53 protein-coding genes (2 of these 53 only partly in view) are annotated in these 57671 nt (G+C 32.6%); 19 read left to right on the top strand and 34 right to left on the bottom strand.

Going from position 1 to position 57671, the window contains the following annotated elements:
- Both gtfA and gtfB read left to right on the top strand, forming a co-directional pair.
- A protein-coding gene (gtfA, locus tag LFT63_RS08735) for an accessory Sec system glycosyltransferase GtfA (protein ID WP_029056724.1) crosses the window boundary here: on the top strand, positions 1-92 show its end. 1426 nt of this gene lie to the left of the window's left edge; the window shows 92 of its 1518 coding nt (coding positions 1427-1518); its start codon lies beyond the left edge, outside the window; the stop codon is at positions 90-92.
- Positions 85-1425, top strand: a complete 1341-nt coding sequence (gtfB, locus tag LFT63_RS08740) for an accessory Sec system glycosylation chaperone GtfB (RefSeq protein ID WP_029056723.1) — start codon at positions 85-87, stop codon at positions 1423-1425. Before gtfA ends, gtfB begins: the two co-directional genes overlap by 8 nt.
- A 74-nt stretch (positions 1426-1499) precedes the next feature.
- On the opposite strand, the gene LFT63_RS08745 is transcribed toward gtfB, so the two are convergent.
- Positions 1500-1973 carry an arginine repressor gene (locus tag LFT63_RS08745; protein ID WP_029056722.1) on the bottom strand — a complete coding sequence of 158 codons (474 nt, stop codon included), beginning with the start codon at positions 1971-1973 and terminating at the stop codon, positions 1500-1502.
- Between the two features lie 418 nt (positions 1974-2391).
- On the opposite strand from LFT63_RS08745, the gene arcA reads away from it, so the two are divergent.
- The 5 genes from arcA to LFT63_RS08770 all read left to right on the top strand — a co-directional run bounded on the left by arcA (position 2392) and on the right by LFT63_RS08770 (position 7921).
- Positions 2392-3627 carry an arginine deiminase gene (arcA, locus tag LFT63_RS08750; protein ID WP_029056721.1) on the top strand — a complete coding sequence of 412 codons (1236 nt, stop codon included), beginning with the start codon at positions 2392-2394 and terminating at the stop codon, positions 3625-3627.
- Positions 3628-3679: 52 nt separating this feature from the next.
- Positions 3680-4687 (top strand): ornithine carbamoyltransferase, encoded by a 1008-nt coding sequence (gene argF / locus LFT63_RS08755; protein WP_017637760.1) that lies wholly within the window; start codon positions 3680-3682, stop codon positions 4685-4687.
- A gap of 108 nt (positions 4688-4795) precedes the next feature.
- The gene (gene arcD, locus LFT63_RS08760; RefSeq protein WP_017637761.1) at positions 4796-6226 is read left to right on the top strand and encodes an arginine-ornithine antiporter; all 1431 of its coding nucleotides are present in this window, start codon (positions 4796-4798) and stop codon (positions 6224-6226) included.
- A 17-nt stretch (positions 6227-6243) separates the two neighbouring features.
- Entirely contained in the window at positions 6244-7185 is a 942-nt protein-coding gene (gene arcC, locus LFT63_RS08765) for a carbamate kinase (RefSeq protein WP_017637762.1), read from the top strand.
- A 19-nt stretch (positions 7186-7204) separates the two neighbouring features.
- Positions 7205-7921 (top strand): Crp/Fnr family transcriptional regulator, encoded by a 717-nt coding sequence (locus tag LFT63_RS08770; protein WP_037555835.1) that lies wholly within the window; start codon positions 7205-7207, stop codon positions 7919-7921.
- A gap of 148 nt (positions 7922-8069) precedes the next feature.
- Here LFT63_RS08770 and LFT63_RS08775 read toward each other — a convergent pair whose 3' ends face one another.
- Positions 8070-9665 (bottom strand): ABC transporter ATP-binding protein, encoded by a 1596-nt coding sequence (locus LFT63_RS08775; protein ID WP_340768768.1) that lies wholly within the window; start codon positions 9663-9665, stop codon positions 8070-8072.
- A 101-nt stretch (positions 9666-9766) separates the two neighbouring features.
- Here LFT63_RS08775 and LFT63_RS08780 point away from each other — a divergent pair, with 101 nt between their 5' ends.
- Genes LFT63_RS08780 through ggt form a run of 4 tightly spaced genes read left to right on the top strand, consistent with a single transcriptional unit; the run spans position 9767 to position 16120 of the window.
- Complete coding sequence (locus tag LFT63_RS08780; protein WP_123186386.1) at positions 9767-11098, top strand: ABC transporter permease; 1332 nt, start codon at positions 9767-9769, stop codon at positions 11096-11098.
- 4 nt (positions 11099-11102) lie between these two features.
- On the top strand, positions 11103-12269 hold the full coding sequence (locus tag LFT63_RS08785; RefSeq protein WP_340768771.1) for an ABC transporter permease: 1167 nt from the start codon (positions 11103-11105) through the stop codon (positions 12267-12269).
- Between the two features lie 16 nt (positions 12270-12285).
- Positions 12286-14064: an ABC transporter substrate-binding protein gene (locus LFT63_RS08790; protein ID WP_340768773.1), complete on the top strand. Its 1779-nt coding sequence runs from the start codon at positions 12286-12288 to the stop codon at positions 14062-14064.
- A gap of 43 nt (positions 14065-14107) precedes the next feature.
- Positions 14108-16120 (top strand): gamma-glutamyltransferase, encoded by a 2013-nt coding sequence (gene ggt / locus LFT63_RS08795; RefSeq protein WP_029056713.1) that lies wholly within the window; start codon positions 14108-14110, stop codon positions 16118-16120.
- 260 nt (positions 16121-16380) lie between these two features.
- Here ggt and LFT63_RS08800 read toward each other — a convergent pair whose 3' ends face one another.
- The 22 genes from LFT63_RS08800 to LFT63_RS08905 all read right to left on the bottom strand — a co-directional run bounded on the left by LFT63_RS08800 (position 16381) and on the right by LFT63_RS08905 (position 37034).
- Positions 16381-17217, bottom strand: coding sequence for a Csa1 family protein (locus tag LFT63_RS08800; RefSeq protein ID WP_340768776.1), 837 nt, complete (start codon positions 17215-17217; stop codon positions 16381-16383).
- Between the two features lie 213 nt (positions 17218-17430).
- On the bottom strand, positions 17431-18231 hold the full coding sequence (locus LFT63_RS08805; RefSeq protein WP_017637770.1) for a CPBP family intramembrane glutamic endopeptidase: 801 nt from the start codon (positions 18229-18231) through the stop codon (positions 17431-17433).
- A gap of 235 nt (positions 18232-18466) precedes the next feature.
- Positions 18467-19105: an HD domain-containing protein gene (locus tag LFT63_RS08810; RefSeq protein ID WP_029056712.1), complete on the bottom strand. Its 639-nt coding sequence runs from the start codon at positions 19103-19105 to the stop codon at positions 18467-18469.
- Between the two features lie 217 nt (positions 19106-19322).
- Positions 19323-20504 (bottom strand): staphylopine family metallophore export MFS transporter CntE, encoded by a 1182-nt coding sequence (gene cntE / locus LFT63_RS08815; protein WP_340768779.1) that lies wholly within the window; start codon positions 20502-20504, stop codon positions 19323-19325.
- An 11-nt stretch (positions 20505-20515) separates the two neighbouring features.
- A complete protein-coding gene (locus tag LFT63_RS08820; RefSeq protein ID WP_029056710.1) occupies positions 20516-21265 on the bottom strand; it encodes an ABC transporter ATP-binding protein in 750 nt (249 codons plus the stop codon).
- Positions 21258-22073: a staphylopine uptake ABC transporter ATP-binding protein CntD gene (gene cntD / locus LFT63_RS08825; RefSeq protein WP_340768781.1), complete on the bottom strand. Its 816-nt coding sequence runs from the start codon at positions 22071-22073 to the stop codon at positions 21258-21260. The genes LFT63_RS08820 and cntD overlap by 8 nt, the downstream gene beginning before the upstream one ends.
- Positions 22070-22939, bottom strand: a complete 870-nt coding sequence (cntC, locus tag LFT63_RS08830; protein WP_017637775.1) for a staphylopine uptake ABC transporter permease subunit CntC — start codon at positions 22937-22939, stop codon at positions 22070-22072. Before cntC ends, cntD begins: the two co-directional genes overlap by 4 nt.
- Positions 22936-23871 (bottom strand): nickel/cobalt ABC transporter permease, encoded by a 936-nt coding sequence (opp1B, locus tag LFT63_RS08835; protein WP_017637776.1) that lies wholly within the window; start codon positions 23869-23871, stop codon positions 22936-22938. The genes cntC and opp1B overlap by 4 nt, the downstream gene beginning before the upstream one ends.
- A gap of 12 nt (positions 23872-23883) precedes the next feature.
- On the bottom strand, positions 23884-25482 hold the full coding sequence (gene cntA / locus LFT63_RS08840) for a staphylopine-dependent metal ABC transporter substrate-binding lipoprotein (RefSeq protein WP_340768784.1): 1599 nt from the start codon (positions 25480-25482) through the stop codon (positions 23884-23886).
- A 69-nt stretch (positions 25483-25551) separates the two neighbouring features.
- Positions 25552-26841 carry a staphylopine biosynthesis dehydrogenase gene (cntM, locus tag LFT63_RS08845; protein WP_218047347.1) on the bottom strand — a complete coding sequence of 430 codons (1290 nt, stop codon included), beginning with the start codon at positions 26839-26841 and terminating at the stop codon, positions 25552-25554.
- Positions 26834-27649 (bottom strand): staphylopine biosynthesis enzyme CntL, encoded by an 816-nt coding sequence (cntL, locus tag LFT63_RS08850; protein WP_340769030.1) that lies wholly within the window; start codon positions 27647-27649, stop codon positions 26834-26836. The genes cntM and cntL overlap by 8 nt, the downstream gene beginning before the upstream one ends.
- A complete protein-coding gene (gene cntK, locus LFT63_RS08855; RefSeq protein WP_029056707.1) occupies positions 27649-28488 on the bottom strand; it encodes a histidine racemase CntK in 840 nt (279 codons plus the stop codon). Before cntK ends, cntL begins: the two co-directional genes overlap by 1 nt.
- A 389-nt stretch (positions 28489-28877) precedes the next feature.
- Positions 28878-29564 (bottom strand): type 1 glutamine amidotransferase domain-containing protein, encoded by a 687-nt coding sequence (locus LFT63_RS08860; RefSeq protein WP_340768788.1) that lies wholly within the window; start codon positions 29562-29564, stop codon positions 28878-28880.
- A gap of 19 nt (positions 29565-29583) precedes the next feature.
- Positions 29584-30588, bottom strand: a complete 1005-nt coding sequence (locus LFT63_RS08865; RefSeq protein ID WP_029056705.1) for an NADP-dependent oxidoreductase — start codon at positions 30586-30588, stop codon at positions 29584-29586.
- A 37-nt stretch (positions 30589-30625) separates the two neighbouring features.
- Positions 30626-31072 (bottom strand): MarR family winged helix-turn-helix transcriptional regulator, encoded by a 447-nt coding sequence (locus tag LFT63_RS08870; RefSeq protein ID WP_029056704.1) that lies wholly within the window; start codon positions 31070-31072, stop codon positions 30626-30628.
- A 167-nt stretch (positions 31073-31239) separates the two neighbouring features.
- Positions 31240-32148, bottom strand: a complete 909-nt coding sequence (gene rbsK, locus LFT63_RS08875) for a ribokinase (RefSeq protein WP_340768790.1) — start codon at positions 32146-32148, stop codon at positions 31240-31242.
- A gap of 23 nt (positions 32149-32171) precedes the next feature.
- Positions 32172-32576: a D-ribose pyranase gene (gene rbsD / locus LFT63_RS08880; protein ID WP_029056702.1), complete on the bottom strand. Its 405-nt coding sequence runs from the start codon at positions 32574-32576 to the stop codon at positions 32172-32174.
- 18 nt (positions 32577-32594) lie between these two features.
- Positions 32595-33476, bottom strand: a complete 882-nt coding sequence (rbsU, locus tag LFT63_RS08885) for a ribose/proton symporter RbsU (protein ID WP_017637789.1) — start codon at positions 33474-33476, stop codon at positions 32595-32597.
- Between the two features lie 190 nt (positions 33477-33666).
- Positions 33667-34611: an amidohydrolase family protein gene (locus LFT63_RS08890; RefSeq protein ID WP_340768791.1), complete on the bottom strand. Its 945-nt coding sequence runs from the start codon at positions 34609-34611 to the stop codon at positions 33667-33669.
- A gap of 17 nt (positions 34612-34628) precedes the next feature.
- On the bottom strand, positions 34629-35252 hold the full coding sequence (locus LFT63_RS08895) for a nuclear transport factor 2 family protein (RefSeq protein ID WP_029056700.1): 624 nt from the start codon (positions 35250-35252) through the stop codon (positions 34629-34631).
- 239 nt (positions 35253-35491) lie between these two features.
- On the bottom strand, positions 35492-36517 hold the full coding sequence (locus LFT63_RS08900) for an NAD-dependent formate dehydrogenase (protein ID WP_340768793.1): 1026 nt from the start codon (positions 36515-36517) through the stop codon (positions 35492-35494).
- Between the two features lie 157 nt (positions 36518-36674).
- Complete coding sequence (locus LFT63_RS08905) at positions 36675-37034, bottom strand: DUF2294 domain-containing protein (protein ID WP_017637794.1); 360 nt, start codon at positions 37032-37034, stop codon at positions 36675-36677.
- A 161-nt stretch (positions 37035-37195) separates the two neighbouring features.
- Here LFT63_RS08905 and LFT63_RS08910 point away from each other — a divergent pair, with 161 nt between their 5' ends.
- The gene (locus tag LFT63_RS08910; protein WP_029056698.1) at positions 37196-37744 is read left to right on the top strand and encodes a cysteine hydrolase family protein; all 549 of its coding nucleotides are present in this window, start codon (positions 37196-37198) and stop codon (positions 37742-37744) included.
- 288 nt (positions 37745-38032) lie between these two features.
- On the opposite strand, the gene LFT63_RS08915 is transcribed toward LFT63_RS08910, so the two are convergent.
- The 4 genes from LFT63_RS08915 to LFT63_RS08930 form a co-directional block, all read right to left on the bottom strand.
- On the bottom strand, positions 38033-39400 hold the full coding sequence (locus LFT63_RS08915) for an MFS transporter (protein WP_029056697.1): 1368 nt from the start codon (positions 39398-39400) through the stop codon (positions 38033-38035).
- Between the two features lie 186 nt (positions 39401-39586).
- The gene (brnQ, locus tag LFT63_RS08920; RefSeq protein WP_218047348.1) at positions 39587-40948 is read right to left on the bottom strand and encodes a branched-chain amino acid transport system II carrier protein; all 1362 of its coding nucleotides are present in this window, start codon (positions 40946-40948) and stop codon (positions 39587-39589) included.
- A 263-nt stretch (positions 40949-41211) separates the two neighbouring features.
- Positions 41212-41769 carry a sugar O-acetyltransferase gene (locus tag LFT63_RS08925; protein WP_070451672.1) on the bottom strand — a complete coding sequence of 186 codons (558 nt, stop codon included), beginning with the start codon at positions 41767-41769 and terminating at the stop codon, positions 41212-41214.
- Between the two features lie 171 nt (positions 41770-41940).
- Complete coding sequence (locus LFT63_RS08930; protein ID WP_017637798.1) at positions 41941-42162, bottom strand: hypothetical protein; 222 nt, start codon at positions 42160-42162, stop codon at positions 41941-41943.
- A 314-nt stretch (positions 42163-42476) separates the two neighbouring features.
- Between LFT63_RS08930 and LFT63_RS08935 the strand changes: the two genes are divergently transcribed.
- Entirely contained in the window at positions 42477-43514 is a 1038-nt protein-coding gene (locus tag LFT63_RS08935; RefSeq protein WP_107999832.1) for a PTS sugar transporter subunit IIC, read from the top strand.
- A gap of 56 nt (positions 43515-43570) precedes the next feature.
- On the opposite strand, the gene LFT63_RS08940 is transcribed toward LFT63_RS08935, so the two are convergent.
- Both LFT63_RS08940 and LFT63_RS08945 read right to left on the bottom strand, forming a co-directional pair.
- Entirely contained in the window at positions 43571-44122 is a 552-nt protein-coding gene (locus LFT63_RS08940; protein WP_142403649.1) for a hypothetical protein, read from the bottom strand.
- Between the two features lie 99 nt (positions 44123-44221).
- Positions 44222-45175 (bottom strand): hypothetical protein, encoded by a 954-nt coding sequence (locus LFT63_RS08945; protein WP_340768802.1) that lies wholly within the window; start codon positions 45173-45175, stop codon positions 44222-44224.
- A 283-nt stretch (positions 45176-45458) separates the two neighbouring features.
- Between LFT63_RS08945 and isaB the strand changes: the two genes are divergently transcribed.
- Positions 45459-45968 (top strand): immunodominant staphylococcal antigen IsaB family protein, encoded by a 510-nt coding sequence (gene isaB, locus LFT63_RS08950; protein WP_017637802.1) that lies wholly within the window; start codon positions 45459-45461, stop codon positions 45966-45968.
- Positions 45969-46034: 66 nt separating this feature from the next.
- Here the strand turns inward: isaB and LFT63_RS08955 are convergent, their stop codons facing one another.
- The 3 genes from LFT63_RS08955 to LFT63_RS08965 all read right to left on the bottom strand — a co-directional run bounded on the left by LFT63_RS08955 (position 46035) and on the right by LFT63_RS08965 (position 49768).
- A complete protein-coding gene (locus LFT63_RS08955) occupies positions 46035-46772 on the bottom strand; it encodes a class I SAM-dependent methyltransferase (protein ID WP_340768804.1) in 738 nt (245 codons plus the stop codon).
- Between the two features lie 494 nt (positions 46773-47266).
- Positions 47267-48505, bottom strand: a complete 1239-nt coding sequence (locus LFT63_RS08960) for an ArgE/DapE family deacylase (protein ID WP_029056691.1) — start codon at positions 48503-48505, stop codon at positions 47267-47269.
- 183 nt (positions 48506-48688) lie between these two features.
- Positions 48689-49768, bottom strand: coding sequence for an amidohydrolase family protein (locus tag LFT63_RS08965; protein WP_029056690.1), 1080 nt, complete (start codon positions 49766-49768; stop codon positions 48689-48691).
- A gap of 217 nt (positions 49769-49985) precedes the next feature.
- On the opposite strand from LFT63_RS08965, the gene LFT63_RS08970 reads away from it, so the two are divergent.
- The 4 genes from LFT63_RS08970 (at position 49986) to LFT63_RS08985 (ending at position 55017) form a co-directional block, all read left to right on the top strand.
- On the top strand, positions 49986-50582 hold the full coding sequence (locus LFT63_RS08970; protein WP_029056689.1) for a TetR/AcrR family transcriptional regulator: 597 nt from the start codon (positions 49986-49988) through the stop codon (positions 50580-50582).
- Positions 50583-50866: 284 nt separating this feature from the next.
- Positions 50867-51568 (top strand): ABC transporter ATP-binding protein, encoded by a 702-nt coding sequence (locus LFT63_RS08975; protein ID WP_340768808.1) that lies wholly within the window; start codon positions 50867-50869, stop codon positions 51566-51568.
- A gap of 11 nt (positions 51569-51579) precedes the next feature.
- Positions 51580-54198: an ABC transporter permease gene (locus tag LFT63_RS08980; RefSeq protein WP_340768811.1), complete on the top strand. Its 2619-nt coding sequence runs from the start codon at positions 51580-51582 to the stop codon at positions 54196-54198.
- Positions 54199-54372: 174 nt separating this feature from the next.
- On the top strand, positions 54373-55017 hold the full coding sequence (locus LFT63_RS08985) for an FMN-dependent NADH-azoreductase (protein WP_029056686.1): 645 nt from the start codon (positions 54373-54375) through the stop codon (positions 55015-55017).
- A gap of 110 nt (positions 55018-55127) precedes the next feature.
- Here LFT63_RS08985 and LFT63_RS08990 read toward each other — a convergent pair whose 3' ends face one another.
- Complete coding sequence (locus LFT63_RS08990; protein WP_340768813.1) at positions 55128-56498, bottom strand: CitMHS family transporter; 1371 nt, start codon at positions 56496-56498, stop codon at positions 55128-55130.
- Positions 56499-56717: 219 nt separating this feature from the next.
- Between LFT63_RS08990 and LFT63_RS08995 the strand changes: the two genes are divergently transcribed.
- On the top strand, positions 56718-57671 hold the 5' portion of the coding sequence (locus tag LFT63_RS08995) for a family 20 glycosylhydrolase (RefSeq protein ID WP_029056684.1). Its footprint extends 75 nt past the window's final position; 954 of the gene's 1029 nt are visible here — the first part of the coding sequence; its start codon is at positions 56718-56720; its stop codon lies off the right edge, out of view.

Consider the following 57671-nt stretch of genomic DNA (forward strand, 5'->3'; position numbering starts at 1 on the left):
ATCAGAAATCATATGATATTGCTACGCCATTTGAGACCAATGAAATGATTAAAAGATGGCAACATTTAGTCGACGAGGTGCTATATGATTAATTTATTTGAATACTATAATCAACCAACACAATTATTACACCAAACATTAGAATTATCGGGTAATCAACATTTTACTATTTGTATCGAAGATGATGGATTCTTACCTGATGAAGTCACATCCCCATATCAATTCTTTGCGGCTAATCAACTTCATGATAATGATCGTCCTAAATTCTTTAACGAAGTGAGTGTTCCCCCATTTTGGGAAATTAACGGTGATGGTCAATCAGCTCAAATTAAAGATATGGGTCATATTAGAGGTGAAATCGTTTATCGTCCACACTTTAAGACAAGGATTGTTAGTCGGGTAAGATGGCTAGATGATAAAGGGCGTCTACGTTCAGAAGATCATTATACAAAGAATGGCTTTAAATTTGCGGAAACGATTTATGATTTAGCAGAAAAAGCAATATTGAAGAAATATTTAACAAGAGAAGGTAAAGAAGTGATTTATGAGAACTTTGTTACTGGAGATTATGTTTTAGATTGGCAAGGTCAATCTCATTTCTTCGCTTCAAAAGTCGAATTTATCACATACTATCTACAACAAATTCAAGTCGATTTATCAGATATTATTATTAATTCACTATCTACACCTTTCTTAGTATTACATCATATGAATACAGCTGGTAGAGGTATCTTGTTCTGGCAAGAAAATAGTCAAGGCCATGTCCCAGGAAATATGTTGTCCTTACTTGATAATACATTGCAACGTGTATTCTCTGTCATGATTCCTGACTATAAAGAATATGACACTATCGTTTCGCAACTTAATCAAGAACAAGCTTTAAGCGTATTTCAATCTGGTTATTTGTATGATTTTAATAAAACTAATCAATATTCAAATCATGCGTTAATTCTGACAAATTCTGATGATATTCCACAACTTGAGACTTTAATTATTACACATCCAAATATACAATTTCACATTGCTGCTGTGACTGAGATGTCTTCCAAATTAATGGCATTCGACCAATATCATCACGTACATCTATATCCGGCAGCTACAAAAAATATTTTTGAAGCACTATATCAACGATGTGATATTTATCTTGATATTAATCAAGGAAATGAAATTGAAAATGCTGTTACACGTGCTTTCCATCATCAACATGTCATCTTTGCTTGGGACGAAGTGATACATCAACATACATTTATTGCACCAGAAAATATATTCACTTTGACTGATGTGGAAACATTAAACCATGTATTAACTGATATCACTTCGAATAAACAACACTTTGATCAGCATCTTGCATATCAAGCGAGACATGCAAACCAATCAACAGTAAAAGATTTTACCAACACAATGCATCTTGCATTACATGAATAAATTCTAATAAATATGCGAAAAGCCACTTCTATTTGAATTAAAAATAGAAATGGCTTTTTGTATACTTATTCATTTTAAATAATATCATTATTATACGTCTCTCCAAATAATTGATAATGAACAAACGCTGCAAGTTCTGTTGATTCAACTAAGATGAGTATTGTATCATTGCCTCCCACTGTTCCTAACACTTCATTTAATTTCATTTGATCAATATAAAAATTCACACTTTGTGCAAATCCGGGAGACGTTTTAATGATAAGATAATTATCTTTAATCGTTACCTTCTCAATTTCTTCTTTATATAAGTTAATAAGTTTTGTTTTTGCTTCATTTTGAGCATTATCATTAAATTTACGATAATAACGCTCATTATTGGCAGAAGGCATTTTATAGATTTTCAACTCATTTAAATCTCTTCCAATCGTTGCCACACTATATTTAATACCAAAATGTTTATCGATATAATCTACAATTTCAGCTTTCGAATGAATGTCATTGTCTTTAACGATTGTTGATATTAAATCTAATCGTTTACTTTTTTTCATATTTTATACTCCTTTATCTGCATATTTTATAAAATACAGACAAAATACGTCACAATTACCATAACAAATTTCCCTTCAATGATATGTGAAGTTTTTCTCATAATTAACATTTATTATAAACTTTTTTATAACAATATTGAAAATGTTTATTAAAATGCATAATTAATTACTCTCTCATGACTATAAATACATTCAAACGAATAAAAAATAATATTATATTAATTACTCTATATAATATTAATCGAATATACATGTACATATAGGTTTTATGCGTAAATAATGCATAATTTATCATCATATTGCATTGAATAAATATTTTATATGAAGTTTTAGACATTAAATTTGTGAATTTTTTCTCAAACTATTACTTGAAAGCGCTTTATACTCTAGGTGTATTAAATCAAAGGAGGAAATAACAATGGAAACAGGACCTATCCACGTAAACAGTGAAATCGGCAAATTAAAAACGGTATTACTTAAACGACCAGGTAAAGAACTTGAGAATTTAGTACCTGATCATCTAAGTGGATTGTTATTTGACGATATTCCTTATTTGAAAGTTGCTCAAGAAGAACACGACCGTTTTGCACAAGTATTAAAAGACGAAGGTGTTGAAGTTGTCTATTTAGAAGATTTAGCTGCTGAAGCAATCGCAGATAAATCTGTACGTGAACAATTCATTGACGATATTTTAAAAGAATCTCAAAAGACGGTACTTGGCCATGAGAATGAAATCAAAGAATTATTCGCTAGCTTGAATGATAAAGAACTCGTAGAAAAGGTAATGGCTGGTGTACGTAAAGAAGAAATTCAACTTGAAACAAACCACCTAGTAGAATACATGGATGATCGTTATCCTTTCTATCTAGATCCAATGCCAAACCTTTACTTCACAAGAGACCCTCAAGCTTCTGTTGGTAGAGGAATGACAATTAACCGTATGTACTGGCGAGCACGTCGTCGTGAATCTATCTTTATGACATACATCTTGAAATATCATCCTCGATTCAAAAACGATGATGTACCTGTCTGGTTAGATAGAAACTCTCCTTTCAACATTGAAGGTGGCGATGAATTAATCTTGTCTAAAGATGTCCTTGCAATAGGTATTTCAGAACGTACTTCTGCACAAGCTATTGAACGATTATCTAGACAAATTTTGTTTGATGACAAATCTACATTTACAAAAGTACTTGCTATCGAAATTCCAAATAGTCGTACATTCATGCACTTAGACACTGTATTTACAATGATTGATTATGACAAATTTACAATGCATGCCGCTATTTTCAAAGAAGAAGATAATATGAACATCTTTACAATTGAAAAAGATGAACAAGGCAAAGATATTAAAATCTCACATTCTAGCAAATTAAAAGAAACATTAGAAAATGCATTAAACATCGATAATATTGAATTTATTCCAACTGGTAATGGAGATGTTATTGATGGCGCACGTGAGCAATGGAACGATGGTTCTAATACGTTAACTATTCGCCCAGGTGTAGTTGTCACATATGACAGAAACTATGTATCTAATCAATTATTACGAGACAAAGGTATTAAAGTAATCGAAATTACTGGTAGTGAACTAGTTCGAGGACGTGGAGGCCCAAGATGTATGAGCCAACCACTTTATAGAGAAGACATTTAACCAAACCAATATAAACGACTTACTAAACTTTTAAAGAAATGAGGAATGAATCATGTCAGAAATTCAACAACCACTTAACTTAAAAGGTAGACATTTATTAAAAGAAGACGATTTTACTAAGAAAGAATTTAGCGATTTAATCGACTTTGCAATTACTTTAAAAGATTATAAGAAACAAGGTATTCAACATCGATATTTAGACGGCAAAAATATTGCACTTCTATTTGAAAAAAATTCTACACGTACTCGTGCAGCATTCACTGTAGCATCAATCGACCTAGGTGCACATCCAGAATTTTTAGGAAAAAATGATATTCAATTAGGTAAAAAAGAATCAGTTGAAGATACTGCCAAAGTATTAGGTAGAATGTTCGACGGTATTGAATTCCGTGGTTTCTCACAAGATATGGTAGAAGATTTAGCAAAATATTCTGGCGTCCCTGTTTGGAATGGTTTAACTGACGCATGGCATCCAACTCAAATGTTAGCAGACTATATGACAGTTAAAGAAAACTTCGGTCATTTAGATGGAATTAAATTAACATATGTCGGTGACGGACGTAATAATGTAGCAAACTCACTATTAGTAGCAGGTCCAATGCTAGGTGTAGATGTAACTATTTGCTCACCAAAAGAACTCTTCCCTTCTCAAGACTACGTTGATATTGCTGAGAGACGTGCTAAACAAGACGGAGGTTCTGTAACAATTACAGATAATATTGATGAAGGCGTTAAAGATGCAGACGTTATCTATACAGATGTATGGGTATCTATGGGTGAAGAAAGTGAATTTGAATCACGTATTAACTTATTAAAAGATTATCAAGTCAATAAAGCAATGTTCGATAAAACTGGTAAAGACAGTACTATATTCTTACATTGTTTACCAGCTTTCCATGATACAAATACAACTTACGGTCAACAAATTAAAGATGACTATGGTTTATCTGAAATGGAAGTCACTGATGAAATCTTTAGAAGTAAACATTCTAAAGTATTTGATCAAGCTGAAAACCGTATGCATACCATTAAAGCTGTAATGGCTGCTACGCTTGGATAGTTAGCAAAAAAGTACATGCAGGTTTAGTTAAGATATCCTCATATCACTATACATCCAAATACGTATCACTAACTGAACCTGCTTAATTATTCAAAGGAGAAATGACACATGAGCGAATCAGATACAAATAAACTAAGTAAAACCTCCTTGATTGGCCTCGTCATTGGTTCAATGATTGGTGGCGGTGCATTTAACATTATCTCTGACATGGGTAACCAAGCAGGTGGTTTAGCTATTATTATCGGTTGGATCATTACTGCAATTGGTATGATTTCCCTAGCCTTTGTCTTTCAAAATCTAACAAATGAAAGACAAGATTTAGATGGTGGTATTTATAGTTATGCACAAGCTGGGTTCGGTGATTTTATTGGATTTTCAAGTGCTTGGGGCTATTGGTTTGCAGCATTTCTAGGTAACGTTGCTTATGCCACATTATTAATGTCAGCAGTCGGTAACTTCTTCCCTATTTTCAAAGGCGGAAATACACTCCCAAGTATTATCGTAGCTTCTGTCTTATTATGGGGTGTTCATTACCTTATTTTAAAAGGAGTAGAAACAGCTGCCTTTATCAATAGTATTGTTACTGTAGCTAAATTAATCCCTATCTTACTTGTCATTGTATGTATGATAGCAGTCTTCAACTTTGACACATTTAAAGCAGGTTTATTCGGTATGACATCTGGAGATACTGGTATGTTCAGTTGGGGTGATACTTTAGGCCAAGTGAAAAGTACCATGCTTGTAACTGTATGGGTCTTCACAGGTATAGAAGGTGCGGTTGTCTTTTCAAGTCGTGCTAAAAGTAAAAAAGACGTTGGTACTGCTACCGTTATTGGCTTAATTTCAGTATTAGTCATCTATTTCTTAATGACAGTACTAGCACAAGGTGTTATACAACAAAACCACATTTCTGAGTTATCTAACCCATCAATGGCAGCAGTATTAGAACATATTGTCGGACATTGGGGATCTGTGCTAGTCAATATAGGATTAATTATTTCAGTTCTAGGTGCATGGCTAGGATGGACATTATTAGCTGGAGAGTTACCATTTGTAGTTGCCAAAGATGGACTATTTCCTAAATGGTTTGCTAAGGAAAACAAAAATAAAGCACCTGTTAACTCTTTATTAATCACAAATATACTAGTACAAATTTTCTTAATCAGTATGTTGTTTACAGAAAGTGCATATCAATTTGCCTTTTCATTGGCATCTAGTGCCATTCTTATACCATATATGTTTAGTGCTTTCTATCAAGTTAAATACACATACTTAACTAAGGATCGTGCTACAACAAAACAATGGGTAATCGGTATTATATCTTCTATTTATGCGATTTGGTTGATTTATGCTGCGGGAATAGACTACTTATTATTAACCATGTTGCTCTATATCCCAGGACTGTTCGTTTACCAAACCGTTCAAAAAAATAATAAAAAACCTTTAACAAAATTAGATTATATATTCTTTGTATTAATCACAATTCTAGCAATCATCGGTATTATCAGATTAATAACTGGTGCCGTAGATGTATTCTAAGTAAGGAGTGAAACTTTATGGACAACAAAATTGTCATTGCTTTAGGCGGAAATGCCATTCAAACTGACGATGGTTCCGCTGACGCACAAAGAAAAGCAATACGTTCAACAATGCAAGCGCTCAAACCTTTATTCAATACAGACGCTGATATTGTTATATCACATGGTAATGGACCACAAATTGGTAGTATGTTAATTCAACAGGCTAAAGCTGATAGTCCGCAAACACCTGCCATGCCACTTGATGTTTGTGGATCTATGACACAAGGTATGATTGGTTTTTGGATAGAAACTGAAGTAAACAGAGTGCTTTCAGAGATTAATAGTCCTAGACGCGCAGGTACTGTCATTACGCGTGTAGAAATTGATGAACATGATCCTCGTATGTCTAATCCTACTAAACCAATAGGACCATTTTACACTAAAGAAGAAGCTGACCAACTACAAAAAGACAATCCAGAATCAACATATAAAGAAGATGCTGGACGTGGCTACCGTAAAGTGGTACCTTCACCTTTGCCAGTGTCTATTTTAGAGCATCAACTCATTAGTACATTAGTAGAAAATCAAAACATCATCATTGCATGTGGTGGCGGCGGCATTCCAGTTATTAAGCGAAATGACACATATGAAGGTGTGGAAGCTGTAATAGATAAAGATTTTGCCAGCGAACGCTTAGCACAACTCATCGATGCTAATACGCTAATGATATTAACGAACGTAGAAAATGTTTATATCAACTATAATCAACCTAACCAAGAGGCATTAACACAAGTTAATGTAGAAACTTTAAAAGACTATGCTAAAGCAGGTAAATTTGCTGAAGGCTCTATGCTCCCTAAAATTGAAGCAGCAATTGATTTTGTTGAAAGCGGTGAAGGTCGACGTGCGATTATTACTAATTTAGAACATGCTTATGACGCTTTCAAAGGACAAGTTGGCACACAAATCAAGCATTAATCACTAAGGTGGTGCGTTTATGACAATCAACCAATCTAGAAACACAACAATCGACAATTCATTAATCACAAATCGTAGTGAGCAGTGTCTTGAGCGTTTAGCCGCATTTATAAACATCCCTGCCGTAGCTCTACAACCGTATAAAAATGAATGCATTGTTAGGCAATACAATAAAGGACAAGTTATTTACTATTCTTCTGATGAATTAACTCATGTATATTATCTCATCGACGGTTATATACTGAGAGAACATTTTAATATGAATGGTGATGTATACAGACTCTTAAATAAAGATGATCAATTGTTCCCCATGCACAATTTATTTCAAGACAAAACAACTAATGAAATGTGTACTGCTATCACAGACTGTATTATGATTGCCATTCCTATTGAATTAATCGAATACCTTTGTAGAAATAACGATAAAGTGTTTATTAGAATCTATCAATTGTTATGTGACAACCAAAGACAACAAATTGAATATCATATGGCTTTAAGTTCTAAAAGTGCAAAAGCACGCGTGATTAAGCTATTAATCTACTTATGTCACATGATTGGTTATGATAACGATGAATTTTACGAAATCAAATCATTTTTAACAATTCAAATGATTAGTGATCTTGCTAGCATTTCACGTGAAACAACTGGACATATTATTCAAGAATTAAAAGAACACAATATTTTACTTAAGCATCATAAAAATTGGATTATAAGCAAACAAATTTCAGAGTTGTAATTTTATTCCCATGAATTTATACTTTATCCCATTTATACGTAACAATGATTCAATATGACCTCCTGTTCAATTAAATGATTGTTATAAGTAAAGCACGACCCGGTCAGAATTAGCTGAACCGAGTCGTGCCTTTAATTTTTATGTTAACTTATCGATGAGGTATCACTGGAACGTGTGATATTAAATTTCTAGTATATGTCTCTTGTGGTCTTTCAATAATACTTTCAACATCATTTACTTCTACAATTGTTCCATATTGCATAACTGCAACACGATCACACATGTCTTTAATTACACCCATATCATGTGTAATAAATATATATGTCATTCCTAAATCATCTTGAAGTTGTTTCAGTAATTGAATGATATCCTTTTGTATTGAAACATCTAATGCAGACACCGCTTCATCGCAGATTAATAATTTAGGTTTAATGGCAATGGCACGTGCAATACTAACACGCTGACGTTGACCACCCGATAATTCATGTGGATATCGATATAAGAAACTTTCATCTAACCCTACACGTGTTAATAAACGTTTCACTTCTTTAACTAATGCTTCATGTGTTGTGACAAATCGATATAATTTTAAAGGACGACCGATAATATCTATAACTTTAAATTTAGGATTAATAGAGGAATAAGGATCTTGAAAAATCATTTGTATATCCTTATGCAAAGACTTCATTTCTTTAGCAGAAAATAAATTTAACGGCAAGTCTTGATACCAAATCATTCCTTCAGAAACATTGTTTAAACCAACTAATGCTTTAGCTAAACTAGACTTCCCTGAGCCAGACTCACCTACAATTCCTAATGATTCCCCTTCTTTAATTTCAAGATTAATATTTTTTACTGCTCTAAATTCATTGCCATTACTCTTAGTATAATCAATACTTACATTTTCGATTTTCAATAATGTTTGATCACTTATAGTTCTAGGTTGTTTAGGTGCGTGCAAATCCGGAATGGCATTAATAAGACGTCGCGTATAGTCAGATTTTGGATTTTTGAAAATAGTTTTGACATCACCACTCTCAACAACTCTGCCTTCTTTCATAACAATCATTTCATCGCAAAATTGATATACAATACCTAAATCATGCGTAATAAATAAAATAGACGTTTCGATATGTTTATATAATCGCTTCATTAATTCTAAAAGTTGATTTTGTGTGCTAACATCAAGTGCTGTTGTTGGTTCATCTGCAATTAAGATTTGTGGTTCTAATACTAATGCCATTGCAATCATGACACGTTGGCGCATCCCACCAGAAAATTCATATGGATAAGCATGTAATTTATCTTGAGCATTTCTAATGCCTACACTTTCTAAAATATCAATTGTCATTGCTTTCGCGCGTTTTCTATCAATATTACGATGCTTTAAAATTACTTCCATAATTTGACTACCTATTGTCATTCTGGGATTGAGCGACGATAAAGGATCTTGAAATATCATGGCAATATCTTTTCCTCGTATACCTTGAAATGCTTTATTAGAAAGATTTAATAAATTTTTCCCATTAAATTTAATTTCCCCAGTTAAAGTGTGCTGAGGATAATCAGGTAATAATCCCATAATCGATTTAGCTGTAATACTCTTTCCAGAGCCTGATTCACCCACAATAGCTAACACTTTCTTTTTATCTAATTTAAAACTTACGTCTTGAACTGCTTTAACGGAATGTTGTTCATATTCGAATGATACTCCAAGGTGTTTAACTTCTAAAAAAGATGACATAATCATTCCTCCCTATTCACAAATTACAATTTTTATTCTATAATACTTTTATTATATATCATAGTAATTTAATCAAGATTATTTTTCAAGGAGTGATGCCCATGTCAAATTATCGAAAAGTCTTTTTAGTTCTTTATAATAAAGGACTTTATAAAATGATTTTTTCAATTCTTAGTCTTCCGATATTTTTGTATGCTAGTTTAGTTTATTTGTTAAAACACCATCAAAAAACAACATTAGTGCAAATCCAAGACGAATATAAATTAGAACAAGCACTAAAGAAAAAATATCAATTTCTAAATCGGCGTAAATCTCGATCGCAACTCCAGAAAGAAGCTAGAAATATTTATCACAGTCATCATCGCCGTGATAATCAATATACTACAACTGATTTTCCCACTTTATATACAAACATCTTATTCGGAAAATTTCCCATTATAAAAATAATTTTAGCTTTACCATTGTTTGTTGTGTTGTCTTTTTATCTCAATCCAATCGTACGTTATATTTTCGAACGCATAATTATGACGCTAGTTGTCATTATTGGTGTAGTCATTGTTGTTTTTACAATACTATATTTATCACCTTTAGATGCGGCATATAGTATTTTAGGACCTAATGCGACAAAAGAACAATTTGCAAAATTTAATCAACTACACCATTTAAACGATCCATATCTTATTCAGTTATGGGAAACGATACAAGGAGTATTTACATTTGATTTAGGTACTACCTTTAAAGGTAATGAAGTTGTTTCTGATGCTGTAGGATCTAGAATACCTATTACATTAACAATATCTGTGTTGGCATTAATTGTAGCGCTAGTCATTGCTATACCTATTGGGATTATTAGTGCATTTAAACGTAATAGTTGGATTGATATTACATTGATGATTATCGCTTTAATTGGATTATCTATTCCTAACTTTTGGCAAGGATTACTGTTCATTTTAGCTTTTTCACTTAGGTTAGATATTTTACCACCATCGTATGTTCCCAATGATCCTTTATCGCTAATATTACCTGTACTAGTCATTGGTACTGCAATTGCTGCATCTATTACGAGAATGACACGTTCATCTGTATTAGAAGTGATGCGCAATGATTATGTGATGACTGCATATGCTAAAGGTATTTCTAAATCTCAAGTTGTCATAAAGCATATTTTAAAAAATGCACTCATCCCTATTGTGACACTTATTGGAATATTATTTGTAGAATTGTTAGGCGGATCAGCAGTAACTGAACAAGTATTCAATATTAATGGAATAGGTCGATACATTGTTCAAAAGCAATTTGTGCCAGATATCCCAGCAGTTATGGGTGGTGTTATTTACATTTCAATTGTCATTTCACTCATCAACTTAGTTATAGATATTTTCTATGTCATGATTGACCCTCAACTTCGTGAAGAAATTAAGGAAAGGGTGTAATTATATGCCACAAATTTCAATAACAAAACTCAGTTCACTACAACTGTTTACCATTTCTGCAGTATCTGTATTTGTATTAACTTTTGTCACTACTTTACTCAATTTATTCAAAGGTAATGTTTCAAATACGTTTTACATTGCACAGTTGATATTAATTATCTTGACACTCGTAGTGGCTACTATTGGATTTTCAGAAAGTAAAATACAATCTCATAAAGTATATCGTTGGCTTACCTATGTCGTTCTCATATTAACGACAATTACCGGTAATCTATTCACATTGTTAATGTTCGTGAGTCTATTCCGTTACGAACATACATCAAAATACAATATAAACAATAGTTGGGAAGCGTTTATAAGCAAGATTAAACAACATAAAGTCGCTTTAGTGAGTTTTGCTTTACTAACTTATCTTCTAACATTGTCAATTACTGGTATTTACACATTTAATACTTCTTTAGCAACCCAAAACCAATTCAATGAATTATTAAAAGGTCCAAGCTTAGCTCACCCTTTTGGAACTGATGATTTTGGTCGTGATTTATTTACTAGACTCGTGGTGGGTACTAAATTAACTTATTTTATTTCAATCACATCAGTAGTAATTTCAGTTCTGTTCGGTGTCCTTTTTGGTATGATTGCAGGCTACTTTACTAAAGTGGACAATACGGTGATGCGCATACTTGATATTATTTTTGCGATACCAACATTATTATTAGCAGTTGCGATTATCGCATCGTTTGGCGCTAGTACATTAACATTAATCATTGCTTTAAGTATTGGTAATATACCTTCCTTTGCTCGAACTATGAGAGCAAATGTACTCGAAATCAAACGACAGGAATATATACAAGCAGCTCAAATTACCGGAGAAAGTCATCGTCGTATTTTATGGAGTTACATCTTACCTAATACTCTCGCACCTATGATTGTCAGATTTTCATTAAATATAGGTGTCGTTGTACTAACTACAAGTGGCTTGAGTTTCTTGGGATTAGGTGTAGCACCAAATGTTCCCGAATGGGGAAACATACTCAGAACTGGAAGTAACTTTTTAGAAACGCACAGCAATTTAGCCATATTTCCTGGGTTATGCATCATGTTACTTGTTCTCGCATTTAATTTTATCGGGGATGCTGTCCGTGATGCACTAGATCCGAAGATTCAATAAGATAGGATGATTTTATATGAAAAGAATTTTATTAACATTAACAGTAAGTTTAACTTTGATACTAAGTGGTTGTGGTGTACCTGGCAAGGATGATACAAAAGATAAAAACAAACAAGTCAACGTTAAAGGTACTAAACCGACGATTCGCTTTTTAGGTCAAGCGAGCTATCAAAATGATATGAACATTGTTAAACAACAATTAGAACGAGCTGGTTTTAACGTAAAGATGAATGTTCAACCTGATTACGGTAGTTATCGTACACAACGTCAAGCTGGTAATTATGATATTCAAATCGATGACTGGACAACAGTATTTGGTGATCCTAACTATGCAATGAATGCAATATTTAGCTCTACAGGCTCAAATAGCTTGATTAAAGACCCTAAAATCGATGCACTAATCAATAAAGCATCTAAAGAAAATACTTCTGAAGCTAAAAATACATATAAAAAGTTAGAAGATAAAGTGATATTCGACGAAGGATTCATGGCACCTTTATATGGTTCGAAGAAAAATCTCGTTTATGACAATAAAATTTTAAATAAAAATAGTGTTGGTTTACCTAATTCTCGCGCACTTATTTGGCAACAATTTGATTATAATGATAAAAAATTACGTAATACACGACCTTTAGTGATGACACAACCTGATGGTGAATTCCAATCTCTAGACCCTATTCGTTCTATTGCGCCTAATGTCTACAATATCAATATGAACATGTATACACGTTTATTAACACTTAATGATAATGACAAAATCACAACTGATGGATCACTTAGTCGTAGCTATACATCTAACAAAGATAACAATGCATTTTATTTCTTATTAAGAGACGATAACTATTTTGCAAAAGTAAAAAATGGCAAAGCAGAAAATACACATGAAAAAGTATTAGCAGAAGATGTCCTATTCAGTCTCAACCGTGCTAGAGATAAAAATGCCGTTCCTAACCATGTGACTTATAATATGCATAAACATATTAAAGATATTACTGAGTTAACAAATGATGATAAGAAAGAACTTAAGAAGACTAAAACAGCATCTGGCAAATCGGTATGGGATACATTAACTAAAGGTTATAAAGTTAAAGATATAACAAATCAAGATAGTGAAGTTAATAATGCTGAAGGTAAATATCAAATTATTAAAATTACAACTGATCAACCAATGCCTAAAGAAGTTAACTATTTAACACACTCATCAGCAGGTATTTTATCAAAACATTATGTTGAAAAGCTAAAAGAAGAAGGCAAAGATTTTGGAGCACCTAATACTGTACCTAAATCTGATGACGGTCAAAATGAACTCGTTACAAGTGGTGCGTACATTATGACTAAAAAAGACAATTATCAAGCTACTTTCCAACGTAATCCAGGTTTTAATATCGATGAAAAAGATAGTTACGGTCTAGCTAAAATTAAGAATATTATTTTAAAATTCAATAGTGACCCAGCAAGTGCACTGTCCGAATTAAGAAACCATGCAATCGATATACTCGCTGACATAGATCAAAAACATTTTGAATTAATTCAATCTGATAAAGGCTTAAGTATGATCAGTAAACATGGTCGCAAGTCAGTATTCTTAATTTTAAATAGTAAGAGCGGTGTATTTAAAGACAATCCACATTTAAGACGAGCTGTTGTTAACGCTATAGACCAAGATCAATTCATTAAGTTTTACCGTGGAGATAAATTCAAAATCAGTTCACCTGTTACGCCATTACTTGATACAGGCAACGAACAAAAACAAGATTTAGATAAAGTTGAATCTGAGATTAATCAAAGAAAATAACTCGTATCAAAGATTTCTATTTTAGAAAGAAGGCACTATCCCTATGTCGGACACGCATTTCAAACATCATTTAACTTCACAAGAAGGCTTGGTTTCAGTGTCACATCCACTAGCAGCTAAAGTGGGAAAAGATATACTTGATCAAGGTGGAACTGCCATAGATGCAGTAATCGCTATTCAACTAGTCCTTAATGTTGTTGAACCCTTTGCCTCTGGATTAGGTGGCGGTGGTTACTTATTATATTATGACAATACAGTCGGCGATATCATTGCATTTGATGCACGTGAAACTGCCCCTAGCAATGTAGACAAGCACTTTTATTTAGATGAAAAAGGACACTATAAAAGTTTTTTAGAATTAACGACACATGGCTCTATCGTGGGGGTTCCAGGAATTGCAAAGCTCTTTGAATATTTACACAAACATTATTGCAAATTGAATTTAGCTAACTTGATCAACCCGGCGATTGAATTAGCCGAACACGGTCATCGTGCTAATTGGGCGATTGAAAAATATTCACAACAACAACTTAAAAGAATTAACAAGTACGATGAAACACGTCGTGTATTTACTAAAGAAGATGATAATTATATCCATGACGGGGATTGGATTAAATCTCCAGAAATAGCTCGTACATTACGCTTACTAAGAGATAAAGGGTTTGGCGCATTTTATACTGGCAATATCGCGAAACAATTGGTAAATGTTGTAAACAAATATGGTGGGACAATTAATGAAGAAGATTTAAAGCATTATAATATTCGTATCAAACAACCTATAACTGCCCAATATCGAGACTATCAAATACATTCTATGGGTCCTTCAAGTTCAGGTGGTATCACATTGATACAAATTTTAAAAATCCTTGAATTTTTTGATTTAAAAAGTATGGGATCCCGTTCCATCGATTATTTACATCATCTGATTCAAGCAATGCAAATTGCCTATAGTGACCGTGCTAAATATATTGCTGATGATGACTTTTACGAGGTACCAGTTAGCGAGCTTATTGATGAGGATTATTTAAAACAACGTAGCGAAATCATTGATCAACATATTGCTAATTTTAATATTGAACATGGTGAGTTAAGTAATAGTTCTCGTGTAGAAAGTCATACTCATATAGATGAAAACCATACCGAAACGACACATTTTTCTGTAACAGACCGATTTGGTAACGTAGCTTCTTTCACTACATCTATAGGAATGATTTATGGTTCTGGTATTACAGTTCCAGGTTACGGTGTTTTACTTAATACCACAATAGATGGCTTTGATGTTGTTTTAGGTGGTATTAATGAAGTCGAACCTCGTAAACGTCCATTAAGCAATATGGCCCCAACAATCATAACTAAAAATGGCCATCCTATCATGGAAGTTGGCGCACCAGGTGCAATTAGTATCATCGCTAGTGTCGTGCAAACCATTATCAACGTTTTAGACTTCGGGATGTCTATCCAGGAAGCAATTGATGAGCCAAGAATATACACAAGTAACCCTTCTCGTATAGAATGGGAACCACAATTTGATCAAACACTTATTTTGAAACTTATTGCCAAGGGACACGCTTTTGAGCATCGACCAGACCCTTATATTGGTGATGTACATGGTTTACAATTTTTGGAAAATGGTGTTATCGGCGGCGCTGATAATACGAGAGAAGGAACAGTTGCAGGTGGCCCTATCTATGATGTCAGAGAGAAAGAGAATGATTTAAATATCGATGATTTTACGCAGTATCATATTGAATACAATCACGTGAGACTACCTTTATTTAAGAACCAGATTATTAAGGAACATGGTGATTTTTGGTTAAGAAATGATGTTGTCGAATTGCTGTTTGATATTAATGAAAAAGACTATGAAGTCGAGTATTTAATTGAAAAACAAGGTCAGGATAGTCGTTTTATCAATATTGAACAACTTGCTCATCAATTAAATTATCTATTTCATAAAACTGAAAATGGTATTTCTATTTATAAAGATACACAACAACGCATTACCGAAACACAAGCCAAATACTATCGATACGATAGAGACAGTATCACAAGATAACAAACAAGCTGAGCAACCGAATTGGGCCGCTCAGCTTGATTTTTGTTTTTTTATTTATATATCATTTTGAGATATTATGTAATAACTATAGCCTTATATTGATTATGAGATATTTGTGTTTCCATCATAACCATAAACATCATAAGCAAACATATTTTGTTCTACATCTAATAAATATTTCTTTTGTCTACATATTCAATTACTTTATACCTCGACATACTATAAAAAATAGTTACTTTTATTAATTTCACCATATTATTTTATTCAATACTCTCTTCATTATCCTCTTCGTCTTCTGATGGTGTAAATTCGATGATATCTGTATAAGTTATGGTTTCTTTGTCATTATCTACAAAATTATATTCTATATGTTGGTCACCTATTTTACGAGCACCTATGTTTCCTGATTCATCAAATAAAACTTTTGGCGCTTTATTCGTATTAATATCAAAACGGTTTTTAATCTCTTTTACATTTTTATCTTTATTATCAAGTTGATATTCTGCGGTATAAGACGGTCTATCACCATAACTATAAGTTATGGTTCCATTTTTATAATCTTTAATATCACTATAATCAGCAAATTCTACTAAAAATTTAAAATTATTTATCTTCTGTTCTAATGATTTACTAATCCCCTTTTCTTTTGCTTCTTTAGTTAATTTAAGCTTTTTGTTTTTATATTCAACGGGATAATGTTTTTCCTCTTTATCATGTTCATAAGTCTCACTGTTATAATTATCTTTATCTATAAAGTAATAACCACTAGCATCATGAGTCTGTCTATTAAATTTCATCTCAACACCTTCAGTTACAGTGTCCCCTTCTTCACCTTTACGTTTCGTTGTAAAGGATTTGAGTTCCCATACACCTTTGTCGTCGGCTTCTAATCCCCTGCCACCTTTTTCTTCAGCTCTTATCCCTTGTTTATCAAATAAAACATCAAGATTTTTCATAGGAAGTGGCTTAAATATATGTGAAAGACTACCTTTAATTGCGTTTTCTTTAGTAATTTTAAATCCATAATAACCACTTATAATGATGATTACTGCAATGATTGGTAGTAATATAACACTCAACAATTTTTTAGAAATCAACTATAAGTCACTTCTTTCTGTATTTTAATGAGTCAATCCACCTTGTTCTTTGTGATTTACATTTTCAATTTTTAATAAAATCTTTTCATGTAAGTACTAGACCTGTTTTAGCGAAACATTAATATTTTCTTATAATATTTTTTCTCGTCGACTGCTTTTTCGAAAGGAATATGTTATCTACTGTAACCTCCATTTATCTCAACTATCACTTTATTATTTAAACAATATATAAAAATAATTGATGAGTATCATAACACCAATAAGGCCATTATGAATCATATGTACTGTCATACTGTCTTTAATGTTACCTCTTCTTGAGTAAGCAAGATAAAAAATCATACCCATTATCATATACATTAAAAATGCAATAATATTATTAATGCCATGTTGTGAGGCGAAGACAATCGATGAAAGTATGAAAGGCAGCCAGAATACTGATTTTCTAAATAGTGTTTCTTTAAAAATGCCTCTATAAATCAATTCCTCTAGATATGGAACTAAAAAAGTAAGTGTAATCACAAATATAATTACGGGAAATACTTGTCCAAGTTGACTAGCGTCTTGTGCTTGAGCATTGACGTCACCAAAAAGCAATTTATCATTATCTGTTTGCATTGAACCAGTGGTTAATTTTAGTAAGTATGTGAATCCATATACAACTAGTCTTAATATAATTGCCCAACCTATGGCTATACCTAAGTCTTTAAGACTAAAACCTTTTGTTTTTTCATATGTATGATTTAAGTAGTATCGTCTTATTAACCAAATCACTATAGCAATAACAAAAAGATATATAATAGTACCTATTGTTATACTTAAAACCTCAGCTTTAACAGAAAGACTTACAAGAGTTATTATTGCAATAACTGGTAATTGTGCTAATATCATCCAACCTATAAATATTAAAATATTTAGCGCAAGATTTCCTTTAGGTTTGATATCATTACTTTGTTCTTGATTAAATTGATTTCTATTTACATCTACATTATCGTTATCAAATCTATTTTCTTCCATATCAAAACCACCTTATATATCTTAATATTTAAAACTAATTAATTATATAATTAATATAACATTACTCCAAAATAAAAAATAGTTTATTAGTATTCTTTATTTTTATAATTAACATTAAAAATTGATTAGAATGATTTTTCAAAACAAAATAAAAAGCTCCCGCACGTTAGTACGAGAACTCCTTAATTTAAATTCCTATTTAATTTTCATATTCCGTCGAACTTAAGTTCCAAATCTAATGATCCCAATTTGAACGTAAAATGCATGAACAGAAGTTATTTTGAGGATATTCTGGTTCAAAATATTTAATAACATCAGATTTGATATTACCAAATGTTGTTTCTGGTTTATGTTTGAAACCATCGTAGAATGCTCTAATAACATCGTGTTTAAAATTACCACGTGGAAATTTATCTACGACTGCTTTTCGAATTTCATCAGAATATTGATTCCAATTATCTCCCATCACATCCATACCAACACCATGGTATAACAGTGCTACGTTATTCTCTTTATGCTCTGCTACTCCAAGTGTCGTATGCAATGCAATAGAATCCCATGCTAATTGTAAATCTCTTTCATCATAGTTATACGTTTCTAAAAATTGTCTCACCGCATTAGCGCCGTCTACTTCAAAACGCAAATCATCGCTACTATATTGATTAGTTAGACCTAAATCATGGAATAAAGCAGTAATATATAGTAACTCTTTATCGTATTTGAGTTTATCTTGAATACCTTTAACTTCTCCAAATAAATATACTCTATTTGAATGATTCCAAATTAATTCATTACCATGTTCGTGAACAATACCTTGTGCATCTTGAACAATCTTACTATCTGGAACAGTGACTTCATTAATATCTCTAATCATGGTTATACGACCCTTCTCATTGTGATATTACATCTATTCCACTCATAAGGGCTTGTTAATCTTTATACATAATATAAAGTTACAAATATTAGGAAAGAGATACCATATAAGTACTACTTCAGAACACATTTTCACATCAAAAAGTAGACAAGCAATTAGTTTACAAAGACAACCGCTTAATATTTTCAACTAAATGACTATGACTAATAACATCTTTCTATTTAACATATCGCGCTCCTTTAAACATACTCATCACAATCATACACACAACGAGCAATCCGCAAATGGTGTACATCCAGCTAAATCCTACTAAATCTGACAAGGGGCCCATCAGACTTCCACCTAATGACACACCTAAATCTGCACATGCAATAAATAAACCCAATAGCATATTACGACCAGCTTTCGGTAACACAAAACTTAGATATGATGTTAGCGTTGGATAAACAAGTGCTTGTGTCGTACCAATCAATATGGCACTACTATAAAATATGAGTGCGTGTATGTTAGGTCCAATAGCAACTAACATCGCTGCAACGGCAAGCAACATCAGCACACTCATCATATACAACGGGTGCCATAACCCATCAGATGGAATGTATTTACGTAAATAAATTCTAGCTAATACCACCGCTATCGCTTGAATCGTTAAGAATATACCGGCGTCTGCAAATCCGAATTTCACAGTATATAATGGAACAAATGTACTCACTGCGCCAAAGACTATCGACACGATAATCATAATCAACCCACTCGTTAAGAGTTCCTTATTTTTAAAGAATTGGGCAAACACAGTCACACCATTAAAGGGTAAGGGTTCAACTTTGTGACTAGTATCAGGTTCCTTACCTGCAAATGAGACACGATAACCAAAGAATGTTGTCGTTAACGCTATAGCAATCATGACTACGGCAAATACTGACATTCGATCCAGATGCCAAATACCTATAGCAATGAGTGGTCCTACTAAATTAGGTATCGTTGAAAATAGAGAGTATAAAGAGACACCTTCTGAGCGATGTTCTTCAGGTAAAGCATCTATAATACCTAGTTGTAGCGACATCGAAAAGAATGCCGTACATACACCCTGCATCACTCTTGCTAAAAAATATCCCTCTAATCCAGTAAATCCATATAATATCAGTGCACAAGCATTAATAATCAAAATAATATGTAGTACTTTAATTGGACCAACACGTGCAATAATTTGTCCTGCCCATGGACGAAAGACCATTGCAGTCAACATGTAGGCACCCATAACGATACCTATCATTGTATTGGTTGCACCTAAATCATGACCTCGTAATGGAATGAACACATTCAAAATGGCATTCGCACTAAAGAACATGAGAGTTAGTATATATAATCTTAGAAATGGCCAAGCCATTGCACCTTTCATTAACTCACTCCTTAGAATGATAGTTGTTTCTCTATTAACGCTCTTGTATAAGCATTACGTGTTGTATTTAAATGGCATGTGGGAAGGCTTTCCACAATTTGACCATTTTTAAAAATAACTAATTGATCACATAAATACGTTGCCGCTTGAATATCATGCGTAATAAATATATAGCTTAAGTTCCGTTCTTCTTTTAACCGTTTCAATAAATCTAGAATTTGAGTTTGTATCGACATGTCTAGCGCGCTTATGGCTTCATCAAATAAAATATATGTTGGGTTAATACATATTGCTCTTGCAATAGCAACACGTTGTGCCTCTCCGCCCGATAGCATATTGGGATATTTTTCTAGAAAATTACTGGATAATCCTACCTCATCTAATAATTGAGTTGCCGTTGTTTCCATTTCTTTCAAGCTTTGTTTATCGCACTGGCACATGACTTCGAATAAAATATCTCTTACAGTTTGAAAAGGATGTAATGACGATGTATAGTCTTGAAATACTGCACTAATTTGATGACGTCTTACCTTTTTTATATACATCGGTTGCTCATTTAATGTCACGTTACCTTTGTCTGGTCTTTCAATGCCTAATATCATACGACTTAGTGTAGACTTACCACTGCCACTCTCACCGATAATAGCGATAGATTGACCTACAGGACAATCGAAGCTTACATCTTTAACGATAGGTTCTGTTTTAGAGCTAAATCGCGTTCGTTTGTCATAATGCTTTTCAACATTTGATATTTTAAGCATGACAATATCCTCTCATTACACGTTGAAAATAATCATTCACCTTTTGCTTTGTGGATAATAAATATTTCGTGTACTCATGTTGAGGATCATGCAAGACCGCTTCTTTAGTTCCTTCTTCAACCAATTGTCCCTCTTTCATAACGAGTACATTATCTGCAACTTTATGAATAACTGTTAAATCATGCGAAATAAATATCATGGCACAATCAAAATGTTGTTTAATATCTTCAAATGCTTCCAACACGTCAAATTGATTAATCGTATCCAATGCAGTTGTTGGTTCGTCTGCAATAATGAGTTTTGGTTTTAATGCTAATGCTAAAGCAATCATTAACCGTTGCAGCATGCCACCTGACAACATATATGGATAAGATGCCAAAATGGTTTTAGGATCTTTTAAATTCATATACGTCATATATTTAATAAGCGTTTCTTCAATTTCTTGTGTTGATAATGATGTATGAGCTTGCATTGTTTCCATCATTTGTTTGCCGACTCTTGATGACGGATCAAAAGCTCTTGCACCTTGCTGCATGACCATCGCAATATCTTTACCTCTATATTGTCGTAATTGTTGCTCTGACAAATTCAATAGTTGTTGACCTTCAAAACAAATGTCTCCAGTAACTTTAAGACGATTAGGATTAAGTCCAATTAATGATTTACAAGTAATGGATTTACCACTACCACTTTCACCTATTAAACCTAGTGTTTCACCATGTTCAACTTGAAAGTTAATATCATCAACAAGTACATTACCTGTCCAAGAATCTATAATTGTTAAATTATTTACTTTTAACAACGTCATTCATGCATCACACCTTTCTTAACTGCACGTAATTTTTCTTTTGAAGAAATGCGTGGATCTATTGCCACTTGCAACGCATCTGATAGAAAATTGAATGCCATAACAATAATGACAATAACAATACCAGTAGTCACCATTAATTCAGGATGAGTAAACATCACTTTACGTGCTTCATTTAACATCATGCCCCACTCCGCTGTTGGTGCTTTTACTCCTAAACCTAAAAATGAAAATCCTGACATTTGTAATATCATAGAACACATGGCACTACTAGAAATAACGGCAATATCGCCTAATGTTAATGGAAGAATATGTTTACGAATAATCAATAAATGACTCATACCAATCGTTTTAGCAAATTTTACATGATCGGCTGCGGTATATTGCATGACACTAGTACGTATTACACGGCAGAACCATGCCCAACGTGTAAGTATAAATGCCAGAATAATATTTTCCACACCCATTCCGAATAATGTAATTAACGCTAAAGTGACAACGTAACTTGGGAATGCCAACATGACATCACAACATCGCATAATCAATGCATCAATATAACCCCGGAAATATCCAGATATAAATCCGAGTATGGCTCCAATTGCGACCGATACAAATAATGCAATCAATACATATAATAAGCTTGGTCGAATAGCATAAATAATCCTAGTCAATATATCTCTTCCTAAATGGTCTGTGCCTAACCAATGTGATGTGCTAATACCAGCAAATTTATTCGCTGTATCGATATGATTGGGTTCATGGACTGTAATGAGCGGTGCTGTTAACCCGAGTATGATATAAGTCGCTATAACAATTAATGCAATCACTGCACCTTTATCTTGTAATAATCGTTTTATAATCATCATCTTGTCGCCTCCCTCAACCTAGGATTCAACAAGGCATTAATAATATCTGCCAGTGTGTTAAAGACAATGAATAATACTGCAACAATTAACACATAAGCTTGTATAACTGGAAAATCATGTTCGACAATTGCTTTAATACTCAATTGTCCTAATCCTGGCCAAGCAAAGACATTTTCAACAACGACTAAACCACCCATAATCATAGGTATCGACATACAGAAAATAGATACAGCGACTTGTAATGCATTGCGTAATACGTGTTTTAATAAGGTTATAGTATGTACACCACTCGCTTTTAAATACATCACATACTCCTCATTAAGTTGTTCAATCATCGCTCGTCGTACATTTCTAAAGTAAATACCAGCATACGTCATTGTAATAACTACAACGGGTAAAATATAACTTTCTGGTCCAGTTAATCCTGATGTTGGTAATAAATTTAACTTAACTGATACAAAAATAATGAGCATTGATGCTACCCAATATGATGGTAAAGCTGTTAAAAAGAATGCTATCAATCGTATTACTCGATCTGTACTACGACCTCTAGTTAGTGCACTCACCACACCTAAAAAGATAGATGTCACCATAACTGATAGACTAGAAATTAATGTTAATTTTAATGTATTCATAAATGCAGGACCTATACGTTCTGAAACCGGGTCTCCTGTAATATAGCTTGTCCCAAATTTAAATTGTATTGCTTGTTGTAACCATTCTTTATATTGAATAAGAATAGGTGCATCAAGACCATACTTCTTTTTCGTCTCAGTAATTAATTGCTCTGTAACATTCGGTGTTCCTTGTGCATGTAGAATCGTTACAGCAGGATCTTCATTGGATAGGTACGTCATCATAAATGTCATAAAACTCACTACAATCAATAACGGAAACATGAGTGCAATACGTTTTATTATTAATTTGAACATTTAGATGCTCCTTTATTTATATTGCATTTCATTAAATGGTAATTCATATTGTGATTGCGTGAAGGATACATTTTTTAAGTCTTTAGGTGCTACTACGGTCATACTGCCATGAGAAATTGGAATAAAGACACCCTCATCATCGACTTGTTTTAAAATGTGTTGATAAGCTTTTGAACGTTCTTTCGCATTTTTAATTTTGAATGCATTGTCGATATTGTTATATAACTGTTGTTTGTCTTTAATACCTGATGTAGCAGTTTCATAACCTGTTTTTGATTTGAATGCAGCAATAGTACTTTGTGGATCATAAAGTAATCCCCATGTCTGATTGAACATTAAATCATAGTCACCAGATGTACGACGTTCAGCAATTTTATCTGATGTTTCACCATTTATATTTAATTTGACGCCTAACTTTTTAAATTCTGCTTCTAAAAATTCTGCCTGTTCTTTCTGACTTGTTGAGTCTTTGTCATAGTACATTGACATAGCTAAGTCTTTACCGTCTTTTTGACGTACGTGTTTATCTTTATTTAACTTCCAGCCTGCTTTATCTAATAATACTTCAGCCTTTTTCTTATCAAATTGACGCGTAGGCATATTAAAATTAATATCTGTCACGTTCTTTGCAAAAAGTTGTGTAGCTGGTTTTTCTTCTCCATCAAGAATATCTTTTGCGATTTTATCGCGGTCAACCATGTGTCCAATGGCTTGTCTAACCGATTTGTTACTTACCGCACTATCTTTCTTACCAGCGTTAGCAACAATCATTTTGGTATTCATCGGTTGGCTACGTTTGACTTGGTAATTTCCAGTTTCTTTGAGTTGTTTTAAACTATCATTATCTAAACTATCTGTACCTCGATCATCAGTAAATGCAAAGTTAGTCTCACCTTTTTTCATAGATAAGAATGCTGTTTCTCCTGCTGGTTTAACCTTTGCTTCTACCTTATTTAATTTAGAAGATTCTCCCCAATAGTGTTGGTTTTTATTAAAGGTAGCAGATTCATCTTTCTTATGTTCGCCCATTTTGAACGGACCTGTACCATCAAACGATTTCACACCATCTTTAGTCGTTCCATGTTTAAAGTCTTTAGGTGATACAAACACATATGGACGAGGCATTGCTAATTCTGCTAATGCAGGTTGATATGCTTCTTTCAAATGAATTTGTACCGTGTATGTATCTTTCACTTTGACATCATCAATTAATGTCGAAATCTTTAACCATGAATGTAACTTTTTGTTTTGTTGTATGGCATCAATATTTTTCTTCACAGCGTCTGCATTAAACTTTGAACCATCATGGAATTTGACGTCCTTTCTTAAATGAAACGTATACGTCTTGCCGTCTTTAGAGATGTCCCATTTCTTAGCTAATAATGGTTTGATACCATCTTTAGTGTTACGTACTAATGGTTCATATATCATACTTTCCGCTGACATTGATCCACCATAAACATGAGGGTTCATATCACCAATATCTTTTACAGTTGTATAGGATAATGTCTTTTGATCCTTTTTATCTTGTAATGCCTTATCGCCACCGCATCCCGCTAATACAATTCCTGATGCTAATAAAATTGCGCTTATTTTAGTTTTTGTTTTCATTAATTTTTCCTCTTTCTATATTGAAAAGTGTGTTGTCTCTTCTTAAAACCTCAAATCTTTAAAAAATCCCTATTGCATTGCTAAATAAGTCTTAATGAGTGATATATCCTGTTGGAAATGATTAAGCTCAAATTGAGAAGATAGTGATTGATGCGGATGTTGACTTTGGTAATGTCGACAATATGTTTTATATCTCTCTAACAATTCATCTATCATAGGTGTAGGCACTTCTAAAGCTTTACCAATAGACTGAATAACCGTTGTACGATAATAATCTTCACTAGGCATTCTTGGTATATGTACGACACCCTCTTCGTTTTGATATAACTGTTTGAACGGAACCGCTGAAAAGTCGAAATAGCGACCCTCTTGATCTGGTTGTGAAAATGGATCAATTAATATAGCTGAATATCTCACATAGAGTAGATATTCTTGTTTTACGCTAGGTAAAGATTTAAATTGACTGATATCCACCTCTTTTAACGTTTCTGGTCTCACTGGATAATTTTCTTTAACCATAAATTTCAAAAGATTGACTGAGGGCACACTTAATTTCTGTAATATTGCCATCATCTCTTGCCACATCTGACGCATTTCACTAATTAGCGTCATTGTAATTGGTCCTTCTGGAAATAATTTATATACATAAACAGGTACGTCTGTACCTTCGAAAATAGCTTTTAATGAAAAATCATTCATAAACAATGGCGGGTGTACATATAGTGAACTATTACGTATTTCCGCATGTAATGGTGTATTCATCACTGAAAGCTTTATATTTAATCTCTTAAATAATAACTGTAATTGATTCATTAAATTTGATGATTGTTGATTCGAACCTACAAATAACTTCGATTTCACTCCTGTTGTAAGTACACAATGAGGTTGAGCCGAGTCAATGACTCTTGTATCTCCTAGGTATGTTGAAAATGAAATGATCTCAACATCCTCATTCTTGTCTTTCATTAATTGTTCTATCATCATATGCGAACCAAACGTCGGCGACACTAATATAATATGTTTGATCTTTTGCAATGTATTGGAATCTAATTGACGCAGCATAGAACAATACGCATCGGCAGTACATGCCAAAATGATTGTGTCGTATAGTTGATTCACATGTTGAATGTCTTTATAAAAACGACGAATTCGGAATTCCCCTGCAAATTGACTATGAGCTTCATTTTGCGTTGTAACTTTGAACATACCGTCGTGTTGATAACCGTTATAGACTGCTAACGATTTCTCGGATGTAGTAGCACGACCAACCATATCTATATCTTTAATTGATAATTGATGACAAATTTGTGCTAGTTGTACGCCAACAGGACCACTACCAATAATTAGTACATTAGACATACGTTTTATCCTCTTTTAACAAAGGCTTTTGATATAATGCGATATCAAAAATTTGATTCTCTTGTACTAATCGATAAACACATTGCCAATGATGCGTTAATGTTGGTTGTGAGGGATAATTAAATATCGATTTCAGATCATCGCCATAACGCATAGCTACAACCACGTTATCGTTCGTTAATTCAAATAGTTGGTCGAAGATGTCATATTTAACAGGTATGGTTGAACTAAAAATAATATGTGTCACTTCATTGATATCTGGTATTTGATCTACAGTTTTGTTTGATATTTCAATATTTTCGTTAGGTGCTAATACATTAACGACACGTTGACCTAAGTCCACAGCTTCACTATCAACATCGATACCAATAACAGAAGCACCAGTTTCTTTAGCAACTTGTATTAATGTCATTGGATACGCACCTGATCCAACAAGTAACAATTTATCATCCTTACCTATACGCCATTGTCCAAATTCTTCATCAATGCAATGTTCAATATTGTCAAAGTATCCTGAGGTAGACGTCTTACCGTCTAACAATCGTCTTGCTCTTATCATTTCAACTTGTTTTACACACTGTGCTGTAATGTCTTGTAGTTGTTGCGTGAGTTGATGTTTTCTCTCTTCATCTTGCCAAGCTACAAATTGTTCTTGCTGTGTTGAATCCAATATGAATTGACTATAGCTATCAACCAATGTTTCTAACTTATTAATGTCATTTGGATTCTGAATCACATCTTGATACACCTTTTCAAATTGATTTAAATATTGTTGTAAAAGATGATCTATCTCTATCTTTGAATTCATCAATTTACCATCGTCTCCTGTTCTATATAAGCTTTTCCTGATGCAACAGTAGATACGCTACCTTTAATTGAAGTACGATATCCATGAGTCGGGCAGTGCTTAGATGTTACTGAAATACTGCCACCTGGTTGATATACAATGTAATCAGCACACGGATTTTGACTTTGATAATTATTAAATACACCTATAGTAGCCGCCCCAGAACCACAGCTATTCTCCCAAATTAAACTTTCCACTTCTGGTATATAAATTAAAGGGTGGAGAAATTGTTTTTGCACATGAAATAACATGATGCCAATGGTTTTATATTGATTATCCCACTGCTGATTTTTAACATATTGCTCTATTTGATGCTTAATGAACGGCGAAATATCTTCTATAGGAATGACATAATGTACATATGAGTCATATGTCACCTTTATCGCTTGCCATACCTGTTGCCCAATATGTAAATATTCCTGTGATACTTGCTGTGCTTGGGGCATGCCAACTTCATATAATTGATAACCATGTATCGTGCAAGGTACTAACTCTTCACATCCAGATACATCGACATAACATTGTTTTGATGTCAGTAGTTTGTGTTCCTTTAAATATTGAATGTAAGACATTGTTGCATTGCCACAAAATTCATTTCCACTCATTACTAAACGAAATGTCTCACCGCTATCTTGCTTCATAGATTCTATAAAACCTACTTGTTCACAACATACATGTGTATATGCCATTAGTTGATTGGCAATCCTTGCATAGTCACTTGAACAATGTTGTGAATGTACAAGAATAGTCATATTTCCAGACGGATTATACTTAGAAAATTCAACAACTTGTCGTTGCATATAATACTCCTTTATGTTGTAAATTCTTTTTACATTTATTGATATAAGCCAGTTCTGACCTATATATCCAAAAATGCAAAATAGTTGCACGAAATAAATCGTAATTATTACGATTTAAAGAAGATAATATACGACTAAGATATTATTGTCAATATAATTGATAATAATTTTCATTAAAATTCCATATATTTATTAAATTTGTGCCTTTAAATATGGGATAGATACTGATATATTAAACCCATCAAAAATGTCTATTCTATATACAAAAAATCACCTTACTATGTGTCTTAGTAAGGTGATCTTATGCGCGTATTTAATAATTTATTTTATTATTATAGGTATGTGTAACATAATTAAAAAATTACATATCGATATGATTTTTATTCTAACTATTTATTTAACAATGCTTGTACTTCACGACCAACAAGTGCTGGTGATTGTGGATTTTGACCAGTAACGATTTGTCCATCAACAACAACATATGGACGAAATGGCAATTTAGCTTTACTATAATGTGCGCCACGACGTTTAATTTCATCTTCAAGTTTAAATGGAACAACATTTTTACGATTGGCAAGCACTTCTTCTACATTTGAAAATCCAGTCAATTGATGTTGATCAATAATGAAACGGCCTTTACTATTTTTAGCATTTAATAACCCTGCGATGCCATGACATACAGCTGAAACAATACCACCATGATTATAAATTTCATTAATTGCATTTTGTCCATCTTTATTATCAGGAAAATCAAACATCACACCATGACCACCTGTAAAATAAATGGCGTCATATTGTTTAGGGTCCGCTTCAGCAATAGGTTGCGCATACTTCAATAAATTCATAAAGTTCTCATCATATAAATATGATTTAGTCGTTTTATCTAATGTTAGACGTCCAAGACTTACTGGATCGATAGGTGTGTTGCCACCTGTAATGTTGAATAAATCGACTTGGTAGTCATCACTTCTAAATTGATTATAAAAATGTACGAGTTCACTTAACCATAAACCAGTTGGTATTTCAGTACCTTCAAAGACATCAGTACTTGTATTTACTATCATTATTTTTTTCATTGTATCGGCTCCCTATTCTCTATTTATCTTCCATCTTAATAATAATTTTCCCTTTAGCTCTACCGCTATTTGAATATTCAATAGCTTGTTGAGTATCTTTAAAATCATATACTCTATCTATAACTGGTTTAATTTGACCTTTTTCAATTAAGTTGCGAATGATTTCAAGCTGTTCGCCGCTAGGTTCCATAAATAAAAATTCATAATTGACATGATGTTTCTTCGCTTTAAGTAATAATTTTAAGGATGCCAAGCCTAATAGGGTAGTTTTAGCAAATCCAAGTTTCAAACGTCGTCCTAGTTTAGTTGTTGGAATACCTGAAACTGATGCCACTGTACCGTCAGTCTTGAGTACCTCAAATGAATGATTCAAATTATATCCACCCAATGTATCAAATACACCATCATAGTTTGATATTTCTTCCCAAAAGTTTTGTTCTCTATAATTAATTATTTTATCAGCACCTAATTGTGATACAAGGTCGTATCCTTTAGGACTTGCTGTTGTCGCTACAAATAATCCCATTGCTTTAGCCAATTGAATAGCAAATGTACCTACACCACCTGATCCAGCTTGAATTAATACTTTATCACCTTTTTTAAGTTTCATCATATCATTAAGCGCTTGATATGATGTTAGACCAACAAGAGGTACACTCGCTGCTTCTTCAAAAGTTAAATTATTTGGTTTTAAAGCAATATCATGTTCATCAATTGAAATATACTCTGCAAATGTGCCTATTTTCTTTTTACGTGGGCGACCATATACCTCGTCTCCAATTTTAAATTGTTTTACGTTACTACCAACTTCTGTAATGACACCAGAAAAATCATTTCCTAGTATGAGCGGGAATTGATATTTCAATAATATACGTAACTCACCATCTCTAATTTTAGAATCTATAGGATTTATACTTGCTGCTATAATTTTTACTCTTACTTCATTTGGATTCATACTTGGTATCGGCATACGTGTTTCAGTTACAGGGTTATTTCCATATTGATAGATAACCATTGCCCTCATATCTGTTTTCATCTTTATCTCTCCTTTAAATGAATGTTTAATGATGTCTGCTTAATACTTGTTCTAGTTTATCGAGTTGATTCACGAAGTCGATAAGTTCTTGCTCACTAAATTCATTATTTAATCTTGATTTCAAAGCATTAGCAATTTTTGAAGTTACTTCACTAATCAATTTCTCACCGTCATCAGTTAATGTGATTAATTTAATTCGCTTATTATCAGAAGGTGCTTGCGCTACATAGCCTTTGTCTTGAAGTTTATTTATTCTCTTTGAGGCTGCCGTCTTAAATATATTTTGCTGTGTAGCTAATTCTCCAACAGTCATTGAACCATTAGCTTGTATCATTCTAAGTGCTTCAATTTGTTCTCTTGATAATACATCACCAAGTCCTGTTTCTTTAACCATGTCATCGATTTCTTTATTAATGTGCATCATAACAACATGAAATTGGTTAATAGATTGTTCTAGTTGATTAATATTCATTTTATTGCCCCTATTTCAAAAGTAATTATTTAATAGTACACCCGGTGTACTATTAAATATAAGATACCTTTCTTTATAATTCAAATGATTGATTTGATTAAAACTTTTTAGAAATTAAAAACCTCTGATTAGCCGTTCAAAAAGAAGACTATCAGAGGTTTATATAATTATTCTACTTCTTCTGCTAAAGGAATAGAGGCTTGTGCGCCTGATTTTTGTACTGTAAGTGAAGCTGCCCTGTTAGCAAAATCAATGGCTTCAACAAGATTACGTTCTTCCATATTAAATCGACTGACGAAAGCGCCGATAAAAGTATCTCCTGCTGCTGTTGTATCAATGGCTTTTACTTTTTGAGCTGGTACTAATCCAGAATTATTTTCAACGGCATAATATGTACCTTGTTCTCCTAAAGTAATGATGACCACTTTTGCACCTAATCCTAAGAAATAATTCGCATTTTGTGCCATAGACGCTTCATCTGTGACAAGAGTGCCTGATAATATTTCTGCTTCAAATTCATTAGGCACAATCACATCAATTAATTCCAATAATTCTTGTGGTAATTCCTTGGCTGGTGCTGGATTTAAGACTGTCGTTACACCTGCTGCTCTTGCTACTTTGAAAGCTTCAATGATTGCTGGTACCGGTACTTCTAACTGTGCAACAATGAAATCTGCTTGTGTAATTGCCTCTTTAGCACTAACAACATCTTCTGGTGTAATGGCCATATTTGCACCGCCATAGACGTAAATCGTATTTTGACCTTGCGCGTCAACAGTGATAAATGCTTGGCCAGTTGATTCAGTTTCAGATTCTAAAATATAATCTATATTCATACCTGCATCTTTAAAATCGTCAAACATAAATTGCGCTAATCCATCTTTACCTACTTTAGAAATAAATGTCGTATTAGCTTTCATACGTGCTGTTGCAATAGCTTGGTTGGCACCTTTACCGCCACCATAGGATTGTTGTGCTTTTTCCACATGTAATGTTTCCCCTGGTTTGGCATATCGTTCAACTGTTAAAAATTGGTCTACATTTGTAGATCCCAAAATAACGACTTTATTAGTCATAACAACCTCTCCGTTTCAATTAATTAAAATGTTACGTTTGATTCAAGGATGATATTAGAGAATGGTGTAGTTTCACCAGTACGTATATTTCCTTTATTTAATGGATGACTTAAATATGCTTTCATTTCTGAATGTGGAATAAATTCAATTTCCACATCATCATCAATTAAATTTTTAATTTGTTTTAACTGTGTCGCATTATTTGTTTTGATTTCTTCAGCTAAATAAATTTTTTGAATTTTCATTTCTGATAATACTGTTTCTAGTACATCAATAAATTTAGGTAATTCCTTTGTTACTGCTAAATCAATTCTTCTATCATCATTTGGGATAGGCATTCCCGCGTCGTTAACTGTCAGTAAATCATAATGACCAATCGTTGCGATAGCTTTTGATACATGACTATTGAGTAATGCTGTTTTCTTCATCAAAATCTCTCCTCTTTATTATTTGATAAATACTGTTACAGTCGCTGCTACTAAAATAAGTACTAATCCAATGACAGTGACTAACATTTCTTTAGATGTTTTACGTTGGTTTAAGAAGTAAATGCCAGTTAAAGTTGCAAGCACAACAGAAGTTTGAGATAGTACGAAACCTGTTGCTAAACCATTCATATTTGGTTGTGCAGAGATAAGATATGTCAACGCTGCAAATGCAAAGAAGAAACCTGAGATAATTTGCAACCATGTTACTTTCATAGTAAATGGATTACTTTCTTTCATGTTCATCAATCCATAAATAACAGCTACAATCACCATACCGATTGCTTGTGGTAAGAATGCTGCTTTACCACCGATATCTGTCGCTTGTGGTGCTGCTGAATATAACCAATAACCAATTTCACCAATTAATAAAATCACAACTGCTTTTCTTAATAATTTGCTATTTGTTGCTTCTGGATGCTCATCCCAAACTGTCATACGCGCACCAATTAAAATAACAATTAATGCGATAAATCCGATAATTTTATTTGTAACACCAGGCCAGTTACCAAGTGCAAAGACGCCCCATAAAGAAGCACCTAACAATTGAAATGCTGTTGTTACTGGCATTGCACGTGATGATCCTACATATTCAAATGCTTTGAATGTCATGATTTGACCAAAACTCCACCCTGCGCCTGATAACAGTGCAAAGAATAAATCCATACCTGTTGGGAAACTATGACTTGTCGATGCAAAGAACACAATGGCAAAAATTAATGTTCCGACAGTAGCACCTATAATTTGGTTTACTGGTTTACCACCAAATTTTGAAGCGATAGTTGGAAATAGACCCCAACCTATTAGTGGTCCTAAACCAATAAGTATTGCGACTAAATTCATTATTAAACACCTCTATCTATATTTTTTATAATGACCAAATTTTTAGGAAAACGCTTTACTCAAGTATAGCACTATCATGTATAATTGATGAAATATTAAGAGGACAAAAGATTTATTCTGATTTATTGTCATAACTTATTCAAAATATAAAAGGAGCATTCCAATCGGAACGCTCCTTTTTTAAATACTATTATTTATTTGAAAATCCTAACAATTTACTTGCATTGTTATATAAGAATTTTTCTTTTTGTTCATTAGATAATTGATCTGTAGATTCAAGCTGATTCGCTAATAATTTAATTACTTCATCAGTTGTATAAGGCGCATCTGCACCATACACAATTTTATCTTCATCCACCATTTCTAATAATGTTGGTAATTGATAAGGTAATACCATACCAGCTAAATCAAAGTATAAGTTTTTCATAACTTGTTCGATATCATCCGGTCCATTTTCAACATTAAACATTTTATTACCTATGCTCACACGTTGTGCAATCACTGGTAACAATGCACCGCTATGTGGCACAATCCATTTAATATTAGGATATTTACTAAACACATTATTTTGACTCATGAAAATAATCGCGCGTGTCGTATCAAAGAAAAATTCCATCAATGGTGATAGTATTTTTTCTTTAATTGAATCATTAACTGGTTTAGGTTCATTGGGATGAATTGCTACTAATGCGTGACGTTCATCTAGTTTAGCAAGTATTTTATCTAAACGATCATCACCTAAATAAATACCTTGTGCATTGGTTGGTAATGTAAACCCTAATGCATGTTGGTCATCTAAGGCATGGTCGATCATTTGAATACTCTCGTCTACTAAAGGTAATGGTAATGATGCGAAGTAGTCTAATTTATCTTGATGCGCTGTTACCATCTCAGCAGCATAGGTATTCACTTCTTCAGTTAACTCAAGCATTTCTTTATCTGGTGCAGCACTTAAATGTGGGCTTGAAATAGATAATACACTATAATCTATCTCTTCATCTTCCATTAACTTTAAATAACTATCTATTGAAAATGAAGGCGTAGGTACACCGTCACCTTTACCATCAAAATAATCATCTAAAAATTTCACAAATCCTGGTGAAATATAATGTGAATGTAAGTCTATTTTTTTCATCTTTAATACTCCTTTATTTATATCGTGTCGTTTTGATAAGTTAACCATTGATCTAAACGTTGATAATAATCGTTCAATTGCTCTGGTCGATCAATACCTTGTAATTCATGATTTACACTATAACCAATGTAATTTAGGCAATAACTTAAGCATGCATAACTTGAACGATATGCTTGTAACTGTTCGTCTGGAATAGTAATCGTTGAAGGTACGACAGGTGTAAGACTATCTTTTTCATAGACACATTCCATATTTTGGATATACCAAGTGTCTCCTTCTTTAACTAATCCATACACAATTTTCGCATCTGAATTGAGTTGCATTTGAACATCCTCAATAGGTAATCGTGCTTGGATTGTTGCCTGCATAATTGCAACTGCTCTATGTTGATTAATCCAAATCTGTGAATTATAAATTTGATGCGGTGCATAACGATTCATTTCTTTTGATGATTCTACAAATTCAGCGCCTGACCCTTTAAACCACGAAATATTTACCGTTGAATCTTCTGAAAAACATTGATACATACTATCCCAAAGACTGTTATCACGACAAAATCTTTCAAATTGAATCAACTCTAATATATTTTCTTTATCAAGTAACGTTTCATTCGTAAATGGTTTATTTCTTTCGAATAACATAATCTATCTCCTTTAATTTATAACTAAAGTCTAGTTATGCTCATTCCAATTAATATGTGGACATCTATCCGTTTATTATGAAAAAGATAAACCTAAATTACAACCAATTTGTAATTGATGCTAAATAATAAAAAATAGAGAAACACTGTCCAGGGGTAAACAATGTTTCTCTATTATATATTTATATTTTTTAAGGGAGATGGGAAAGGGTAATATCCATGGCTAGGGTGTTGTGTGAATTATTTTGCGTTATAGCTTGCGCTTGTGATTTGACCTCCGTCAACTATCACATCTTTGTCTTGGAATGGTTCATTGTTAAAGAAACGATTTAAGATATCTTTTGTACCTTCTTCAATACGTTGTTGTGCTTCTAATGTCATACCTGAATAGTGTACAGTCATTGCATTTCTAGGCATATTTCTCCAAGGATGATCTGCAGGAGCAGGTTGTGGATACCATACGTCGCCAGCATAGCCTTGAATGTGTTTAGATTCTAATTGTTTTACTAATGCTTCTGTATCTACAATTTTACCTCTAGCTGTGTTAACTAAATAACTACCTTCTTTCATTTTACTTAACACATCGTTATTAAATAGTGTATCTGTATCTGGTGTAAGTGGTGCATGAATAGTAATTGCATCACTTGTTGATACTAATGTTTCAAAATCTACAAATTTTGAATGTTCATTATCTTTTTGGTTGATTGGGTCATAATGTTGAATTGTTACGTTAAATGGTGCTAAACGTTCAGCTACTAATTGACCAATTCTACCAAAACCAAAGATACCGATTGTTTTATTTTGTAATTCATGTGCGTCATTACCAACTTTAGAAAGGTTCCATTCACCTTCAACTGATTGTCTATGACCTTCTTCATAATTACGTAGTAAGATTAATAAGTCCATAACAGCGTGTTCTGCAACACTTACTGTATTACTACCTGTTACTTCTACAACACCCACATTGTTTTCACTAGCTGCTTTTAAGTCAACGTGGTCAAAACCGACACCTGCAGTAATAGCTAATTTTAAGTTTGGTGCTTTTTCAAGACGTTCTTTAGTCATATAAGCTGGATAGAATGGTGCACTAATAACAATATCCATATCTGCTAAGTGTTTATCTAAGTCAGCTTCACCATCTGTTAAGATAACTAATTCATGTCCTTTATCTTCTAAAAATGGTTTTAAACCAATTGCTTTTTTAGTATTTAAAATTTGATTTTCTTCGCCCTCTACATATTCTGGAAATAATGCTACTATTTTCATAAAATAATACACTCCTATAAAATTTTTTATTTAAAATTTAAATTACTTCTTAATACACAAAAATACCTGCTACTATTTGCACATATCACCCCCTTGAATAATTAATTTTATTCAAGCGTAGTTAGCAAACAGCACCAGGTACCTTACACCAGCACGCTTATTCTATTGATTTATCGAAAACAAATATTGATACTACTTCATCAGCAGCTAAATCAACATCTGTAAATAGTTTTACAAATTTAGCACCGACAAGTTCTTCCATCTCATCAGGATTGACCTCATCATATAGACGCTTTACTTCTTGTGTTCGTGCATGACGTAACATTTCTTCATTACGTTCATCACGCAAGTAAAAGTTTTCAACTTTACTTAATGCGCCTTGCATAAAAGCTATTGCCCAATTGTCTTTAAAATCAACATTGATTTTTTCAGGGCCTTTACCCACATGTTCTTTGCGATAGGCGCGTACAAGATTAGCAAAGGCTTGCTCTTTTTTTCTTTTATCTATTTGACTCACCTTCTTCTAATTAAGAAGCGTTTTCAATTACGTTACAGATACCATTGTAATATTTTTGACAAAATTTTCAAGAGGTTTGCTCACAATTTAGACACAATTGCTTTTATTTATTATTTAAAGTTAAATACGTTAGAATTAACAAAACGTTGAGGAGAGATAAAATGGCGAAAAAACAAGCACTCATTATTATAGATATACAAAATGATTACTTTGAAGGTGGTAAAAACCCACTTGTTAATCCTGAAGCTGCTACAGACAAAGCAGTTCAATTGAAAGATGCATTTAAAGAACAACAGTTACCTGTTATTTATATTCAACATATCGATCATACTGAAAGTGCACCTTTATTTGAAGTAGGTACTAATGGTATTGAAATTCATGAAAAATTCAACGTACAATCTGATGATATTATCATTGAAAAGCAATATCCTAATAGCTTTTTAGGTACAACTTTACAAGACACTTTAAAAGAACAAGGTGTTGAACAACTTGTGATTACAGGTATGATGACACATATGTGCATTGATTCTACAACAAGAGCTGCGGCTGAACTTGGCTATCAACCTATTCTAGTTGAAGATACAACTGCTACTTGTGATTTAGAGTATAATGGCGAAACAGTCGATGCTAAAAATGTTCAAACTGCATATATTTCAGCATTATCAAACTTCGCTTCAGTAACAACAACTTCAGAATTTTTAACTAAATAATAAAGATTTTGCTCTCATATTTGAAATGAGCGATATATAATCTAATATCTGAATTATAACTAAAGACCTTCTTATTGCATTTTATGTGCAATGAGAAGGTCTTCTTTATTATTAATGATCTGCCATATCAATCTAGATAGGGGAGGGGAAGATCACACTGAAGAAAAGTAGATTTTTAGACTTCCGGCACACTAACTTCAGACAAACCGAACACTTACCCCCCAGTCGATTAATCCCTTTCTGACAGTTATATACAAGCATCTCCCCCAATTAGCCCCTTTGTCTGCATTAATTAGACAGTTCATTCTCAACATTCTTTCCAACTGGCTCCCATTTCAGTACGAACGTAATTGTTAAACCTATTAAAGGTACAAGACCAATAATTAACATGGTTTGATTTAAACCTACAGTTGCTAAAATAATTGGGAATATGAACGTACCTATAATACTACCTGTTCTACTTACTGATTCTACAATTCCTGTCGCTTGTGAACGTAATTGCGTTGGAAATGACATTGCTCCTATCGTTTTACCTTGTGTACCTGGTCCCCCTGCATGTCCAAATAAGAATAGTGCGATTAAACATGAATTAATTATCATAGGCATAACACTATATAATAATCCCGTCATAATCATGACAAAGAGTACAATAGCAAAGCCTATCATTGTGAGTTTACGTGTACCTATCCGATAGGTATATTGTGCTCCTAAATAAGCACCAATAATACCAGCAATATTAACAATTCCAGTCCCAAGTAGCACACCTAGTTTATCTTCACTTATCATATATTTTGCAATTATAGGGATATATAAACCAACCGCATAATACTGCATTCCTTGTAAGGTAGAAATTGCTGTTGCTAGTGTAATTCTTTTTAAGTATGGCGGCTTTAAAAGTCTTTTATATTCAGGTTTAGCTGTGTCTATTTCTTTAACATCTGTTTCATTTTCTACTAATTGAATTTGAACGTCATAATGCTTTTGAATATATAGAGATGCTTCTTTAAGAGATAAATGATTAACAATCCATGTCGGACTTTCTTTCAGATACTTCAATCTCATAATATATAATATGAGGGCAATACCTCCTCCAAATGCAACTGCCATTCTCCATAAGAGTTCTCCTACACCTAATAAGAAAAACATAATGACCACTAATGAAGATATTACAACAGCGATGTACCATACAACTTGCCAGTAGTTAACATTACGACCTCTTTGTACTTTATTACTAATTTCTGCAATAAATGTAAAGGCAACTGGACTATCCATACCAATAGCGATTCCCATTAAAAATCGGCTAATTAACAATATAAATAAATTAGGTGATATGGCTGCACATAATGATGTAACGATAAGAATTAAAAGAGAAATAGAAAGGATTCTTTTTCTCCCAAAACGGTGTGCTAAACTCCCTCCAAAAATCGCACCTATCAATGCACCTACAGGTAAAGATGTCATCACAATGGATAACATTGTGGGAGATAAATGAAACTCTTTTGTAATTTGATCAGTCATTGTTCCTAAAATGGTAATATCATATGCATCTAAAAATATCGTTCCCAATACCATTAAAAGTAACATTTTAGAAGTCTGTTGCTTATCAGAATCATCAATAATTCTGTATAAATCTTGCTTAGACTTTACCATTTCCATATTAACCATCCTTTAGATTTTCGTTAGATTAAGCTTAATTAATGATTATTAATTCATTATTAAGTAAAAATAAATATTCATTTAAGCCTTCTTTATTTCGCATATAATATTAATGAATATTTGTTTAATTGATATAAAAAATCGCGCCTATCTTATTAAGGATAGACGCAATACACGCTTATAACTCTATTCATTTGTTGAAGATTTATTTGAACGAACTTTGTAAACAATGAAGCCAATAATAAAGCCAATCAATGCTGGTAAAATCCATCCCATTCCAATATCGAAGAATGGTAGGTATTTTTCACCTAATGAAATAATGAATTTAGCAAATGATGTTTTTAAAAATGGTTCTGGACTTGCTTTAACTCCGTCAATGAATGAAGCAATCATAGTGAAGAAAATCGTGAATCTATAAACAATAGTTGAGTGGTTAAATAATGGACTAATTAATGTTAATAAAATAATTGTGATTGCTAATGGATAAATGAACATCAATACAGGTGTTGAATACATAATGATTTTCGTTAAACCAACGTTAGCGAATACACATGCTAAAATACTGACTACTGTCGCAAACATTAAGTAGCTACGTTTCGGGAACAACTCAGTAAATGTTTCAGAAAAGGCTGTGATTAATCCAATAGCTGTTTTTAAACATGCCACAATAACAATCAATGATAGGATAATGATGCCGTAATCTCCAAGATAATGTCTTGCGATTTGTGCTAATGCGATACCCCCATTTTCACTTACTTTGAACTTACCGATACTCATTGTACCCATAAACGCAAGTAAGCTATATATGATACCCATTAATACAATACTGATTGTTCCTGACTTAATTGTTTCTTTAGCAATACTATTAGGATTTGTAATACCTAACTTTTTAATCGTTGTTACGATGATAATACCAAATGCTAGTGACGCTAATGCATCTAAAGTATTATAACCATCAATAAATCCTTTGAGCAATGGGCTCTTACTATAATCCGCACTTACTGGCGCATTAGTTAATCCACCTAATGGATGGATAAAGGCTAAGACAACAACTATACCTAATAAGATTAAAAATACAGGATTTAAAAATTTCCCTATGTAATCTAAAATTTTAGATGGTTTTCTCGCAAAGAACCATGCTAATAAGAAGAAAATAATACTAAAAACTGGTAAATAAATCTTCGCAGCACCTGATGAGATAAATGGTGAAAATGCAATTTCAAATGATGTCGTTGCTAACCTAGGTAAAGCAAAGAATGGTCCGATTACTAAATATAGACCTATTGTAAATATGTATGCGTACGTTTTACTTACCCTTGAAGTAATTTCAAAAATGCCATTTGTTTTAGACATACCGATTGCTATGATACCTAAAAATGGTAACCCAATGGCTGTAATTAAAAATCCTAAATTGGCTATAAATACGTTTGATCCTGCTGTTTGTCCTAGATGAATTGGAAATATAATATTCCCTGCACCAAAGAATAAACCAAATAGCATTGATCCGATAAAAATATTCTCTTTTAATGTCAATTTGTTTTTCATCATGTCTGTTTATTCTCCTAGTTATTTTTTGTTCATTATACATTATATTTTGTAAAGGAAAAATGTAAATAACAAGAAAATTTTTAAAAATTAGACAATAATGGTTCATCATTACACATAAATGTATAAAATTACATTTTAATGCACTTAATAATTGATTTTACATATTTAAACAGACCTTTTTCGTATAGCTTTTCAAAACTTTATTATTAGCCGATTTATTCTTCACTGCAGAAATTAGCGATTCATTAAAACTGTTTATGCCTCTATTCTTCTAATTGTTTAATGACTTTAGCTGGTACACCTGCTGCAAGTGAGTTATCAGGTATGTCTTTTGTTACTACTGCACCTGATGCGATAACTACATTATCACCTATCGTAACACCCGGTGTAATAGTTACCTTGCCTCCTATCCAAACATCATTTCCTATATTAACTGGGCTTGCTTGTGCTAAATATTCTCGTCTGCCTTTTGCACTCAAAGGATGATTAACAGTATAAATATCGACGTTTGGACCTATCATGACATGATTTCCTATTGTTACTGGTGCAATATCCAAAATAGTAAGATTATAATTAGTTAATACATCATGCCCTACATGTATATTGCTTCCATTATCGCAATTGAATGTAGCTTGGAAAGAAATGTTATCTCCAGCTGAACCTAATATTTCACGAATTTTCTTTTCCTGTTGTTCTGGATCTGTAGCAGGAATGGCATTAAATTCTTGGCATAATTGCGCGGCTCTTGCTTTACGATCTGCTACTTCTTTATCATCAAAATGATATGGCATACCTTTATCAAGTTTTTCAATTTCTCTCATAGTAATCCGACCCTCTCGTTTCTATATTATTTAATGTGAATTTAACTTAATATATCAATCAATAACTCTGTAATTATGAGTTTTTTAGTGATATTCAAAAAGCTGTAGTCTGCCAATATTTAGCAATCTACAGCTTACCCCTTTTATTACTTTACTTGTTACACTTAAACATTATAAATATTGATCTGCATGTTCTAATCTATAATGTTCAGTGACTTCTTTTTCGTGGTCAAATTCTTTTTGACTTAATTTTTTAATGTTTTCCACTGCGTAGCCTAATTTTTTAGCAAATTCTTCTACTTCATCTTTATTTTTAGCAATAACAAACATAGTTAGAACATTATCGTCGACAATATCTTTATTGTGTTGATAATCTAATTTGAAAAATTTCATAAGAATCTCCCCCTCTGTTGTGTATATTATATACCCCAAAACATAAATTTATACATGTAAATTGTTATATTTTATGTCTATATTGTTAAAACATTTATTTTGTAAAAATAAACAAATGATTTCCAAACGAATTGTATACTTTTTTAACTTCTATATAGATTTACAACTCGAATTCTGAATTTGAATTTTCAAAAAGATTAAATATTTAATAATAATTATTTGTGGGCGATTTAATTTTTTGAACATTATGTTACAATTGTGAAATGATTTTTTATAGAGATGGTATTTAAATTGTACTAAAGGGGTTAATATACATGAATATTATTTTAGGCGTTGGAACACTTGTCGCCGTGTTAATTATAATGACTTTATTTTTAAAATTTGCACCATACGGTAAGGAAGGCTTACAAGCATTATCAGGTGCAGCTTGTGCGACATTCCTTCCCCAAGCATTCTTAAGCTATGCCATAGGTGGTATCTTACATATTAAATTCTTACAAGACATCGGGGATCTTGCAGGTAGTCTAGGTGGTATCGCAGTGGGTATACTCACATGTATCAATTTAGGCGTATCACCAGTATTCGCTATTATCGTAGGTTTAGTATTAAAAGATTTCAGTTTATTACCAGCGTTTATCGCTGCATATATAGTTGCATTCATTATTAAATTTATTCAAAAGAAAGTACCAGAAGGTTTAGATTTAATCGTAGTTATACTCATAGCACCAGCATTAGTTTATGGACTCGCTTCTCTAATCAACCCAGGCGTAACAGCCGTATTAAACCAAATTGCCGGCGCTGTTAACTCAGTTGGCGATAGCAGTCCATACGCACTCGCAATTATTTTAGGTCTGATTATTCCAGTAACAAGTATGACACCATTAAGCTCAATGGTACTTGCAAGTATTTTAGGTCTAACTGGTCTACCAATGGCTATCGGTGCGATTACTTGTACCGGCGCATCATTTGTAAACTTTACGCTATTCAATATTTTAAAAATTGGCGAAAAACCAAATCGTTTCGCCGTCTTTATAGAACCATTGACACAAATTGATTTAATTGTAAAATATGCGTCCGTATTATACGGAACCAACGCTATTATAGGTATGGTCAATGCTTGCATTATCACATTTAGCGGTCTAAAAATAGGCGTAACTGGTATGGCAACGCCTATTGCAGGTGCCATTGTACTATTTGGCTTTAATAATCCAGTATCATCCGCTATAACAATTATTGCCGTAGCAATTACTAGCTTAATACTCGCTTACATTATTGGCACATTAATTAAAAAATTTGATTTAATGCACTTACACATCCCAATGCCTGGTAACAAAAAAGCGAAACATTCATAGAATAAAACCATCTCCCAAAAATGCGGCTAAACTCGCAATTGGGAGATGGTTTTTTATTATTCTTCACTAATTAATTCTTTTGTATATTTTTTTGTTACTGATTTAATAATAATCAATACTATGGCTGTTACTGCTACTATAACCAACGAAGCGCCACCGACATACTTAAAGACTTCCTCACCGTTAGTATAAGCGACTACATCAGATTCAGTAGTTCTCATTTTTGAAGTTATTAATAGATTTATACCATAAGTTAAAGGTAATGCGCTGACCATACTCCACAATATAATGGGAAATATTCCCCAAGTACTTGTATATTTAAATAATGGTAAAAATAAAAGTAAGTATGGTGTAAATATGACAATTATTGTAACTGGAAATACAATCGCCCAAAGTGTTGCTGCTTCTAACATAAAATAAAACGTGAATTCGTAGATACCTATTGAAATAAGGACAACATAAGCCAAACTCAAACAATATTTTACCCAACTGTCTAACTCTATTGCTATGTCCATTATTCTTTTCTTATTTTTACTTATAGAATTGATTAATTCTACAGCTAATAAAATAATTACAAATACAATGAGGGATGTTATAAACCATTCCATAACAGGCGCTTCAAACATATTTCATTTAATCCTTTCTTATAGAAGTCGTTGATTATAAGGTATATACTTCTTATACATTATTATGAGTTGCATTAAAACTTAATATCCTGAACCTACTTTGTCACCATTTTCATCATATTTCGTCACATAGCCATCATCAACATCTACAGTATATGATCCTGCTAAATTGCCATCTTTATCATCATATGAGAATCCCCATTTACCATCACTTGTTTTTTCAGGTTCTTTAAATGTATATTCGTCTGTATCTAAATTTTCTCCTTCGTAGGATTCTACTTTATCAATGACGTTATCACGTGTAACTTCTTCAGAATCAGAACTACTATCTGATGAACTATTATCATCTGAACTTGAATCGTCGTCACTTTCTTCATCGTCATCATCTGAGAATGTTGGCATTTTATCATAAATATTAACCTTGTTAGCTACTGATTCAAATTCACTAGAATCTTTATATTTTTCGTAGACTTCTTTAGTGTCGTGTTCTTCACCGTACTTTAAAGCATCTTTATATGAAGGAATTTCGCTTTGAGTACCACCTAAATAAATTTTATCGTCACTGACACCTATGATAGAACCAAACATTCCTACAGAAGGAGATACACCATAAAATTTCATCCCTTTAGGTGAATTTGGAATATCTTGAATTTCTCTACTTACAGCAAAATTTTTCAAAGTTTTAGTCTCTTTACCATCTGACATCTGAGCTGTATATCTACCAGTCAAAATATCATTTTTCGTTAAAGTATATTTACCTGATTCATTCGCTAAAAATACTAAAGCTACTTTCTCTTTCTCAGATAAGTTAGCTATGTCATTACTAGATGAACTTTTCGAACTATCTGAATTACTTTCTTTATTTGAGCTGTCTTTACTAGAAGATGATTTAGAATTATCACCTTTACTGCTATTTTCACTCTTTTGACTATCTTCTACATTTGATGCACCTTTGTTTTCACTTGATGAGTCATCATTATTACACGCTGCTAATAATAAAAGTGCTGTCCCACTTAAAAATAACAATTTCTTCACTAATAAGTCCCCTTTGTTTAGTTAATGATTTAATTTAAATATACATAAATTTACATTTATTGCAAAAATACTTTATACATACAGACTATACTATATTTTTATATAAATATAGACGTGAAACAAAATATTTCACAATATAGATATAAATGATTGATGTACTATATATCATTAAATAAAATAAATGAAAATAAATTTATACTTTAAGTTTGAATATCTTATAATAATATTGTAAATTAAAAGTGGTAGCGTTTTCGCTACCAAAATCATGTAGGAGTGATGCTTTATGAAGAAATTAACAAAAACTTTTGTTGCTAGTAGTATTATTCTCGGCACTGCATTAGGAGTAAGTGTTTCTGCAGACAATGTATCATCTCACGAAGCCCATGCTGCTTCATCTCAATATTGGTATAAATATAATGGTTATACCGCTTCTGGTGGCAATTTTGTATTAAGTTCATCTTTTTACAATGGACTAAAAGCAGGTAACGTAGAATTCAATGGTGTGAAAGTAAACAGTAAGTATCAGGCACCTAATAATTCTAAAGATATTTATGATCAAAATTTCCAACAATATAAAAACCACAAAGCAAATAATGTAGAATTTAAAATCAAACCAAATACAATTACTTTAAAACAAGTGAAACAAAAATATGGTAATCACTACGATTTCCAAAATCCATTAAATGGCCCTACTAAGAAGAAAGGCGATGGCTTATATAGCTATCAAGTAGGTAAAGGGCATATTGTGTTTGTTGTACAAAATGGATATGTCACATACGCGAATGTATCTTAAACATAACTTTTAATATATAAACGAGGCTAGAACCCATTTTGCGGGTTCTAGCCTCTATCTTGTTTATTAACCTTTGATTTTTCCTGTTATGGCAAAGGCCATATCTCGTATAAAAGCAGCTGGATTTTGATTCGCTTCTTGATTTAATTTGTCTTTAAATGTATCGATTGAAAAATCCTCTTCCACTACTTGGTGTGCTTTCATTCTAGGTAACATCATTCCCACTAGCCATTCTAAATCATTATTTTCAGAAGTATGAATCACCGCTTCAGCGAAGTAATCTATATCACGCATATCTATTTCGTTAAATAATTGATATAGTTTTTGTCCAATATGAATATCTCCACCTTCTTTTTCAACAGTGTCCCAAATACACTGTATTGCTGTTTGATGGTTTGGTAATTGATCTGCACCCGTTCCTCCATTAATCGCATCACTCTCTTGAAAACAAAATTGCCCGCCAGGTTTTAAAAATCCTTTTAATACAGATAAAGCTTGTTTCAAATCAGGCAAGTACATTAATACGCGTCGACCAACAATTGCATCAAATTGACCTAACGTCTCGGGTAATTGATAAATATCATGTAACTGATAACTGACATTTTGATATGCATTTCCTTCAATTGCTTTAGCCAATAAGTCTTCATTCATATCGATACCAATAACTTCTCCTTGTGCACCTACGCGTTCGGCGATTAATTGTGTTACTTCACCAGTAGCACATCCAATATCTAGTACACGCATACCTTCATGAATATCTGCACGCTCTAGTAACTTGTTAATAACTTCATTTCTCTCATCCATCTATTTTTCTCCTTCATCAAACATTTTTGTTTATATATCTTACTGAAGCTCACTTTACATAAAAATATAAATGACGCATTAAATCTATTTACAAACTGAACAACAAAATTATATAATATTATCTTAATATAAATACATGATTAGAAAGGACAGACATCATGAAATCAACTCGCATCTTATATTTATTATCAATCATTTTAAGTATAGTTAATTTATGCGTTGTTTATACAACATTTTTTACTAACTTATTTAATGGTACCACGTTCTCACTATGGTATTGGCCAGGTGCCACTCTTATTATCATAACTTTAATCATCAATTTAATTTCTCTTTTTAAATATGGGCATCGCTTTGCTCTTATCATATTAATAATACTGAACGCAGTCTTACTTCTTATATATTCTGCGCCATTACTATTAGTTTAAATTAAAATGGAGTTAGCCTACGAAGACATATATTATGTTTCCATAGGCTAACTCCAAATACATAAGAAACTAATCCTCATTTAAATAAGTCGTTAATAATTCAATATAGTACTCAACAAATTGATGATATGTTTCTTTATTGACGTGCTCATTGATTTGATGTGGTACAGTTCCAGGTCCAAACATTAAGAATGGAAAGTGTTCATCTTTATCTCGAAGTAAATTAGAGGCATCAGTCACGCCTACAGTTGGAGTCGCAACGACCTCACGATTAAAGATAGTCTTTGCAACTTGTTGACCTAATGCTATTAAGCGATTCTCTCCTGTTGTAAGCACTGGATCTAAATCTAAATATATATCCTCTTCAAGTTGTCCACCTTCTCCATTAATTTGATTGATATGTTTGTCGAATAGTGCTTTCACTTTATCATTATCAAATTCTGGGACAGTACGTATATTAAAATCCGTTGTGGCCTTATCTGGTATTGAATTCACTTGATTACCACCATGAATCATTGTGTGATTAATAACTAAACCTTTGACCACTTGTGCTAATTGTTGTTCATCTATAGGGCCGTTTATTCTTTCCTTAACGCCTTCTATAAAATGTGAAAAGTCTAACTGTTGATAATTTAATTCTTGTTGAAGTTGTTCATATTCATCATCTATATTACGCACAAAATCTAATAAAGGTTTAATCGCATTTTTACCTACAATTGGCACAGAACTATGTGCTGCTTGTCCTCTAGACACAATTTGATAATCCATTGAACCTTTATGTGCATAGACAATACCTGACTCAGATGGTTCAGCAATGATAAGTGCATCTACATCGTCCGTATAGCCTGCTTTGTATAATTGTTCGGAACCAAGCTGTTGCATTTCTTCTCCAGCTGTCGCCATTAACTTAATTGTACCTTTTTCCAATAAACCACGTTCATGAATGTCTATCATTGCAATGACTAATGCAGCTAGTCCTGCTTTCATATCCGATGTCCCACGACCATATAACAAGCCGTCTTGTTCAGTTAATTCAAATGGTGGATATGTCCAATCGCCATAATCACCTTCCGATACTACGTCCATGTGACCAGAAATGCCTACAACGGGATGACCGTCGCCTATTGAGGCAATTAGATTAGCACGCTGATGACGTCCTTTAATTTCATCAATTTCTGCTTTGATACCGTGCTTTTGTAGTAATGATTGTAAATATTTTGCTACTTCAATTTCATTATCATTTACGGTTTTAATCTCTATCAAATCTTTTAATATTTGTAATTGCTCATCTTTTGAAAATACACTCATGTTAAATACTCCTTTAATACTGTTGTTCCATTAGGATCATTTAATAATATTACCCATATCCTAACCTGCAAAAATTTAATCTTTGGCAACAGATTCATGGTATCTATCAAAGTGTAGTCAATCAAACAATTCATATTGAAATATAGCTATTGCCCTTTAAAATCTTTCAATTGATAGTTGTTACTATTTTAACAATACATTACTATTGTCATTAAAAATCTGATGCTGCTCATTTTCATCAAAATAATTAGACGCACCAATATCTTGTTCCATTTTAGCAATCCAATCGTTAGGTGCATAATGTGCATCTGAGCCAAAAACGATATGAGATGTATCAGTAATTTCTTTCAAACTCGCAAATGTAGAGTCACCTGTTGAAAGTGCTGTATCATAATAAAATCGACGAATATAATCGTCAGCAGAATATTGTAATTGTGACATTCGCTTCAAACTATGTAGATATGTTTTGAACATTTTTCCATAGCGAATAGGGTGTTTAGCAACTTCTCCAATCATCCTTGTCTTACTTCCCGTTAAATATGGCTTCAGACGTTCTTTCGGATTCACCATTATATAACTTAATGTTTCAAGTGTTTGGTTAATTCGCCATTCTAAATACGGCAACGTACCTCCAGCATGCGCCAAAATAAATGTAATATTTGGATAACGATCTAACGTACCACTCAATATTAAATTAGTCGCTGCTCGCGAAGTATTAAAGGTAAATTCTTCTATAAAATCCGCTACAACATATTGAGGTTTTTTCACTTTATCTGAAGACGAACTAGGGTGCACAAACACCACGCCATGACGATCATTAATTGCTTTCATCACTGGCTCAAATATATCGTCGCCTAAATATTGATCTCCATAATTAGATAACAATCCAATACCGTCTAATTTCAATTCATCTAGAGCATAAGCTACTTCATTGATTGACTGTTTAACATGCGGCATCGGTAGTAAAGCAAAGCTTTTAAAACGTTCTGGGTAGTCTTTCTTTAATTGTGCTTGATACTCATTTACTTCTCTAGCTACTTTAGAAGCTTGCTTCTTATTAAACGGTAATGTTGCCGGCTCTGAAATAGAAGTTACACCTATATTTATGTTTAATTCATTCATCATATTAAGACTGTCCTCAGGCTTCCAATCCTTGATAGGATAGCCACCAGCAGTTGTTACACCTATCTTACGTAATGCGTCTTTATATACTTTAGGAATAATGTGATGGTGAATATCTATTATTTGTAAATTCTCTTTCATAATCAAACACTCACTTTCTACTATTGAAATCAATTGCAATATTATTTAAGTTATCTTATATTTTAATAGACAATACGTCTATTAAATAACTTAACAAATTTCCATAATGAATACTCGCAGAAACTTCTCGAATTATAGGTTTAATGTACATATCAATGATATATGTTGATTATCTTTAACATAATAGAGTATTTATGCAATAAAGGATGAAGCAGAAATGGACAAAAGACAAATTCGTACTAACCAATATTTAAAAAAGGGACTTACTCAATTATTAAATCAAGTAAGTTATTCTAATATCACGATTAAACAATTAGCTGACGCTGCTAATATCAATCGCAGTACTTTTTATTTACATTATAAGAGCAAGGACGATTTCTTAAACTCTGTAATTGAGGAAACGATTGATGAGCTTACCGATTATGTAAAACAATCTTCAGTCAATGATGATTCTATATTTAATACTGAATTTAAAGTGTCTTTCACACGGTTATTAGAATATATTGAACTTAATTTTGAGTTTGTAAAAGTACTCATTACAAATATGAATACAACCTATTTTCGCGCATTACTAGTAGAAAAGGTTCGTGAAAATATTTATTATCCATTATTGGAAAAAAACAACGTTGAAATGAACTTCCAAAAAGATATTATATTGAATCATACAATATATGGTGATTTAGGAGTTATTGAAAGTTGGTTTAACAGCGAGAATTATTATAGCTCTCATTATATTGCGGAGGTACTTTTCGATGTTTCTAGCCATTCTCCCATATCACTATTAGGTATTGAATCTGAATTTGAAAATCAATAACCTAACATCAACCTATATCATATTCAAATTCGCACTCTAAAGATTAGTTATTTGTCTAATTTTTAGAGTGCTTTTTAGTTAGCTTAGTTTTAAATCAACACATATTTATCTATTATTTTAATATTGATAGACGATAATATACATACTGTCTATTAAGTCGGATTTTTACAAAATGAAACCAAGATTTTCTAATCAAAATGTGCTATTTTAACTAATAGACACACTGTCTATTATAAAAGAAATCATTATTATTAATATTCAACTATATGGAAAGTAGGGATCATATGGCGTATATAAAGTTAGAAAATTATTCAAAAATATTTGGAACTGGAGATCAAAAGGTCTATGCAAATAACGATATTTCATTTGAATTAGAACAAGGTCAACTTATGGTCATTGTAGGTTCATCTGGTGCAGGTAAATCAACATTATTAAATACATTAGGTGGTATGGATTCAGCTACAGAAGGAAAAGTCATCATTAATGGTACGGATATTGCTCAATTTTCCGAAAAAGAATTAACTACTTATCGACGGAAATCAGTTGGATTTGTCTTCCAATTCTATAATCTTATTCCTAACCTTACGACTTTAGAAAATTTAGAACTTGCATCTGAACTATCATCAGAAGCATTAGATCCTAAAGAAACGCTAAAAAAAGTTGGTTTAGAAAAAAGAATGGGTAACTTCCCTTCCCAACTATCTGGTGGTGAGCAACAACGTGCTTCTATTGCCCGTGCCGTTGCAAAAAATCCAGACTTACTATTATGTGACGAACCAACAGGCGCATTAGATTACAAAACTGGTAAAAAGATTTTACAAGTTCTGCAAGATTTAAGCCATGAAAATAATAAAACGGTCATTATCGTGACGCATAACGCAGCATTAAAAGATATGGCAGACCATGTAATTGAAATATTCGACGGAAAAATTAAAGAAGACTACATCAATGATCATCATAAACCAATATCAGAAATTGAATATTAAGGAGGATATACATGAATAAATTAAATAAAACGATATTACGTGAATTTAAGTCATCATTTCCTCGCTTCATTTCAATTACTATTTTGTTAGCTTTAGGTGCTTTCATATTAATCGGCTTAAAAGTAACGGGCGATGATATGCGACTAACTGGAGATCAATATTTTAAAGATCATCATATGGCTCACGCACAAGTAACAAGTCCTATTGGCTTTTCAAAAGATGATAAACAACATATTAATAATATGGATCATGTGGCTAAGACAGAATATAGCATTTCGAAAGATGCTCGTATTGCAAATTCAAATAAAGCTATTCGATTAAACGAAAACACATCAAAATTGTCTACCTATAAAGTTAAAAAAGGTCGTTTGCCAAAATCTTCTAATGAAATTGCTTTAAATGCGCAAGATACTTCAAAATATAAAATTGGACAAACAATTGATTTTACAAATAATAAAGGTAAAAAAGATATTTCTGGACTTAAACATCATCAATACAAAGTTGTTGGTTTCGTAACCTCAAGTGATTACATGCAAAAGCAAAATTTGGGCGTAACCAATGTTGGTAAAGGACAAATCGATACATTCGGCGTACTAGCAAAATCTGGATTCAACAATTCCAAACCAAATGTTGCTAAACTAACTTATAATAACGTCCACGGTAACAGCTACTCAGACCGATTTGAAAAACAAATTAATAGTAATGCTTCAAATAATGCTGATGATTTAGAAAAATGGTCTGACAAACAACGTTCAGATATGAAAGATGATAAACAAGCAGAACTTAATAAAGCGAAAAAAGCGTTAGATAAACAAAAAGATTCAGTTAATGAAAATAAAACTATGCTACAACAAACTGGCAAACTAAAAGACGCTCAACAAGATATAGCTAAATCTGAAACACAACTCAAAAACAAAGAGAACGACATTAAAAAATTAGATGATATTAACTACGAAATTCAACCACGTAGTGATTACAATCAAGGCTATAGTCAGTTTGGTGAATCAGCTAAACGTATTGATATTTTATCTAACACATTCCCTATCATTTTCTTTGCAGTAGCAATTTTAGTTACATTTATAACAATGTCTAGAATGGCTGAAGAAAAAAGAATGAATATGGGTGTAATGCGTGCTCTTGGCTATACAAAATTTGACGCTATGAAACTGTTCTTAATTTATGGCACAAGTGCTGCAGTTATAGGTACTGCACTTGGTAGTTTCTTCGGTACATGGTATTTACCTGAAAAAATTTATCAAGCCTATGCTGCTAACTTGATTGTGCCTGAAATCCAAACACCTACTCACTGGTTGTGGATTGGTATTAGTCTATTAGTCGCATTACTTTGTACAGTTGTACCTTCAGTATATATTGCTTGGAAAGCTTTAAAAGAACAACCTAAATATTTATTATTACCAAAACCACCAAAAGCCGGTTCAAAAATATTATTAGAACGTCTACCATTTATTTGGAATAAATTGTCATTCAATCATAAAGTGACTGCTCGTAACCTTTTCAGATACAAAGGTCGTATGTTTATGACAATACTCGGCGTGTTTGGCTGTACATCACTGTTAATTACTGGTTTCGGTATGCGAGATTCATTAAATGGTATTATCCATAACCAATATCAAAATATTATTCACTACGATATTATTAGTGTTTATAATACGCATGCGTCACAACAAGACAAAGATAAATATAATGACAAAATTAATGATTTAGACTCAGTTAAACAAAAAGATGATGTCTACTATCAATCGGTTACTACTAAACCTAAAAACGTTATAGATAATCAACAAATTTCTATGATTGTTCCTAAAAACTCTGATAACTTTAAGGATTATATGACCTTACGTGACGCCGATTCAGATAAGAAAATAAAATTAAGCAATAATGGTGTTGTTATTTCTGAAAAATTAGCTAAACTTGGCCACTACAAAAAAGGTGATACTCTAACAATTAAAGATGATACTAATGCTAAACATAAAGTCAAAATTGATGGTATCGCTCAAATGTATGCTGGACATTACATGGTGATGAACAAACAATATTACGAAAAAGCATTTGATAAAGATATCGATTATAATGCTAAAATTTTAAATTTAAAAGATAGATCCGCTTCAAATATTAATAAAGTTTCAAGTGAATTAAATGAACAAGATGCGAGCCAAACAGCCGTGCAATCCAACCAAGCTAAAACAGCCATCAATACAATTTTAGACGGTCTTGATAATATCGTCTTAATCATTGTCGTTGCATCATCTGCGTTGTCATTCGTTGTACTCTTCACATTAACGAATATTAATGTATCTGAACGTACACGAGAACTCGCCACACTTCGAGTATTAGGCTTTTATAAAAAAGAAACAGTGATGTATATTTACCGAGAAACAATACTTCTCACTATCATCGGTATTTTAACTGGATTTATCGGTGGCACTTATTTACATCACTTTATTATGGATACATTGCCACCTAACAATGCTATGGCTGACTTAACGTTATATTGGACAAACTTTACATTCTCTACGCTATTAACGTTAGTATTTGCATTTATTGTAATGCTGATTATGGCTAGAAAAATAAGTAGAATTGATATGCTCAATGCGTTAAACTCAGCAGATTAAAGTAAATATATGAATATATTCCTGTAATTAAAGGGACATGCAACTCATGAGCGAAGCGTTTTAAGAGTTGCGTGTCCCTACTTTAATATTTGTTAATTTAAAACTATATAATAGTATTTTCAAATTTATATGTATATACTATGAATATTACATTTAAAGGAGCAAATAAAATTAATGAAGACATTACTTATTAATGCGCATCCGTATTTTAATAATGATGCGACTTATACTGCTAAATTGAAAAATTTATTTTTAGAAAAGTTTAATACTGCATTTCCAGAAGGTGAAATTGAAGAATTAAATTTATATGATATTGCACTACCTCGTTTAGAGAGTGATCAATTATTACATGTGTGGTCTAAATTAGGTTCAGGAGAAGAATTATCAGCTGAAGAAAGCCAAATCGCTGAGATGTCTTCATTTTTACTAAACCAATTTAAAGAACATCATCGTATTGTTATTTTGACACCTTTACACAACTTCAATATCACGTCTAGATTAAAAGATTATATCGACAATATTATGGTGGCAAGAGAAACATTTAAATATACTGAAGATGGTTCTGTTGGGCTGATGACAGATGACTACAAAGCATTATTACTACAAGCGAGTGGTGGCGTTTATACGAATGATGACCGTTACACACCTCTTGAATTCTCATACCATTATTTAAGAGAAATGTTCAAAGAAATTATGGGCTTTGACGAATTTTACGTAGCTCGTGCGGAAGGTACATCAGTGCTACCAGAAGATGAAATTATAAAAGGCGCTAAAGAAGACTTAGACCAAGTATTCGATGCGTTTTATACAAAAGGATAATATCAAATAAAGAAACCCGTAATAGAACGATTTAATCGCTCTGTTACGGGTATTTATTTTGTCTTTATATTAAATAATGATATTTAGACTACCTCAAGACTGCCCAAACATTAAAATGCCACTGTACCTACCAACATTGCAATTAATAATAATACGATTGCGAAGCCCCATACCCAGAAGAACGCATATTTGATATATGTTCCCATATTAGCTTCAGCTAATCCAAGTGCAAGCCATAATGCTGGTGCAAATGGGCTCACAAATGTACCAATAATATTACCGATGACCATTGAGTATGCAGTAGATACTTGAGATACGCCAAATTCTGCTGCAGTTTGTTTCACAATTGGTAATAACGCAAAGTAATAAGCGTCTGTACTTGTTAATAAATCAAGTGGCACACCTAATAATCCTACAATAATGTGGATATAAGGGCCTACAGGTTGTGGAATGATCTTAATTAAATCTGTTGCGATTGATTTCAACATTCCTGTATGGTCTAACACACCTAAAAACATACCGGCACCGACGATAACTACTGCCATCATTAATGCGTTAGGTGCATGTGCTTTGACGCGGTCCATTTGTTCATCGACACTCTTATAGTTAATAATTAAAGCTAATGCCACACCTATCATAAATGCAAATTCTAGTGGTGCTATATTTGAAAGCATAATGACCATAACTAAAATCGTTAACAGTGTATTAATCCAAATGATAGACCCATGCTCTTTTGCGCGACCTCTAACTGGGAATTTTATCTCTTGATCATGTTCATAATGTCTCACCAATTTATGTATATCTATATCTTGTGTTTGTTCAAGCTCTCCATTAGCGATACCTTTTTGAATACGTCGTTTCTCTCTAAATCCTAAATAAACAGCTAGTATCATGACTAATACAAACCCAATAATTTGTATAGGTATCAAACCGTACCATAATTCATTAACACTTTTAGCCTTTAACACTGTTGCTACACGAGCCATTGGTCCGCCCCACGGCACCATATTCATCACTGCTGCACTAAGTGCTAATAATAAGATGAGTAAGTAACGACTCATGTTCAATGCCTTATAAAGTGGTAATAACGCTGGAATACATAGTAAAAATGTAACCGCTCCTGCGCCATCTAATTGCGCAATTGTACCAAGCAATGCTGTCATAATACATACAATAATCACATTACCTCGTGTCATTAATAATAATCTTTTAACAACGGGCTTAAATAAACCACTATCTGTCATAATGCCAAAGAAAATAATCGCAAAAATAAACATAATGACGACATTCATGACTTGTGACAAACCTTTGTCAAAGAACGTCACTAAATCATGAACGTTATAGCCTAGTATAAGTGCTCCAAGACACGGAATTAACGTCATCCCCACGAATGGACTAATCTTCTTGGCAATTAATAAACCAACAATCGAAATAATAATGAGTAATCCCATTATCGTTAACCACATATGATCCCCTTGCATGACTAACATCCCCTTTGAAATTATTAAATTTTAAAACCCCTAAATATTTAAGTAGAAAAAATTTTCCGAAAATTTTTTATTACAAATATTTTAACATAAATGATTAATCGAGGAATATATGGGTATTTAAATATATTATTATTTTTAACTTAACTACGCTATTTCATTTTAAATAGTATCTTGTACAATAAAAAACTTTCTAATTAAAAGGGATTAATCATGTTAAAGAAATTTATTTTATGTCTCGTAATCTTTTTAGCGATATTCACTATATTTTTCCAAAAGAAACTAGATAAATCAGAAATAGAAAAAGGCATTACGTTAGATATTGCACGTAAACACTATACAGAACATAGTATTAAGCAAATTATCAAACATCTTAGTAAACATCATGGTACATACTTACAGTTACATTTTTCTGATAATGAAAACTACAGTATCTATTCAAAAATGTTAAAGCAGACATCCAACAAAACGAATTCATACTTTTTAACTAAAAAAGAACTCAAATCTATTATTAAATATGCGAACCAAAGAAACGTTCAAATTATTCCAGAAATAGATTTACCTTCTCACTCAAAATCCATTCTTACTTTATTAAGAAAACATCATCCTGATACATATCAAAAAGTCGTATCGCAAGATGATTCAAGTACGATTGATTTTATAGATAATAAAGATTCATTGAAATTCTCTAAAGATTTAATTTCAGAAATTAGCGGTTTATTTAAACAGCCGAAGTATAAAGATGAACAGAAAATGGTCATTGGTGGCGATGAAGTGCCCGGTAGTGGTGCGAACCAACAACAATTCGTAAAATACATCAATCAAATTTCCAATTATGCGAATTCCAATAACTATGAAACTAAAATATGGAACGATTCCATAACTAAAGAAGGTCTGAAACAGTTAGATCAAGCCATTATCATTATGTATTGGCAACAGAAAAATCAAAATAGCTTAACACCAAAAGACTTTTTCGATTACAACCATCAAGTTGAAAACTTTAATAGTCAGTCCTTATATCTATTTCCTAGAGATGAAAAATCAACTTCAACATCTAAAAATATTGATTTAATATCTGACACAAAAATAACGTCATTTAATACGTACCATAATCATCAAAAGAACTATTACGATACAAACCTAAACGGTGTGACGATGAGTTTTTGG

Origin of the sequence: Staphylococcus sp. FSL H8-0121 (assembly GCF_038008425.1) — a bacterium.
Lineage (GTDB): Bacteria > Bacillota > Bacilli > Staphylococcales > Staphylococcaceae > Staphylococcus > Staphylococcus pasteuri.

What these genes read in the sequence shown, in the direction of transcription:
- gtfB (WP_029056723.1), top strand. Translation starts at nt 85, where the DNA reads ATGATTAATTTATTTGAATACTATAATCAACCAACACAATTATTACAC.
- LFT63_RS08745 (WP_029056722.1), bottom strand. Translation starts at nt 1,973, where the DNA reads ATGAAAAAAAGTAAACGATTAGATTTAATATCAACAATCGTTAAAGAC.
- arcA (WP_029056721.1), top strand. Translation starts at nt 2,392, where the DNA reads ATGGAAACAGGACCTATCCACGTAAACAGTGAAATCGGCAAATTAAAA.
- argF (WP_017637760.1), top strand. Translation starts at nt 3,680, where the DNA reads ATGTCAGAAATTCAACAACCACTTAACTTAAAAGGTAGACATTTATTA.
- arcD (WP_017637761.1), top strand. Translation starts at nt 4,796, where the DNA reads ATGAGCGAATCAGATACAAATAAACTAAGTAAAACCTCCTTGATTGGC.
- arcC (WP_017637762.1), top strand. Translation starts at nt 6,244, where the DNA reads ATGGACAACAAAATTGTCATTGCTTTAGGCGGAAATGCCATTCAAACT.
- LFT63_RS08770 (WP_037555835.1), top strand. Translation starts at nt 7,205, where the DNA reads ATGACAATCAACCAATCTAGAAACACAACAATCGACAATTCATTAATC.
- LFT63_RS08775 (WP_340768768.1), bottom strand. Translation starts at nt 9,665, where the DNA reads ATGTCATCTTTTTTAGAAGTTAAACACCTTGGAGTATCATTCGAATAT.
- LFT63_RS08780 (WP_123186386.1), top strand. Translation starts at nt 9,767, where the DNA reads ATGTCAAATTATCGAAAAGTCTTTTTAGTTCTTTATAATAAAGGACTT.
- LFT63_RS08785 (WP_340768771.1), top strand. Translation starts at nt 11,103, where the DNA reads ATGCCACAAATTTCAATAACAAAACTCAGTTCACTACAACTGTTTACC.
- LFT63_RS08790 (WP_340768773.1), top strand. Translation starts at nt 12,286, where the DNA reads ATGAAAAGAATTTTATTAACATTAACAGTAAGTTTAACTTTGATACTA.
- ggt (WP_029056713.1), top strand. Translation starts at nt 14,108, where the DNA reads ATGTCGGACACGCATTTCAAACATCATTTAACTTCACAAGAAGGCTTG.
- LFT63_RS08805 (WP_017637770.1), bottom strand. Translation starts at nt 18,231, where the DNA reads ATGGAAGAAAATAGATTTGATAACGATAATGTAGATGTAAATAGAAAT.
- LFT63_RS08810 (WP_029056712.1), bottom strand. Translation starts at nt 19,105, where the DNA reads ATGATTAGAGATATTAATGAAGTCACTGTTCCAGATAGTAAGATTGTT.
- cntE (WP_340768779.1), bottom strand. Translation starts at nt 20,504, where the DNA reads ATGAAAGGTGCAATGGCTTGGCCATTTCTAAGATTATATATACTAACT.
- LFT63_RS08820 (WP_029056710.1), bottom strand. Translation starts at nt 21,265, where the DNA reads ATGCTTAAAATATCAAATGTTGAAAAGCATTATGACAAACGAACGCGA.
- cntD (WP_340768781.1), bottom strand. Translation starts at nt 22,073, where the DNA reads ATGACGTTGTTAAAAGTAAATAATTTAACAATTATAGATTCTTGGACA.
- cntC (WP_017637775.1), bottom strand. Translation starts at nt 22,939, where the DNA reads ATGATGATTATAAAACGATTATTACAAGATAAAGGTGCAGTGATTGCA.
- opp1B (WP_017637776.1), bottom strand. Translation starts at nt 23,871, where the DNA reads ATGTTCAAATTAATAATAAAACGTATTGCACTCATGTTTCCGTTATTG.
- cntA (WP_340768784.1), bottom strand. Translation starts at nt 25,482, where the DNA reads ATGAAAACAAAAACTAAAATAAGCGCAATTTTATTAGCATCAGGAATT.
- cntM (WP_218047347.1), bottom strand. Translation starts at nt 26,841, where the DNA reads ATGTCTAATGTACTAATTATTGGTAGTGGTCCTGTTGGCGTACAACTA.
- cntL (WP_340769030.1), bottom strand. Translation starts at nt 27,649, where the DNA reads ATGAATTCAAAGATAGAGATAGATCATCTTTTACAACAATATTTAAAT.
- cntK (WP_029056707.1), bottom strand. Translation starts at nt 28,488, where the DNA reads ATGCAACGACAAGTTGTTGAATTTTCTAAGTATAATCCGTCTGGAAAT.
- LFT63_RS08860 (WP_340768788.1), bottom strand. Translation starts at nt 29,564, where the DNA reads ATGAAAAAAATAATGATAGTAAATACAAGTACTGATGTCTTTGAAGGT.
- LFT63_RS08865 (WP_029056705.1), bottom strand. Translation starts at nt 30,588, where the DNA reads ATGAGGGCAATGGTTATCTATCAATATGGAAATAACCCTGTAACTGAA.
- LFT63_RS08870 (WP_029056704.1), bottom strand. Translation starts at nt 31,072, where the DNA reads ATGAATATTAATCAACTAGAACAATCTATTAACCAATTTCATGTTGTT.
- rbsK (WP_340768790.1), bottom strand. Translation starts at nt 32,148, where the DNA reads ATGACTAATAAAGTCGTTATTTTGGGATCTACAAATGTAGACCAATTT.
- rbsD (WP_029056702.1), bottom strand. Translation starts at nt 32,576, where the DNA reads ATGAAGAAAACAGCATTACTCAATAGTCATGTATCAAAAGCTATCGCA.
- rbsU (WP_017637789.1), bottom strand. Translation starts at nt 33,476, where the DNA reads ATGAATTTAGTCGCAATACTTATTGGTTTAGGACCACTAATAGGTTGG.
- LFT63_RS08890 (WP_340768791.1), bottom strand. Translation starts at nt 34,611, where the DNA reads ATGAAAAAAATAGACTTACATTCACATTATATTTCACCAGGATTTGTG.
- LFT63_RS08895 (WP_029056700.1), bottom strand. Translation starts at nt 35,252, where the DNA reads ATGTTATTCGAAAGAAATAAACCATTTACGAATGAAACGTTACTTGAT.
- LFT63_RS08900 (WP_340768793.1), bottom strand. Translation starts at nt 36,517, where the DNA reads ATGAAAATAGTAGCATTATTTCCAGAATATGTAGAGGGCGAAGAAAAT.
- LFT63_RS08910 (WP_029056698.1), top strand. Translation starts at nt 37,196, where the DNA reads ATGGCGAAAAAACAAGCACTCATTATTATAGATATACAAAATGATTAC.
- LFT63_RS08915 (WP_029056697.1), bottom strand. Translation starts at nt 39,400, where the DNA reads ATGGAAATGGTAAAGTCTAAGCAAGATTTATACAGAATTATTGATGAT.
- brnQ (WP_218047348.1), bottom strand. Translation starts at nt 40,948, where the DNA reads ATGATGAAAAACAAATTGACATTAAAAGAGAATATTTTTATCGGATCA.
- LFT63_RS08925 (WP_070451672.1), bottom strand. Translation starts at nt 41,769, where the DNA reads ATGAGAGAAATTGAAAAACTTGATAAAGGTATGCCATATCATTTTGAT.
- LFT63_RS08930 (WP_017637798.1), bottom strand. Translation starts at nt 42,162, where the DNA reads ATGAAATTTTTCAAATTAGATTATCAACACAATAAAGATATTGTCGAC.
- LFT63_RS08935 (WP_107999832.1), top strand. Translation starts at nt 42,477, where the DNA reads ATGAATATTATTTTAGGCGTTGGAACACTTGTCGCCGTGTTAATTATA.
- LFT63_RS08940 (WP_142403649.1), bottom strand. Translation starts at nt 44,122, where the DNA reads ATGGAATGGTTTATAACATCCCTCATTGTATTTGTAATTATTTTATTA.
- isaB (WP_017637802.1), top strand. Translation starts at nt 45,459, where the DNA reads ATGAAGAAATTAACAAAAACTTTTGTTGCTAGTAGTATTATTCTCGGC.
- LFT63_RS08955 (WP_340768804.1), bottom strand. Translation starts at nt 46,772, where the DNA reads ATGGATGAGAGAAATGAAGTTATTAACAAGTTACTAGAGCGTGCAGAT.
- LFT63_RS08960 (WP_029056691.1), bottom strand. Translation starts at nt 48,505, where the DNA reads ATGAGTGTATTTTCAAAAGATGAGCAATTACAAATATTAAAAGATTTG.
- LFT63_RS08965 (WP_029056690.1), bottom strand. Translation starts at nt 49,768, where the DNA reads ATGAAAGAGAATTTACAAATAATAGATATTCACCATCACATTATTCCT.
- LFT63_RS08970 (WP_029056689.1), top strand. Translation starts at nt 49,986, where the DNA reads ATGGACAAAAGACAAATTCGTACTAACCAATATTTAAAAAAGGGACTT.
- LFT63_RS08975 (WP_340768808.1), top strand. Translation starts at nt 50,867, where the DNA reads ATGGCGTATATAAAGTTAGAAAATTATTCAAAAATATTTGGAACTGGA.
- LFT63_RS08980 (WP_340768811.1), top strand. Translation starts at nt 51,580, where the DNA reads ATGAATAAATTAAATAAAACGATATTACGTGAATTTAAGTCATCATTT.
- LFT63_RS08985 (WP_029056686.1), top strand. Translation starts at nt 54,373, where the DNA reads ATGAAGACATTACTTATTAATGCGCATCCGTATTTTAATAATGATGCG.
- LFT63_RS08990 (WP_340768813.1), bottom strand. Translation starts at nt 56,498, where the DNA reads ATGCAAGGGGATCATATGTGGTTAACGATAATGGGATTACTCATTATT.